The sequence below is a fragment of the Streptomyces sp. NPDC014889 genome (genome assembly GCF_043081205.1).
Lineage (GTDB): Bacteria > Actinomycetota > Actinomycetes > Streptomycetales > Streptomycetaceae > Streptomyces.
Genome location: NZ_JBIBWH010000028.1, coordinates 1 through 55,944, shown reverse-complemented (window position 1 = coordinate 55,944; position 55,944 = coordinate 1). Strand labels below are relative to the sequence as shown.

At 69.3% G+C, this 55,944-nt stretch carries 52 protein-coding genes and 2 pseudogenes; 33 read left to right on the top strand and 21 right to left on the bottom strand.

Going from position 1 to position 55,944, the window contains the following annotated elements; all coding sequences use genetic code 11:
- Positions 1-196: 196 nt before the first annotated feature.
- A complete protein-coding gene (locus ACF09J_RS35065; protein ID WP_392309507.1) occupies positions 197-613 on the bottom strand; it encodes a roadblock/LC7 domain-containing protein in 417 nt (138 codons plus the stop codon).
- A gap of 94 nt (positions 614-707) precedes the next feature.
- Between ACF09J_RS35065 and ACF09J_RS35060 the strand changes: the two genes are divergently transcribed.
- The 4 genes from ACF09J_RS35060 (at position 708) to ACF09J_RS35045 (ending at position 3,137) form a co-directional block, all read left to right on the top strand.
- Positions 708-1,136, top strand: a complete 429-nt coding sequence (locus tag ACF09J_RS35060; protein WP_392309506.1) for a PPOX class F420-dependent oxidoreductase — start codon at positions 708-710, stop codon at positions 1,134-1,136.
- Between the two features lie 171 nt (positions 1,137-1,307).
- A complete protein-coding gene (locus tag ACF09J_RS35055; RefSeq protein ID WP_392309505.1) occupies positions 1,308-1,907 on the top strand; it encodes a class I SAM-dependent methyltransferase in 600 nt (199 codons plus the stop codon).
- Positions 1,908-2,041: 134 nt separating this feature from the next.
- Positions 2,042-2,920 carry a hypothetical protein gene (locus tag ACF09J_RS35050; protein WP_392309504.1) on the top strand — a complete coding sequence of 293 codons (879 nt, stop codon included), beginning with the start codon at positions 2,042-2,044 and terminating at the stop codon, positions 2,918-2,920.
- Between the two features lie 34 nt (positions 2,921-2,954).
- Positions 2,955-3,137 carry a hypothetical protein gene (locus tag ACF09J_RS35045; protein WP_392309503.1) on the top strand — a complete coding sequence of 61 codons (183 nt, stop codon included), beginning with the start codon at positions 2,955-2,957 and terminating at the stop codon, positions 3,135-3,137.
- 4 nt (positions 3,138-3,141) lie between these two features.
- On the opposite strand, the gene ACF09J_RS35040 is transcribed toward ACF09J_RS35045, so the two are convergent.
- Together ACF09J_RS35040 and xylA are read right to left on the bottom strand one after the other, a co-directional pair.
- Positions 3,142-3,324, bottom strand: coding sequence for a hypothetical protein (locus tag ACF09J_RS35040; protein WP_392309502.1), 183 nt, complete (start codon positions 3,322-3,324; stop codon positions 3,142-3,144).
- A gap of 226 nt (positions 3,325-3,550) precedes the next feature.
- On the bottom strand, positions 3,551-4,717 hold the full coding sequence (gene xylA, locus ACF09J_RS35035; RefSeq protein WP_392309501.1) for a xylose isomerase: 1,167 nt from the start codon (positions 4,715-4,717) through the stop codon (positions 3,551-3,553).
- A 178-nt stretch (positions 4,718-4,895) separates the two neighbouring features.
- Between xylA and xylB the strand changes: the two genes are divergently transcribed.
- The 5 genes from xylB to adh all read left to right on the top strand — a co-directional run bounded on the left by xylB (position 4,896) and on the right by adh (position 11,831).
- The gene (gene xylB / locus ACF09J_RS35030; protein WP_392309500.1) at positions 4,896-6,341 is read left to right on the top strand and encodes a xylulokinase; all 1,446 of its coding nucleotides are present in this window, start codon (positions 4,896-4,898) and stop codon (positions 6,339-6,341) included.
- Positions 6,342-6,441: 100 nt separating this feature from the next.
- Positions 6,442-7,650 (top strand): ROK family protein, encoded by a 1,209-nt coding sequence (locus ACF09J_RS35025; RefSeq protein ID WP_392309499.1) that lies wholly within the window; start codon positions 6,442-6,444, stop codon positions 7,648-7,650.
- A gap of 568 nt (positions 7,651-8,218) precedes the next feature.
- Complete coding sequence (locus tag ACF09J_RS35020) at positions 8,219-8,821, top strand: N-acetylmuramoyl-L-alanine amidase (RefSeq protein WP_392309498.1); 603 nt, start codon at positions 8,219-8,221, stop codon at positions 8,819-8,821.
- 84 nt (positions 8,822-8,905) lie between these two features.
- Positions 8,906-10,183: a GAF domain-containing protein gene (locus ACF09J_RS35015; RefSeq protein WP_392309497.1), complete on the top strand. Its 1,278-nt coding sequence runs from the start codon at positions 8,906-8,908 to the stop codon at positions 10,181-10,183.
- 124 nt (positions 10,184-10,307) lie between these two features.
- Entirely contained in the window at positions 10,308-11,831 is a 1,524-nt protein-coding gene (gene adh / locus ACF09J_RS35010) for an aldehyde dehydrogenase (protein WP_392309496.1), read from the top strand.
- Positions 11,832-11,917: 86 nt separating this feature from the next.
- On the opposite strand, the gene ACF09J_RS35005 is transcribed toward adh, so the two are convergent.
- Positions 11,918-12,421 carry a hypothetical protein gene (locus ACF09J_RS35005; RefSeq protein ID WP_392309495.1) on the bottom strand — a complete coding sequence of 168 codons (504 nt, stop codon included), beginning with the start codon at positions 12,419-12,421 and terminating at the stop codon, positions 11,918-11,920.
- A 442-nt stretch (positions 12,422-12,863) separates the two neighbouring features.
- Here ACF09J_RS35005 and ACF09J_RS35000 point away from each other — a divergent pair, with 442 nt between their 5' ends.
- Positions 12,864-13,085 (top strand): hypothetical protein, encoded by a 222-nt coding sequence (locus ACF09J_RS35000; RefSeq protein ID WP_392309494.1) that lies wholly within the window; start codon positions 12,864-12,866, stop codon positions 13,083-13,085.
- Between the two features lie 182 nt (positions 13,086-13,267).
- Here the strand turns inward: ACF09J_RS35000 and ACF09J_RS34995 are convergent, their stop codons facing one another.
- The 5 genes from ACF09J_RS34995 to ACF09J_RS34975 form a co-directional block, all read right to left on the bottom strand.
- Entirely contained in the window at positions 13,268-13,906 is a 639-nt protein-coding gene (locus tag ACF09J_RS34995) for a flavodoxin (RefSeq protein ID WP_392309493.1), read from the bottom strand.
- A gap of 95 nt (positions 13,907-14,001) precedes the next feature.
- Entirely contained in the window at positions 14,002-14,781 is a 780-nt protein-coding gene (locus ACF09J_RS34990; RefSeq protein WP_392309492.1) for an SDR family oxidoreductase, read from the bottom strand.
- A gap of 93 nt (positions 14,782-14,874) precedes the next feature.
- Entirely contained in the window at positions 14,875-15,726 is an 852-nt protein-coding gene (locus ACF09J_RS34985) for an aldo/keto reductase (protein WP_392309491.1), read from the bottom strand.
- A 39-nt stretch (positions 15,727-15,765) separates the two neighbouring features.
- Positions 15,766-16,794: a zinc-binding dehydrogenase gene (locus ACF09J_RS34980; protein ID WP_392309490.1), complete on the bottom strand. Its 1,029-nt coding sequence runs from the start codon at positions 16,792-16,794 to the stop codon at positions 15,766-15,768.
- 48 nt (positions 16,795-16,842) lie between these two features.
- On the bottom strand, positions 16,843-17,820 hold the full coding sequence (locus tag ACF09J_RS34975; protein WP_392309489.1) for an aldo/keto reductase: 978 nt from the start codon (positions 17,818-17,820) through the stop codon (positions 16,843-16,845).
- Between the two features lie 216 nt (positions 17,821-18,036).
- Here ACF09J_RS34975 and ACF09J_RS34970 point away from each other — a divergent pair, with 216 nt between their 5' ends.
- The gene (locus ACF09J_RS34970) at positions 18,037-18,933 is read left to right on the top strand and encodes a helix-turn-helix transcriptional regulator (RefSeq protein ID WP_392309488.1); all 897 of its coding nucleotides are present in this window, start codon (positions 18,037-18,039) and stop codon (positions 18,931-18,933) included.
- 324 nt (positions 18,934-19,257) lie between these two features.
- Positions 19,258-20,121, top strand: coding sequence for a recombinase family protein (locus ACF09J_RS34965; protein ID WP_392309508.1), 864 nt, complete (start codon positions 19,258-19,260; stop codon positions 20,119-20,121).
- 424 nt (positions 20,122-20,545) lie between these two features.
- Here ACF09J_RS34965 and ACF09J_RS34960 read toward each other — a convergent pair whose 3' ends face one another.
- Both ACF09J_RS34960 and ACF09J_RS34955 read right to left on the bottom strand, forming a co-directional pair.
- Positions 20,546-20,773 (bottom strand): hypothetical protein, encoded by a 228-nt coding sequence (locus ACF09J_RS34960; protein WP_392309487.1) that lies wholly within the window; start codon positions 20,771-20,773, stop codon positions 20,546-20,548.
- A 57-nt stretch (positions 20,774-20,830) separates the two neighbouring features.
- Positions 20,831-21,154, bottom strand: coding sequence for a hypothetical protein (locus tag ACF09J_RS34955; RefSeq protein WP_392309486.1), 324 nt, complete (start codon positions 21,152-21,154; stop codon positions 20,831-20,833).
- A 206-nt stretch (positions 21,155-21,360) separates the two neighbouring features.
- On the opposite strand from ACF09J_RS34955, the gene ACF09J_RS34950 reads away from it, so the two are divergent.
- The 8 genes and pseudogenes from ACF09J_RS34950 (at position 21,361) to ACF09J_RS34915 (ending at position 29,310) form a co-directional block, all read left to right on the top strand.
- Positions 21,361-21,543, top strand: a complete 183-nt coding sequence (locus tag ACF09J_RS34950) for a hypothetical protein (protein WP_392309485.1) — start codon at positions 21,361-21,363, stop codon at positions 21,541-21,543.
- Positions 21,477-21,869 (top strand): DUF4913 domain-containing protein, encoded by a 393-nt coding sequence (locus ACF09J_RS34945; protein WP_392309484.1) that lies wholly within the window; start codon positions 21,477-21,479, stop codon positions 21,867-21,869. Before ACF09J_RS34950 ends, ACF09J_RS34945 begins: the two co-directional genes overlap by 67 nt.
- A 94-nt stretch (positions 21,870-21,963) precedes the next feature.
- Positions 21,964-22,680 carry a hypothetical protein gene (locus tag ACF09J_RS34940; protein ID WP_392309483.1) on the top strand — a complete coding sequence of 239 codons (717 nt, stop codon included), beginning with the start codon at positions 21,964-21,966 and terminating at the stop codon, positions 22,678-22,680.
- A gap of 118 nt (positions 22,681-22,798) precedes the next feature.
- The gene (locus ACF09J_RS34935; RefSeq protein ID WP_392309482.1) at positions 22,799-23,116 is read left to right on the top strand and encodes a trypco2 family protein; all 318 of its coding nucleotides are present in this window, start codon (positions 22,799-22,801) and stop codon (positions 23,114-23,116) included.
- A 1-nt stretch (position 23,117) separates the two neighbouring features.
- On the top strand, positions 23,118-28,361 hold the full coding sequence (locus ACF09J_RS34930) for an aKG-HExxH-type peptide beta-hydroxylase (RefSeq protein ID WP_392309481.1): 5,244 nt from the start codon (positions 23,118-23,120) through the stop codon (positions 28,359-28,361).
- 212 nt (positions 28,362-28,573) lie between these two features.
- The gene (locus ACF09J_RS34925) at positions 28,574-28,870 is read left to right on the top strand and encodes an SUKH-3 domain-containing protein (RefSeq protein WP_392309480.1); all 297 of its coding nucleotides are present in this window, start codon (positions 28,574-28,576) and stop codon (positions 28,868-28,870) included.
- Positions 28,791-28,982: pseudogene (locus ACF09J_RS34920) on the top strand (SUKH-3 domain-containing protein); the annotation flags it as partial. The gene ACF09J_RS34925 and the pseudogene ACF09J_RS34920, both read left to right, overlap by 80 nt.
- A gap of 79 nt (positions 28,983-29,061) precedes the next feature.
- On the top strand, positions 29,062-29,310 hold the full coding sequence (locus tag ACF09J_RS34915) for a hypothetical protein (RefSeq protein WP_392309509.1): 249 nt from the start codon (positions 29,062-29,064) through the stop codon (positions 29,308-29,310).
- A gap of 292 nt (positions 29,311-29,602) precedes the next feature.
- Here the strand turns inward: ACF09J_RS34915 and ACF09J_RS34910 are convergent.
- A pseudogene (locus ACF09J_RS34910) lies at positions 29,603-29,701 on the bottom strand (3-oxoadipate enol-lactone hydrolase); the annotation flags it as partial.
- A 489-nt stretch (positions 29,702-30,190) separates the two neighbouring features.
- On the bottom strand, positions 30,191-31,327 hold the full coding sequence (locus ACF09J_RS34905) for a tyrosine-type recombinase/integrase (RefSeq protein ID WP_392309479.1): 1,137 nt from the start codon (positions 31,325-31,327) through the stop codon (positions 30,191-30,193).
- Between the two features lie 1,090 nt (positions 31,328-32,417).
- On the opposite strand from ACF09J_RS34905, the gene cutA reads away from it, so the two are divergent.
- Positions 32,418-32,744, top strand: coding sequence for a divalent-cation tolerance protein CutA (cutA, locus tag ACF09J_RS34900; RefSeq protein WP_392309478.1), 327 nt, complete (start codon positions 32,418-32,420; stop codon positions 32,742-32,744).
- A 64-nt stretch (positions 32,745-32,808) separates the two neighbouring features.
- On the opposite strand, the gene ACF09J_RS34895 is transcribed toward cutA, so the two are convergent.
- The 3 genes from ACF09J_RS34895 to ACF09J_RS34885 all read right to left on the bottom strand — a co-directional run bounded on the left by ACF09J_RS34895 (position 32,809) and on the right by ACF09J_RS34885 (position 35,430).
- Complete coding sequence (locus ACF09J_RS34895; protein ID WP_392309477.1) at positions 32,809-33,009, bottom strand: hypothetical protein; 201 nt, start codon at positions 33,007-33,009, stop codon at positions 32,809-32,811.
- A gap of 133 nt (positions 33,010-33,142) precedes the next feature.
- Positions 33,143-34,030, bottom strand: coding sequence for an aminoglycoside phosphotransferase family protein (locus tag ACF09J_RS34890; protein WP_392309476.1), 888 nt, complete (start codon positions 34,028-34,030; stop codon positions 33,143-33,145).
- The gene (locus ACF09J_RS34885; protein WP_392309475.1) at positions 34,027-35,430 is read right to left on the bottom strand and encodes a helix-turn-helix domain-containing protein; all 1,404 of its coding nucleotides are present in this window, start codon (positions 35,428-35,430) and stop codon (positions 34,027-34,029) included. The genes ACF09J_RS34890 and ACF09J_RS34885 overlap by 4 nt, the downstream gene beginning before the upstream one ends.
- Positions 35,431-35,592: 162 nt before the next feature.
- On the opposite strand from ACF09J_RS34885, the gene ACF09J_RS34880 reads away from it, so the two are divergent.
- Positions 35,593-36,087 carry an ATP-binding protein gene (locus ACF09J_RS34880; RefSeq protein ID WP_392309474.1) on the top strand — a complete coding sequence of 165 codons (495 nt, stop codon included), beginning with the start codon at positions 35,593-35,595 and terminating at the stop codon, positions 36,085-36,087.
- Positions 36,088-36,122: 35 nt separating this feature from the next.
- Here ACF09J_RS34880 and ACF09J_RS34875 read toward each other — a convergent pair whose 3' ends face one another.
- Both ACF09J_RS34875 and ACF09J_RS34870 read right to left on the bottom strand, forming a co-directional pair.
- Positions 36,123-36,626, bottom strand: coding sequence for an SAM-dependent methyltransferase (locus ACF09J_RS34875; RefSeq protein ID WP_392309473.1), 504 nt, complete (start codon positions 36,624-36,626; stop codon positions 36,123-36,125).
- Between the two features lie 75 nt (positions 36,627-36,701).
- On the bottom strand, positions 36,702-36,929 hold the full coding sequence (locus tag ACF09J_RS34870) for a hypothetical protein (protein ID WP_392309472.1): 228 nt from the start codon (positions 36,927-36,929) through the stop codon (positions 36,702-36,704).
- 54 nt (positions 36,930-36,983) lie between these two features.
- On the opposite strand from ACF09J_RS34870, the gene fxlM reads away from it, so the two are divergent.
- Positions 36,984-38,783: a methyltransferase, FxLD system gene (gene fxlM / locus ACF09J_RS34865; protein ID WP_392309471.1), complete on the top strand. Its 1,800-nt coding sequence runs from the start codon at positions 36,984-36,986 to the stop codon at positions 38,781-38,783.
- A 67-nt stretch (positions 38,784-38,850) separates the two neighbouring features.
- Here fxlM and ACF09J_RS34860 read toward each other — a convergent pair whose 3' ends face one another.
- On the bottom strand, positions 38,851-39,492 hold the full coding sequence (locus tag ACF09J_RS34860; RefSeq protein WP_392309470.1) for a hypothetical protein: 642 nt from the start codon (positions 39,490-39,492) through the stop codon (positions 38,851-38,853).
- A 527-nt stretch (positions 39,493-40,019) separates the two neighbouring features.
- Here ACF09J_RS34860 and ACF09J_RS34855 point away from each other — a divergent pair.
- From ACF09J_RS34855 to ACF09J_RS34825, 7 genes are all read left to right on the top strand, one after another.
- Positions 40,020-41,960, top strand: a complete 1,941-nt coding sequence (locus ACF09J_RS34855; protein ID WP_392309469.1) for an ATP-binding cassette domain-containing protein — start codon at positions 40,020-40,022, stop codon at positions 41,958-41,960.
- 61 nt (positions 41,961-42,021) lie between these two features.
- Entirely contained in the window at positions 42,022-43,161 is a 1,140-nt protein-coding gene (locus ACF09J_RS34850; protein WP_392309468.1) for an NUDIX domain-containing protein, read from the top strand.
- A gap of 57 nt (positions 43,162-43,218) precedes the next feature.
- Positions 43,219-44,703: an NUDIX domain-containing protein gene (locus tag ACF09J_RS34845; protein ID WP_392309467.1), complete on the top strand. Its 1,485-nt coding sequence runs from the start codon at positions 43,219-43,221 to the stop codon at positions 44,701-44,703.
- Entirely contained in the window at positions 44,700-45,968 is a 1,269-nt protein-coding gene (locus ACF09J_RS34840; RefSeq protein ID WP_392309466.1) for a M15 family metallopeptidase, read from the top strand. The genes ACF09J_RS34845 and ACF09J_RS34840 overlap by 4 nt, the downstream gene beginning before the upstream one ends.
- 130 nt (positions 45,969-46,098) lie before the next feature.
- On the top strand, positions 46,099-47,001 hold the full coding sequence (locus tag ACF09J_RS34835; protein WP_392309465.1) for an NUDIX domain-containing protein: 903 nt from the start codon (positions 46,099-46,101) through the stop codon (positions 46,999-47,001).
- 27 nt (positions 47,002-47,028) lie between these two features.
- Positions 47,029-48,243, top strand: a complete 1,215-nt coding sequence (locus tag ACF09J_RS34830) for an NUDIX domain-containing protein (protein ID WP_392309464.1) — start codon at positions 47,029-47,031, stop codon at positions 48,241-48,243.
- Between the two features lie 60 nt (positions 48,244-48,303).
- Entirely contained in the window at positions 48,304-48,648 is a 345-nt protein-coding gene (locus ACF09J_RS34825; protein ID WP_392309463.1) for a hypothetical protein, read from the top strand.
- Here the strand turns inward: ACF09J_RS34825 and ACF09J_RS34820 are convergent.
- Positions 48,617-49,627, bottom strand: coding sequence for an IS110 family transposase (locus ACF09J_RS34820; protein WP_392309462.1), 1,011 nt, complete (start codon positions 49,625-49,627; stop codon positions 48,617-48,619). The two genes, ACF09J_RS34825 and ACF09J_RS34820, sit on opposite strands and share 32 nt — an antisense overlap.
- Before the next feature lie 774 nt (positions 49,628-50,401).
- On the opposite strand from ACF09J_RS34820, the gene ACF09J_RS34815 reads away from it, so the two are divergent.
- Entirely contained in the window at positions 50,402-51,490 is a 1,089-nt protein-coding gene (locus tag ACF09J_RS34815; RefSeq protein ID WP_392309461.1) for a hypothetical protein, read from the top strand.
- Positions 51,491-51,985: 495 nt separating this feature from the next.
- On the opposite strand, the gene ACF09J_RS34810 is transcribed toward ACF09J_RS34815, so the two are convergent.
- A complete protein-coding gene (locus ACF09J_RS34810; RefSeq protein ID WP_392309460.1) occupies positions 51,986-53,125 on the bottom strand; it encodes a helix-turn-helix domain-containing protein in 1,140 nt (379 codons plus the stop codon).
- An 86-nt stretch (positions 53,126-53,211) separates the two neighbouring features.
- Here ACF09J_RS34810 and ACF09J_RS34805 point away from each other — a divergent pair, with 86 nt between their 5' ends.
- Positions 53,212-54,267, top strand: a complete 1,056-nt coding sequence (locus ACF09J_RS34805; protein ID WP_392309459.1) for a ferredoxin reductase — start codon at positions 53,212-53,214, stop codon at positions 54,265-54,267.
- Between the two features lie 7 nt (positions 54,268-54,274).
- The gene (locus ACF09J_RS34800; RefSeq protein ID WP_392309458.1) at positions 54,275-55,393 is read left to right on the top strand and encodes a fatty acid desaturase family protein; all 1,119 of its coding nucleotides are present in this window, start codon (positions 54,275-54,277) and stop codon (positions 55,391-55,393) included.
- Positions 55,394-55,944: the final 551 nt, after the last annotated feature.

Here is a 55,944-nt window from a genome sequence, read left to right as displayed (position 1 = left end):
CCTACTTCACCCAGCGCGACCCCGAACACGCCACCCGCCGAGCGATCAACGCCCTCAACCAGCTCGGCTACACCGTCACCCTCAACCCTCTGGAAGGCGCGGCCTGAACCACCAGCGCCAGCACACCCGGCGACCAGCACGGCCACCGGGCACCCAACCCTGCCCACACCCACCCTGACCTGCTGCTATCTACGCGTCAGAGGTCCGTCGACGACGTCCGTTCAGGCCGGCGGGCGTCCACGACGTCGAGGTGCTCGCCGACCCGGTTGACGAGCAGGGTCATCTCGTAGGCGATCTGACCGATGTCGACCTCCGCTCCGCTGAGGACGCACAGGCAGCTGCCCGCGCCGGCGGCGGTGACGAAGAGCACCGCGTCGTCGAACTCGACCATCGTCTGGCGGACCCCGCCCGCGCCGAAGTGGCGTCCCGAGCCCTTGGCCAGGCTGTGCAAGCCGGACGAGACGGCCGCGAGATGTTCCGCGTCCTCGCGTCGCAGTCCCGTACTCGTCCCCGTCACCAGCCCGTCGGTGGACAGGACTAAGGCGTGGCGTACGTGCTCCACGCGTTGGGTCAGATCGTCGAGCAGCCAGCTCAGTGTCTGGTTCTGCGCCATGATGCGGTCTCCCCGTGTGATCTCTTCCCCCAGACCGGAGGATCTGCCGCCAGCCTTCCCCACCGCCACTGTCCCGGCAAGGAGGATGGGCGTCATGGCACAAAAGATGACCGACGAGGAATGGCGGGCTTTCGTCTCTTACGGCACCCGCACCGGCAAGCTGTCGACCGTACGGGCCGATGGGAGCCCCCATGTCGCGCCGATCTGGTTCCTGCTCGATGGCGACGACGTGGTGTTCAACACCGGGAAGGAGACCGTGAAAGGGCGCAATCTGGCCCGTGACGACCGGGTCGCCCTGTGCGTGGACGACGAACGGCCGCCGTTCACGTTCGTGGTGCTGCAGGGCCGCGCCCGGCTGTCGGAAGACCTCGACGAGCTTCGGCAGTGGGCCACCCGCATCGGCAGCCGGTACATGGGCGAGGAGCGCGGCGAGGAGTTCGGAGCCCGCAACGGCGTGCCGGGCGAGGTCCTGGTCCGGGTCAGGGTCGACAAGGTGGTGGCGGTGAAGGATCTCGCGGACTGACCCGTCACCGGTGTGCTCCCGCCCGTCGGGCCGTACGCCGCCGGTTGGACTCGGCGCGTGGAGTCGAGGAGCCAGGTATGCGGTCCCGCGATCCGCCGGCGCACTCGACGAGCCGGACGGGCATTCGCTTCCCCGGGCGCCCGTCCGCCCCGGTGGGGGATCATGCGGTACATGAGCGACGACCACACACACGTCCAGGAGTTCTTCACCGCCCGCGCCGCCGACTGGGACAGCCGGTTCCCGGACGACGGTCCCGCCTATGCGGCCGCGGTCGCCGAGCTCGGGCTGCGCGAGGGCGACCGCGTCCTCGACGCGGGCTGCGGCACGGGGCGCGCCCTGCCCCCGCTGCGCGCGGCCGTGGGCGCGTCGGGCGTCGTGGTCGGCGCCGATCTGACGTGGGCCATGCTGGAGGCCGCCGTGAGGGCCGGGCGGGACCAGGAAGGACTGCTGCTGCTCGCCGATGCGGGCGAGCTGCCACTCGTCTCGGAGTCGTTCGACGCCGTGTTCGCCGCGGGCCTCATCGCGCACCTGCCTCATCCCGCGGAGAACCTCCGCGAGTTGCGGCGCGTGGTACACCCCGGCGGCACACTGGCGCTCTTCCATCCGATCGGCCGTGCTGCGCTCGCCGCACGTCAGGGCCGCCGGATCACGCCGGACGACCTGCGCGCGGAACCCAATCTCCGGCCGCTGCTCTCCGGTTCGGGATGGCGCATGACGTCCTACGTCGACGAGGACGCCCGCTTCCTGGCGCTGGCCGTACGCGAGGACTGACCGCCGTCCGGCCTCGCGAGCCCCACGGCCTCCGGGTGGAGAACCGCAGGTCCGAGTGTGCGCGGGGGTCGTGACAACGGCCTTCCACTCCCACTAGGGTGCGCGCCGTTGGACGAACCGATGGGGAGGCTGGGATGGCCGGGACGGAAGAGGAGGTCGCCACCGCGGACGACGCTCTGTTTGTGCTCACGGCGGTACTGCTGACGCCCGCGCAGTTTCCGAGCGTCCTGGGGGACGACTACCCGGAGGCCTGTGCGGCGCTCGGCCTCGCACCGCTCGCCGACGGCTACGGTCTGGTGCTCGGCCAGGACGGCGACGGAGCGCGGTGGACGGTCGCTGTCGACGACGTGTCGCTGGTCGCCGTGGCCATCGCGTCCTGGGACTGCGGCATGGAGTACGACCTGTCGCCCGACGAGCGCAGCGTCGTCGCCGCCCTGCCGGGCTGGCCCCTTGCCCTCGCCGTGGCGGCTCCCGGCGTGCCCGCGCCGCACGACCCGGACCCGGAGACCTCCGGCGGGACGGCGCTGTCCCCGCCCGACACCACCGTCTGGGGACCGGCCCAGCGCCGTCTCGGCGCCGATGAGATCGCGCTGCAGTGGGCGGTGTGGCGGGAGCAGCTCGACGACGCGGAGTTCCTCGCTCCCGCAGACAGGGCCCGCGCCGGGGACGACGACAGTGCATCGAGCCCGTCGGCCGAAGGAAGCGGCGAACCGGCGGACGGGACGGGTGGCAGGGTTTCCCCGAGCCACAGCGGCATCCGGCGCGTGCTCGCGGAGGCACGCGCGTACGTGGACGCGCCGCCGCCGCTGGGCCGGGTCCGGTCGTCCTTCGCGCCCGGCGACGCGCGCACCCTACGGGCCGACGGTCCCGGCTGGTCGATGGTGGCCCGCACCGACGACATCGCCTTCGTGCTCCTCGACGACGAGCCCGGCGAAGTCCTGCCGATCGGCCGTGGGCCGGAGCTGCCGGGCCTGCTGGAAGCCCTCGACAAGATGGCGGTACGCCCCCTCTGAGTCTCTGGGGCCGGACGGGCCGTCCTCCGGGACCATGCCGGAGCAGATCCTCGCACCGAGCACCTCGAAGGCGGTGTACCAAGGGTCGGCGTTCGGAACGCTGGTGGCGTGGGTGGAGCACGGTGTCCGGCGGCCCGCGGACCTGACCGTCGGCAGGACCGCGGGCGGCGATGTGGTCGGCTCGTGCGCCCTGGGCGGGAGCACGTGGGGGCGGTAGCGCTTCAGCGGCCGAGCTCCTTGCGTGTGACGCGGCGCAGCCGGCGTCGCTGCGAGGGGTCCAGGGTGAGGTACGCGGCGGCCGGGACTCCGAGCACTATCAGGACGGTGGCCCACCAGGGCAGCCAGATCAGCAGGATGAGTCCGACCGCCACTCCTCCAGCGGCGATCTTCGCGTTCTTCGACATCTGTCGCCTCCTTCGCGGCCACTGCCGCTTCTCTGTCGTGAGAACGGGTCCGCGCTCCCGGCGGTTCCGGACCACGACCCTGAGACGTCCCTGAGCCCTACCCCTACTGGTCGGCCCGGCCCACTCTCCTCGGCCGCGCGTGGCCCCCAGGCTCACGCGCACATACACCCGTGTGAGGGCTCCTGGGCACGCACGCGCGTGCGTGCCCCGGAGCCGGACGCCTCTGTCAGCCGCGTGCCGCCAGCAGGTGGTCCATCGCGAGCTGGTCGAGCCGCTCGAAGGCCATCCCGCGAGCGGCGGCCGCCTCGACGTCGAAGTCCTCGAAGGCCGAGCGGTCCCCGAGCAGTGCCTCCAGGCCGTCCGCCGCCGTGGGCTGCGCCAGCTGGTCGAGCCGGGCCGTGCGCAGGGCCTCCTGGACCTCCGGGTCGGCGCGGAAGGCGGCCGCACGCTCCTTGAGGATGAGGTAGTTGCGCATGCAGCCGGCAGCCGACGCCCACACGCCGTCCAGGTCCTCGGTCCGCGGCGGCTTGAAGTCGAAGTGGCGCGGGCCCTCGTAGCCGGCGCTCTCCAGCAGGTCGACCAGCCAGAAGGCTGCGCGCAGGTCACCGGCGCCGAAGCGCAGGTCCTGGTCGTACTTGATGCCGGACTGGCCGTTGAGGTCGATGTGGAAGAGCTTGCCCGCCCACAGCGCCTGGGCGATGCCGTGCGGGAAGTTGAGCCCGGCCATCTGCTCGTGCCCGACCTCGGGGTTCACGCCGTACAGCTCCGGGCGCTCCAGACGCTCGATGAACGCGAGCGCGTGGCCGACGGTGGGCAGCAGGATGTCGCCGCGCGGCTCGTTCGGCTTGGGCTCGATGGCGAAGCGGATGTCGTAGCCCTGGGAGGTGACGTACTCGCCGAGGAGGTCGAAGGCCTCCTTCATGCGGTCCAGCGCGGCCCGCACGTCCTTGGCGGCGCCGGACTCGGCGCCCTCGCGGCCGCCCCAGGCCACGTACGTCTTCGCGCCCAGTTCGACGGCCAGGTCGACGTTGCGGATCGTCTTGCGCAGCGCGTAGCGGCGCACGTCGCGGTCGTTGGCCGTGAACGCGCCGTCCTTGAAGACGGGGTGAGTGAAGAGGTTCGTGGTGGCCATCGGCACGGTCATGCCGGTCGCGTCGAGCGCCTGCCGGAAGCGCTTGATGTGCGACTCGCGCTCGGTGTCGGAGGCGCCGAAGGGGATCAGGTCGTCGTCGTGGAAGGTCACGCCGTGTGCGCCGAGTTCGGCCAGGCGCTGCACCGTCTCGACCGGGTCGAGGGCACGGCGCGTGGCATCGCCGAACGGGTCCCGTCCCTGCCAGCCGACGGTCCACAGGCCGAAGGTGAACCTGTCCTCGGGGGTGGGCTGGTAGCTCATGCCGCGGCTCCTTGCTCGCTTGCGACTATTTCGTCATGGCGATTTACAAATTAGTATGCCGACGCGTCCCTGGGAAGGGAACACGTGCCCCGACCGGGACGGCACCCGCGTCACCGGGCCATGTACATCATGAGAACCGCAGGTCAGATCGCGCGAGCCGCGGAAAGAGGGAGAGCCGATGTCAGCAGCCGAGGGTCCGCTCGTCGTCGGTGTGGACTCGTCCACGCAGTCCACCAAGGTGCTCGTCGTCGACGTGGCCACCGGACAGGTCGTGGCGAGCGGGCAGGCGCCGCACACCGTCTCGTCCGGCGACGGCCGCGAGAGCGATCCCCGCCAGTGGTGGGACGCCCTGAGCGCGGCGCTCCAGCAGTGCGGGGAGGCGGCCCACGAGGCCGCCGCCGTGTCGATCGCCGGCCAGCAGCACGGGCTCGTGACCCTGGACGCGCGGGGCGTCCCGGTGCGGCCGGCGCTGCTGTGGAACGACGTGCGCTCGGCCCCGCAGGCCCGCCGTCTCGTCGAGGAGCTGGGCGGTCCGAAGGCCTGGGCGGAGCGCACGGGCAGCGTGCCGGGAGCCTCCTTCACGGTCACGAAGTGGGCATGGCTCGCCGAGCACGAGCCGGAGGCGGCGCGGTCGACGGCGGCGGTGCGCCTGCCGCACGACTACCTCACCCAGCATCTGACGGGCGAGGGCACGACCGACCGGGGAGACGCCTCGGGCACGGGCTGGTGGGCGTCCACGACCGAGGCGTACGACGAGGAGACCCTCGCCCACGTGGGGCTCGATCCGGCGCTGCTGCCCCGGGTGGTGCGCCCGGGCGAGGTGGCCGGGACCGTGCGCGACAGCCACGACCTGCCGTTCTCCAAGGGCACGCTGGTGGCGGCCGGCACCGGTGACAACGCCGCCGCCGCGCTGGGCCTCGGGCTGCGGCCGGGCACACCGGTGCTGAGCCTCGGCACCTCCGGCACGGTGTACGCGGTGTCCCGCCACCGGTCCGCCGACCCGTCGGGCACGGTGGCGGGTTTCGCGGACGCGCGCGGCGACTGGCTGCCGCTGGCCTGCACCCTCAACTGCACGCTCGCCGTCGACCGGGTCGCCGGCCTGCTCGGTCTGGACCGTGAGGCCGTGGACCCCGGTACGTCCGTCACCCTGCTTCCCTACCTGGACGGCGAACGCACCCCGAACCTGCCGAACGCCTCCGGGCTGCTGCACGGGCTGCGCCACGACACCACGGCTGGACAGTTGCTGCAGGCCGCCTACGACGGCGCCGTGCACGCCCTGCTCGGCGCGCTGGACCTGGTGCTCGACCAGGACGCCGACCGCACCACTCCGCTGCTGCTGATCGGCGGCGGCGCCCGGGGCACGGCCTGGCAGCAGACCGTGCGACGCCTGTCCGGGCGGCCGGTGCAGATCCCCGAGGCCCGAGAGCTGGTCGCGCTGGGCGCCGCCGCCCAGGCCGCGGGGCTGCTCACCGGCGAGGACCCGGCCGCGGTCGCCCGCCGCTGGCGCACGGCCGACGGCCCGGTGCTCGACGCGGTGGAGCGCGACGAGGCGACCTTGGACAGGATCTCCGGGGTACTCTCCGATGCGGCACCGCTGCTGGAGCGCGGAACGCGGACCCCCTGACGGACACCTGCGGGCGGACAGCCGTCTCCGGCGGCCGCCTGCCCGCACCGCACCGCTCGGCACAGACCGCCGGCGGACACCGACCGAGGACGACAGAGGCATGACCGCACCGCTGCACGAGGCCCGCTCCGCCGGTGCGGGGCGCGCGCTGCCCGACACCCAGCAGGGCATGCGCCGCCGCAACCTCGCCCGGGTCATGCACACCGTCCGTGCCGAGGGGCCGCTGTCGCGGGCGGCGGTCGCCTCACGCATCGGGCTGACCCGTGCCGCGGTGTCCACCCTCGTCGACGAACTCGTCCGGACCGGACTGCTGGAGGAGCTGGGACCCGAGCGGCCCGGCCGGGTGGGCCGCCCGGGTTCGGCGCTGGCCGTCAGCGGGCACGGCCCGGCCGGGGTCGGCGCGGAGGTCGGGGTCGACCACCTCGCTGCCTGTGTGGTCGACCTGCGCGGCCAGGTACGGGCACGGGCGGTACGCCATGGAACGAACCGGGGCCGCTCTCCCGAACCGGTGGCGAGCGAACTCACCGCACTGATACGCCAGGTCGTCGCCGAGGCGGAGCGGCAGGACCTGTGGGCCGCGGGGCTCTCGGTCGCGGTGCCCGGCCTGATCGCACGGGACGGCCGTACGGTCGTGCGCGCTCCCAACCTCGACTGGAACGACACCGACCTCGGCGCCCTGCTGCCGCCCGGACTGCCCCTGACGGTGGACAACGAGGCGAACTTCGGCGGACTCGCGGAGCTCTGGCTCGGCGAGGACACACCGCGTGACTTCCTGCACGTGTCGGCGGAGATCGGCATCGGCGCCGCCGTGGTGGTCGACGGACGACTGCTGCGCGGAACACGCGGTTTCGCCGGCGAGCTGGGACACGTGCCGGTCGAACCGGACGGGCCCGCGTGCCCGTGCGGCGGGCGCGGCTGCCTGGAGCAGTACGCGGGAGAGGAAGCCGTGCTGAGGACGGCCGGCCTGGAGCCGGGCGAAGGCCGCGTCGGGCTGCTGGCGACCCGCGCCGCCGCGGGCGACGAGGACGTACGGCGGGCCCTGCGCGATGCCGGCAGGGCGCTGGGCGTCGCACTGACCGGGGCCGTCAATCTGCTCGACCCCCAAAGCGTCGTGCTGGGCGGTGCCCTGGCCGCACTCGCGCCCTGGCTCCTGCCCTCCCTTGAGGCCGAGTTGGCGAACCGGACCGCGGGGCCCGCCTGTCCGGTGTCCGTGTCCCGGCTCGGCCCCGAGGGGCCGCTGCTGGGCGCCGCGCACGCGGTGGTACGGTCCGTCCTCGACGACCCGGCCGCGGTGGCCGAACGCGCCTGATCACAGGCCCACTTCACCCGATCGAGTGGCGGAGTTTTCCACAACTCCCCGGGAATCCCCCGAACCCCGCAGGGCTCTTCTGCCCAAGCCGCGAGCCCCGTACCGTGATTCACGCGAGGTGCCGCCGTCGAGTCGGATCGCCGGCGGATCTCAGGTGCCGAAGGGGTTCACATGACGGGGGAAACACCATCTGCGCCGGACAGGCAGTTCAGGCCCGCCAGCTCGACGCGTCGGCCGGTCGGCGCATTCCGGATATCCCGGCTCGACCCGCTGAAGTGACTCGCACGTGACCGCGGTTCGGCAGGCCGGCCGTCGGTCAGTGGGCCGGTCTGCCGACCACCCGGGGCCGACGAGTCGCCGTTGACCGATCCGTGTGACACCGACTCCGCGTGCGTGGCCAAGCTCCGCACGGAGCGGCCGTCGGTGAGCGAGACTCGCCGCGGACCGCACGAACTCCCCACCGCGACCGAACCCGCCCGCTTCCTCATGGAGGGCCCAACGGCCTCCCGCCGCCTCCCCACGAACACCTGCACCACTACTCCCCCACAGAACAGAAAGGCCACCGCTCATGGACCGGGCACGAGCTCTTCTCCCCAGCCGACGGCACCTGCTCAAGGGCGCCGCCCTGGCCGCGGTTCCCTATGCCTTACTTCCCGCCACGCGGGTCGACGCGCGGCCCCAGGCGGTCGACTACCCCGAGGCCGAGTGGCAGCCGGCAAGCAGTTCCAACTACACGGCGTCCAGCCGGCCCGCGAGCTACTCGGTGGACCGGGTGGTCATCCACGTCACCCAGGAGACGTACGCCAGCACCCTGGCGATCTTCCAGAATCCGAAGAAGCAGGTGTCCGCGCACTATGTCGTCCGGTCCGCCGACGGACACGTCGCGCAGTGCGTCAGCGAGTCGGACGTCGCCTGGCACGCCGGGAACTGGGACTACAACACCCACAGCATCGGCATCGAACACGAGGGCTGGGTGGACAAGCCCGCCTACTTCACCAACGCCCTCTACGAGGAGTCGGCGAGGCTCACGGCGGCTATCTGCGACAGATACCGCATCCCCAAGGACCGCGCGCACATCATCGGGCACTATGAAGTACCGGGCACGGACCATACCGATCCCGGGCCCAACTGGGACTGGGTGCGCTACATCAGACTGGTGAACTTCGCCTGAGGCGAGCCCGGGCGAAAAGGTTGTCCGGGCGCGCACCGGGAGTGACGATGTCCACAGCCGCATCGCCGTCCGGGGGAGGCCGCATTGACCGATCCGTGGGTGGCCCTGGAGCCTGGAGCCGACCCAGCCGAGCGCGTTCGGGCCCTGCGCCGGGCGCACGAGACGTTCACCGCGGTGGGCACGGTGCCGCGTCCGGTGCGTCCGGTGGTGGCCGACTCGTGGCGGCGTTCCGCGCGGGCGGGTGTCGGGCCGGACGGCACCGCGAGCGTGGAACTCGCCGACAGTGACCTCGGCACTTACCGGGCGGAACATCCGCTGGCGCCGGTGATGCCCCTGTTCCGGGAGCTGCTCGGCACGTACGCCGCCGACGGGGAGCATCTGCTCGCGGTGTGCGACGCGCACGGCAGGCTGCTGTGGGTGGAGGGGCACCCGGGAACGCGGCGCGAGGCTGACCGGATGAACTTCGTGCCGGGCGCGCGCTGGTCGGAGTCCGCGGTCGGGACGAACGCGCCGGGCACAGCGGTCGCCCTGGACCGCCCGGTGCAGGTGTTCGCGGCCGAGCACTTCATCCGGCGCGTCCAGCCCTGGACCTGTGCGGCGGCCCCGGTGCACGATCCACGCACGGGACAGGTGCTCGGCGCGGTCGACATCACCGGCGGGGACGGGCTCGCGCACCCGCACAGCCTCGGATTCGTGCGGGCGGTGGCCCGGGCAGCCGAGTCCGAGCTGGCGCTGCGCGGCCCGCGCCGGCCCTCCGCCGACGCGGCCGAGCTGACCGCGCTCGGCCGGGACACGGCCCGGCTGGTGGTCGGCGGCCGCGGTGTCCGGCTGAGCCGACGGCACAGCGAGATCATGGTGCTGCTGGCCCGCCATCCGGAGGGCCTGACCGGGGACCAGTTGCTGTGCGGGCTGTACGAGGACGAGTCGGTGACGCCGGTGACGCTGCGGGCCGAACTGGCCCGGCTGCGCAGGGTGCTCGGTCCCGGAGTGCTCGCTTCGCGACCGTACCGGCTGACCGTTCCGCTCGGCTCGGACGTGGCGGCCGTCCAGCACCGGCTGGAGACAGGGGCGGTCGCGGCGGCCGCCGCGGCGTACTCCGGTCCGCTGCTGCCCGGCTCCCAGGCTCCCGCGGTGGTGCGGCTGCGGCAGCGCCTCGCCGACGGCATGCGGAACGCGCTGATCGCCCGTCGCGACCCCGACCTGCTGGCCGACTGGGCGCACGCGCCGTGGGGCGAGGACGACCTGGACGTGTGGCGGACCCTCGTCGCCGTGCTGCCGACGGCGGCGGCCCGGGCCAGGCTCGCCGCACTCGAGGCGGAGCTGGCGGCGCCGCCCGGCTGGTACCGTCCGGCACCTCGCTGACGGCTCCGGGCCCGGCACCGCCCTCGGTGGCCCGTTCCGCAACGTCCTTGCAACGTCGGCGTGTCTAGCCTCGCGCCGAGAGCTGCCCAACGGCGGGCAGCGCTGCTGAGGGAGGCAGACCAGGATGACCCGTTACGCGGCGCCCGGCACCGAGGGCGCGATCGTCTCCTACCAGACGCGCTACGACCACTTCATCGGCGGCGAGTACGTGCCGCCGGCCCGCGGACAGTACTTCGAGAACCCCTCGCCGGTGAACGGGCAGCCGTTCACGGAGATCGCGCGCGGAACGGCGGAGGACGTCGAGCGGGCACTTGACGCGGCGCACGCGGCCGCCCCGGGCTGGGGCCGCACCTCCGTGACCGAACGCTCCGACGTCCTGCTGAAGATCGCCGACCGTATGGAGGCCAACCTCGAATCCCTGGCGGTCGCCGAGAGCTGGGAGAACGGAAAGCCGGTCCGCGAGACACTGGCGGCCGACATCCCGCTGGCCATCGACCACTTCCGCTACTTCGCCGGCGCGATCAGGGCGCAGGAGGGGTCGCTCAGCGAGATCGACAACGACACGGTGGCGTACCACTTCCACGAGCCGCTCGGGGTGGTCGCGCAGATCATCCCGTGGAACTTCCCGATCCTCATGGCGGCCTGGAAGCTGGCGCCCGCGCTCGCCGCGGGCAACGCGGTGGTGCTCAAGCCCGCCGAGCAGACCCCGGCCTCGATCCACTACTGGATGAGCCTGGTCTCCGACCTGCTGCCGCCCGGGGTGCTGAACATCGTCAACGGCTTCGGCGTGGAGGCGGGCAAGCCGCTCGCCTCCAGCCCCCGGGTGGCGAAGGTGGCGTTCACGGGCGAGACGACGACAGGGCGGCTGATCATGCAGTACGCCGCCGAGAACATCAAGCCGGTCACACTGGAACTCGGCGGGAAGTCGCCGAACATCTTCTTCGACGACGTCTCGGCGGCGGACGACGACTTCCGCGACAAGGCACTCGAGGGCTTCACGATGTTCGCGCTCAACCAGGGCGAGGTGTGCACCTGCCCGTCCCGGGCGCTGATCCAGGCCGGTCACTACGCCGAGTTCGTCGAGGCGGCGGTCGCCCGCACCGAGCTCATCACGACGGGCCACCCGCTCGACACGGACACCATGATCGGCGCCCAGGCCTCCAACGACCAGCTGGAGAAGATCCTCTCCTACCTGGACATCGGTCGGCAGGAGGGCGCGCGCGTCCTGACCGGCGGCGAACGCATCGAGCACGAAGGTGAGTTGAAGGGCGGCTACTACGTCCAGCCGACCATCTTCGAGGGCGACAACCGGATGCGGATCTTCCAGGAGGAGATCTTCGGCCCGGTGGTCTCGGTGACGTCCTTCGACGACTTCGACGACGCCGTCAAGATCGCGAACGACACGCTGTACGGCCTCGGCGCGGGCGTGTGGACCCGGGACACCGGCACCGCCTACCGTGCGGGCCGCGCCATCCAGGCCGGCCGCGTCTGGACCAACTGCTACCACGCCTACCCCGCGCACTCCGCCTTCGGGGGTTACAAGCAGTCCGGAATCGGCCGCGAAACCCACAAGATGATGCTGGACCACTACCAGCAGACCAAGAACCTACTGGTGTCGTACTCACCGAAGAAGCTCGGCTTCTTCTAGGCACAGAAAAAGGGCGCCTGACCAGGGCCGGTGCCCGTCAGGCGCCCTTCTCGGCCCACGCCTGAGCAGCGAGTCGAAATGCTGTCTTACTCCCGATATCTCCCACCGGTATCCCAGCTTTGACCAGCAGTTCCGGAGCATTTCCGGGCCAGGGTGTCCTCCAACGCACCCTTCGCATCGTCCGTCGGCTCCTCCCACCGCCGCATGGACTCCTCGATCAAGCTGTTGGCATGGTTGCGCACTTCGGCCAGGAACTTGGCGTAGTAGCGGAAGAGGACCTGGATGCTCTGACCGGCTCGGCGCGCACACTCCGCGGGGTCGACGCCGGAGGCCAGCCAGAACGAGATGCCGGCGTGGCGCAGGTCGTAGGGGCGCTTCGCCAACTCAAGTGCGTGCTCGTCAAGGATGAGAGCAGCCTCACGCGCTCGCCCCCAAGTCATGCCGTACGCCGAGGCGTCGATGTAGTTCCCCGCTGCGTTGCGGAACAGGCGCCCATCGGGTGCACACCAAAGCGTCGGATGTGTTCGCGCAGCATGCGGACGAGCATTGGGGGGATTGGCACGGGCCGTGTGGCCTTGGCTGCTCGCCATTTCAGGGAGTGGATCTCGTGCACAGCGCCGTCATCCGTCCACCCCTTACCGGCCGTGACGACACCGCCCTTCAGATTCAGAAGGCCCCAGCCACTCGCCGGCAGACGGCACTGGGATTTCTGCAGGTGGATGACTTCAGCTGGGCGTATGGCGGCGTAATACATGCAGCCGAAGAACGCATACAGGTGAGGGCCACGACCAGGTAGGGCCCTGACGGCGGCGAGCAGTCGGGCGACCTGCCGCCGGTGACAACCCCTGGCAGGAGGACGGCGTCTCCGCCCTGGTCCGGTTCGCCGGCGGCGGCACCGGCGTCCTGACGGCGGCACGGACCGCTGGCGCGTGGGCCGAAAAACTGGATGCCTACGGCGCCGAGCGCTCGGCCGAGGTGGTCGCTCCGGACACGGTGACCCTCACCCGGGACGGTGTCAGCACCGTGCGCTCGATGAGCCCCGAAGCATTCGGCTGGGCCACGGCGACGAACACCTTCGGGTTCGCCGCCGCCGTTCACCACTTCCTCGACCGCGTCCGAGACCGTGGCACACCGCTGACGTCAGGCCGGGAAGCCGCCCGCACACAGGCACTCCTCGACGACATCCTGCAGGCCGCCGGACTCCCCGTGAAGGAGCAGGAGGGCCGCACCTGGTCCAGCCACGCCACGCACTGAACCTCCGCGAGGCTGCCTGGGCCGCTACAGCTGCCTGGGCCGCTACAGCTTCCGTGCCACCGTCCCCGCCGGCGGTGGTCTGCGCCCGCTGCGGGACCCGGCCACCGGCGATGCGAACGAGGACGACGAACAGCCGTGAGCTCGGGCATCCGACCGGGCTCTGACGTGCTCGGCGGGAGTGGTCACCGGGCGGGCAGTCCGGTGCGTCGCAGCCATGCCTCGACTTCGGTGTCGGCGTCTTTGGCTTCTTCGCCGCGTACCGCGAGGCCCTCGGCGATAGTCGCTCCGGGGCAGGAGGCGGCGTAGTCGCGTTCGGTGGTGCCCGGGCCGCTCATGGCGTAGGTGGTGATCGGGTGGACGGTCTTGCCGTGGAAGTCGAGGGCTTCGGTGAACGTCGTCATGATCATGGGTGCTCGGACGTTCCAGATGGGGCTGGCCAGGAGGATGGTGTCGTAGCCGTCGAGGGAGGCCAGGCGGCCTTCGGTGGCCGGGCGGGCGTCGGTGTCCTGCTCGCGGACGTTGCGCTGGACGGTCTCCTCGTAGTCGTCGGGGTAGCGGTCGACGGCTTCGATGCGGTGCACGTCGCAGTCGATGCGCTCGCGGATCATCCGTGCGAGGACCTCGGTGTTGCCGGTGGTGAGGTTGGTGCGTCCGCCGTAGGAGTAGTTCTCGCCGGCCCGGGAGAAGTACGCCAGCAGCACCCGCTCTCCCGGCGAGGCGGACGAGGTTCGTCGTCCAGTGGCCTCGTTTTCGGTGCTCGTCGGTGCTGCGCGTCGGCCGCCGTTCGACGGGGAACAGCCGCTGATCTGGGCTGCGGTCATCAAGGTCGCTCCCGTCAGAAGTGCGCCACGAAGGAGCGCGCGGCGCCCGATTCCGGCCGATGGGCCGGTCCCGGTTTCGTGCCTGTCTGCCCTTCTCATGCTCCGCTCGTGTTCAGGGAACGGACCGTGTCGAGGTCGGCGCGGAGACGCGCGGGTTCGGCTTCGAAGGGGAGGTCGGCCGGGTCCAGCGCGCCGTCCAGGGAGTAGGGGCCGTCGGCCTTGAGGGGGTCGAAGAGCCCGTTCCAGTCCGACGGCTCCTCGCCCTCGGCTGCGATCAGTTCGAACGTCTTGCCCAGAGCGGTGTCGGTCAGCAGGCTGCGTACGAGGGTCTCGGCGATCTGGTCGCTTGCGATGCCGCCGTCGGCTGTCCCGCCCTGCTCCAGGACGAGCCGCCGCTGGGTGGGGCCTGCGTGGTCGAACCATCCGGGCCGCACGATCGTGTACGGGAGTCCGCTGGCGCGCAGGAGTCGTTCGGACCGCCGCTTCCACAGCGATGCGTTGGGGACGTCGCTGCGCGTGGAGTAGACGGAGGTCATCAGGGCCACACGCGGCCGGGCTGCGCCGAGCACGGACAGTACGTTGCGGACACCCCCGTAATCGATGTGCTCACGGGCGTCGGGGCGGGGGTCGCCCCCGGAGCCGTGGGTGAACACGATGGCGTCGGCGCCCCGGACCGCGCTGCGCAGGGAGGCGGGATCTTCCAGATCTCCCTGTACGAGGTCGACATCGGGCAGCTGCTGTGCGGCTCGCTGGATGTCGCGGACCAGGGCCCGCGGACGCAGGCCGTGGCGTTGGGCGGCGTGCACGGCGAGTTGTCCGATGGTGCCGGTCGCGCCGACCATGAGTACGTCGGTGAGCTCTTGCTTCTGAGACATGGTGAACCCCTGGTCGTTGTTCTGGGCCGCCCGGTGGCGGAACGGTCGGGTGGGCGGGGCCGCCGTGGCGAAGCGGCGGCCCCGCCCACCCGTTCATGCGGTCAGTCGTCGCTTGCCGAGCTGCCCGGCGATCGCGGGGTCCCGGTGGTCGAAGAACAGCGAGGCACCGGTGTCCAGGGTGGTGATCTGGGCCATCTGCTCGTCGGTGAGCTGGAAGTCGAAGACGTCGATGTTCTCGGCCATGCGCTCGGCGCGTACGGACTTGGGGATGGCGATGACGCCGCGCTGGGTCAGCCAGCGCAGCACAACCTGGGCGACCGACTTGCCGTACTCCTTGCCGATCTCGGCGAGCAGCGGGTTGGTGAACAGGTCGTTCTTGCCTTCGGCGAAGCCGCCCCAGGACTGGATCTGCACCCCGTGGTCGCGCATGAGGGCCTGGTAGTCGGCGCGCTGGAAGAAGGGGTGGGTCTCGATCTGGTTGACGGCCGGGGTGATCTCGTTGTTGACGATGAGGTCGATCAGACGGTCGGGGTAGAAGTTGGCGACGCCGATCGCCTTGGCCGCCCCCTCGCGGTTCAGCGCCTCCATGGCGCGCCACTGGCCGTAGACGTCGCCGAAGGGCTGGTGCATCAGGTACAGGTCGAGGTAGTCAAGGCCCAGCTTGGTCAGGGACGTCTCGAACGCGCGCTTGGTGTTGTCCTCCGCGGGGGCGTCCTGGACCCACAGCTTGGTGGTGACGAACAGGTCCTCACGGGCGATGCCGCTGGACTTGATGGCGCGGCCGACTGCTTCTTCGTTGCCGTAGGCGGCGGCGGTGTCCAGCAGGCGGTAGCCGACGGCCAGTGCCTCGGAGACGGCGCGCTCGGTGTCCTCGGCGGGGATCTGGTAGACGCCGAAGCCGAGGAGCGGCATGTCGACGCCGTTGTTGAGGGTGACGGTCTGCATGAGCGGAATGTCCTTCGCTGTGCGGGTGGGGGCGGGTGGTCAGGGGCGGATGAGGGCCTTGAGGACCTGGCGGTCGGCCATGGCCCGGTAGGCGTCCGGTGTCCGGTCGAGGGTGAAGGTCTGGTCGAAGACGCGGCCGGGGGCGATCGTGCCGTCCAGGACGTCGGGCAGCAGCTGCTCGATGTAGGTGCGGGCGGGGCTGGCGCCGCCGGTCAGGGTGATGTTGCGCATGAACTCGGAAGGGCCGATCGGACCCTCCTCGTACTGGGGGACGCCCAGGCGGCTGATGGTCCCGCCGTCCAGGACCGCGCCGAGCGCGGTGTCAAGGGCCTGGCGGGTGCCCACAGCCTCGATCACCTTGTCCACGCCGCCGGTCAGCTCGCGGATACGGGCGATGCCCTCCTCGCCGCGCTCGGCGACCACGTCGGTGGCGCCGAAGTCGCGGCCCAGGCTGGTGCGGTCTTCGTGGCGTCCGGCGAGCACGATCCGCTCGGCACCGAGCCGCTTGGCGGCGATCACCGCGCACAGGCCGACCGCGCCGTCCCCGACCACGAGCACCGCGTCGCCGCGGCCGACGCCGGCGGTGACGGCGCCGTGGTGGCCGGTGCTCATCACGTCGGACAGCGCCAGCAGCGACGGCAGCAGCGCGGAATCGGCCGCCACCGGCAGGTTCACCAGGGTGCCGTCCGCGTAGGGGACGCGGACGGCTTCGCCCTGCCCGCCGTCGACGCCGTCGAAGCCGTATCGGCCGCCGTTGCGGCACGAGATGTGCAGGCCCTTGGCGCAGTAGCCGCAGGTGTTGTCGCTGTAGGTGAACGGGGCAACGACCAGATCACCAGTCTTCAGACGGGTCACGTCCGCACCGGTCTCCTCGACGACGCCGAGAAACTCGTGTCCCATGGGGCGGCCGGTGCCGGTGGCAGGCATGGACGCGTAGGGCCACAGGTCGCTGCCGCACACGCACGCGGCCAGCGTGCGCACCACCGCATCGGTCGAATCGACGATCTTCGGGTCGGGCCGGTCCTCGACGCGGACGTCGCCGGCTCCGTACATCACTGCTGCACGCATCAGGGATTACTTCTCCAAACGGGGGTCGTGCCGGGCGGTGCGGATGAATCAGCGTTCGAGCATCTGCGCCTGGGCTTCGGTGTGGGTGTCGCCGGCGGCGGGCGGCAGGCTGCTGAGCTTGTGGAGCTGCTCGGAGGTCAGCGTGACGGCGTCGGCGGCGGTGTTCTCCTCGACCCGGCTGACGCGCTTGGTGCCGGGGATCGGGGCGATGTCCTCGCCCTGGGCGAGCAGCCAGGCCAGCGCCACCTGCGCCGGGGTGGCGCCGACCTCGGCGGCCAGGGCCTTGACCTCGTCGGCGAGCGCCAGGTTGCGCTGGAAGTTCTCACCGGTGAAGCGGGGGTTGTCGCGGCGGAAGTCGTCCTTGTCGAACTGGTCGGTGGAGCGGACGGTGCCGGTCAGGAAGCCGCGGCCCAGCGGGGAGAACGGCACCAGGCCGATGTTCAGCTCCCGCAGGACGGGCAGGACGCGCTCCTCGATCCCGCGGGTCCACAGCGAGTACTCCGACTGCACCGCGGTGACCGGCTGGACTGCGTGGGCGCGGCGGATCGTGTCCGGACCGGCCTCGGAGAGCCCGAAGGCACGGACCTTGCCCTGGTCGATCAGTTCCTTGACGGCGCCGGCGGTCTCCTCGATCGGGGTCTTCGGGTCCACCCGGTGCTGGTAGTACAGGTCGATGTGGTCGGTGCCCAGCCGCTTCAGGGAGCCCTCGACCGCGGTGCGGATGCTGGCTGGGCTGGAGTCCAGGTTCCACGCGCCCTCGCCGGCGTGCGAGACCAGTCCGAACTTGGTGGCCAGCACCACCTCTTCCCGGCGGCCCTTCAGCGCCCGCCCGAGCAGCTCCTCGTTGGTGTAGGGGCCGTAGATCTCGGCGGTGTCGATGAGCGTGACGCCCAGCTCCAGCGCCCGGTGCACGGTCCTGATCGACTCCGCCTCGTCGGTGCCCGAGCCGGTGTAGCCGTGGGACATACCCATCGCACCCAGCCCGATCCGGGAAACCTCCAGGTCACGCAGCTTGATGTACCGCATCTCGCCTTCTCCGGTCGGTGGCTTTGCCCGACCCCTCACCCTCGCCCGGCCCGGCAGGTCGTGCCGGTTGGAGCCTGGGCGACGGCGAGGGGGCGGCGTCTTCCTCATTCACCTTCGCCCGGATTGCTCCGGTGTGGCAGGGCGGACTCTTCGGGGGTAATGACAGGGCCCCCCTCCCGCCCGCGCAGCGGATGCCCAGCGGGTGAGACTGGGGTCATGGCATCCCAGAGCGCGCACAGCGAGGGCGCCGAGCTGGGCCGCTACCTGCGCGCCCGCCGCACCCAGACCAGCCCCGAACACGTCGGCCTCACCGTCGGCGCCGGCATCCGCCGCACCCCCGGCCTGCGCCGCGAGGAGCTGGCCACCCTCGCCGGGATCAGCATCGACTACTACGTGCGCCTGGAACGCGGCAAAGAGACCCGCCCCAGCCCCGCCGTCCTCGACTCCCTCGCCCGCGCCCTGCACATGGACGACCAGGAACACCAGCACCTGCGCGAGCTCGCCGCCCGCGCCGCCCGCTACGCCCCCGAACCTCCGCCCGCGCCCAGCCGCACCGTGCGCCCCCACCTGAAACTGCTGCTGGAATCACTGCGGCCGAACCCCGCCTACGTCATCAGCCGCAGCATGGACATGCTGGCCTGGAACCCCGGCGGCCTCGCCCTGTACGCGGGCCTGGAGGACTGGCCGGCCAAACACCGCAACCTCGCCCGCTACCTCTTCCTCCACCCGGCCGCGCGTGAACTGTTTGCGGACTGGGACCGCCAGATCACCGGCTGCGTCGCCCGGCTGCGCGCCGTCGCCGGCACCGCCCCCGACGCCCCCGACCTGACCAACCTCGTCGGCGAGCTCCTCCTCAAGAGCCCCGACTTCGCCCGGCTGTGGGAACGCTACGAGGTCACCGGCCGCAAGCCCGCGCAGAAGACCTTCCACCACCCCCGCGTCGGCATGGTCACGCTCACCTCCCAGTCCATGCACCTGGAAGGCACCCCCGGCCAGCGCATCGGCGTCTACACCGCCGAACCCGGCACCCCCGACCACGACGCCATGATGCTGCTCGACATGACCGCGCCCGTAGCCGCGCCCCGCCAGGAGATCCCGCACACATTGCCCTGACCGCTGTTCTCCCAAACGGTCCTTTGCCGGAGCAAGATCAAGAACCGGCCGTCGAACCCTCGTGGATCTTGATTCGGTTCTCAGAACCCGTTCTCGCTCAAAAGCGGGACAGACCCCTTCTGAGACTTGCATTGTGCGAAAATCCGGGCCTATGACGGACCCTCAGCAGCCTTCCCCAACCGACCGGTCGGACGCCGACGACGTCGAACAGCACACCTGTCCGAAGTGTGACGCACGGCCGGCTCACCCTGCCGCTCGCGCGGCGGCGCGGTCGCCTCCGCCTACCACACCCGCCGCTTCACCAAGGCGCCCCGACTCGCGAAGCTGCGGCGCATACCGACCCCGGCCGACCGCGGACCGGGTCGACCCTGGCGGCCGGGCACCCCGCCGCCGACGCCGATCGACCCGGACCTGCCGAGCGCGCGCATCCGCATCGGCTACGCCCGCTGCTCGACCCTCGGGCAGGAACTCGACTCCCAGCTCGACGCGCTCAGCAAGCACGGCATCCCACTCGACAAGATCTTCAGCGAGAAGATCAGCACCCGGGTGCGGGTCCGCCACCAGTTCGAGGAGGCGCTCCGCACGGCGCGGGAGATCAAGGCGCACGCCCCACACCGCCGGGTCATCTTCACCGTGTACGAGATGAAGCGGCTCGGCCGCGACGCCGCCGAACTCACCGCGCTCGCCGACCACCTCACCGCCCACGGCCTGGTCCTGGAGATGCTCGCCGGACCCCTGCCTGGCCTCTACGACCCCGTCGGCCCCGGCAAGCTGCTGTTCGCGTTCTTCGCCGCGATGGCGGAGACCGAGCGGGAGAACATCCGTGAGTCCACCCTAGAAGGGCTCGACACCGCCGCCCGCAAGGGCAAGCACGGCGGCCGACCCCCGGTCATCACCGACGACATACTGCACACCGTGCTCCGGCGCCGCGCGGGCGGCGAGTCCGTCGAGCAGATCCAGCCCAACCTGATCACCCCACCGGCAAGCGAAAGGGACAGAACCCCTCAGTGGCCAGCATCTACCGGGCGCTCGCCGAACCCGCCAAGCGCGAGGCGTACCCCGAAGCCGTCGAACAGGCCCACGCCGACTTCGCAGCCCTCCAGGTCGGCGAAGTCCCCGGACCCCGCCCCGCTCTCCCTGACCGAACGTCACTCTGATTACAGAGGGCTATTTGTCACTTCGCCGTAGCTTCGGGAGAACGGGGCCGCCACCGCGGCCCCGCCTTCGCATCGCGTCGTCGGCGGCACGCTACCGGCACCGGTCCCACCCCGGAGACCCGTGCCCAGGGCGTCACGTTTAGCTACTTGTCGGGTGGCGGCAGCTATACGAGGGCAGGGCCTCTACCGGCGCACCCCGCTCGGCGAGGCGCTGGTCGCCGGTCGGGCTGAGGGCTCAGATCAGCACTGTTTTTTGAGGCGCTGCCAGCAGATGATTGCGCAGCCGAGGGTCTCTCAGCGAGCTATGCTCGGCCTCCGGGGCGCCGAGGGGGTCGAGCTTGACACCGCGCGCCACGCCGCCGCCTGGTCACTGAGGCCGGCGGGACCTGGAGCCGATACGCCCCAGGCGACCACACATGGTGAACTGCCGCGACGGAGCCGACTGGCTGCTCTCGTCACTCGGGAATCGAAAACCCCAGCTCACGCAGGCGGGGCAAGCACACTGCGAGGCATTGCTCCACCGAAGCGGCATCGGTCCGCACAAGGACGTCCTCGCGCAACGGGGCACCGCTGGCTACGAATGTCCATGGCTTTCGTCTCTCTGCCATCCGCTCGGCGTCAGCCTTGAACAGCACGGTTATGCCCTGTTCGGCCAATGCTTCCATGATCGCGACAACGTCCACCGATGGTCTCCCCATTACCGTCTTCGTGGCCCCACGACGGGCTACCGGCCTGCCGGATCAGCGTGAACCGCCCAGAGCCCGCCTTGCCTGAACCCACAGCTTCTCGAACTCCTCCACGGAGATCTCAGCTGCCTGCGGCTGATCCTGCCGGCCCTCCAGGCTGCCCTCGGCGAGAACTCCGTACTGCCGCTCATAGCGCCCCATCGCGGCGAGATCGGCATGGCCACGCAGGTGCGACACCTCCTCCAAGGATGCGGCCGTCACTGGCCGCGAGTCCGCACCTCGAACCTCAACCTGCCGCGCCGCCCAGCCTGCGTCATCGGCCTCGAAGTACAGCCACAGATCTTCGTCCTCGTAGTAGGTGCGGAACCAACTCGTCATGCCGCCATCCTCACCCACCCAGCACCCCCACCACCTTGACCACACATAGGGACGCCCCCGTCCAGAAGTGCTTCGAACACACGGTGAACCCACCTGCCCAAGGACCGACCACGAACACCTATCTAGCTTGCACGGCGCTGGGAAGTGCCCGACTTCGAGGTCCCGGTCGGACTCTTCCAGGACCTGGAAGACCTCAAAAAACCCAAGTGGCCCGCCTGACCGCCCAGGTCACAACGCTCACCGAGGGGGCCGACGCCGAGCCGGACGAGGCCTTGGCCGTGGCGAAGCCGGACGCCTGCGAGGAACCTGCCGACGAGGACGAGTGGCAGTACCCGCCGTTCATCCTGCTGCTCGATCCGCCGCCTACGACGACGAACTACGCGCCCTGATCGAGTGGGTGGAAGGCGTCCTCGTACCCGGCTACCTCGCCGAACCGTCGGCCGACGCCCGCTGGTGCCACCTGTGGTTCGAGCACACCCCGGCCGTGGCCCGGCTGCACGCGCTGTGGCTCGCCTGGCAGGAACTGACCGACCCCGCCAGCTGCGGCCACACCGGGCCGTCCGTGTGGCACCGCGACCACCTGGCCCCTGCATGCGCGAGTTGCGCAGCTCCAGCGGCCCCTTCGCCGGGTGCACCCAGGGCGAGCACCAGATCGACCACCGGATGCCCGTCACCGTGCCCAGCGCCTGGCGCCTGGCGCCACGAGAACAGTTGAGCTGGAAAGCGACCTGTGACGGGCCGGTAGCGTGGCTTCATGACGGAAACCTCAGATAACGGCTGCCATCGCGCGAGCGGGCGCGCAGGCAGCCGTGAAGATGATGCAGTCGTCTGGCCCGTTCGTGATGGTGCGTCAAGGCAGGCGCGAGGACCGGGCGATGGTCTATGACCGGTTCGTGCAGGCGTGCGCGAGGTGTCTGCGCGCCGGGGGCGGCGAAGGCGTCGAGGATGTGTGGGCGGCGTGGCAGGCGATCGACCTGCGGTGTCGGCCTGCGGTCCGTGTGGCGGCCGACCGCTTGGCGGGATACACACTGACGATCAGTGATCCTGACGACTCGGGCAGCTTCTACCGCGTCATCATGGAGGTCCAGTTCCCGGCGGCCTACCTGCCGTGGGGAAACGATCCGGAGCTGGGGCCGCGCGACTACCCGACCGTGGGTGGGACGATGCTGTTCTACCTCTCAGCGTTCACGAAGGTCGCTCGCGCGGACCTCAACCGGCGCTGGTGGAACGCCCCGGCCTGGGCATGGCGCGATGTGAAGGCGTGGCGCGAGAAGCGCCGGCAGAAGCGGGAGTCCGCGAGGGAGACGGCGGAGCGGCTGCGGGCGTACGAGGCCGCCGTCGCCAAGGCTGTCGCCGAGGGCGAGGGCGAGGGTGGCGGCACTCATCGAGCACGGCGGCCCACTCCTGGGTGGCTTCGCGTGCGCGGGAGAGGGCGCGTCCTCGAAGCTGGGTTCTTCCGGTGTGCTCACTCGACACCTTCTGTGGTCACTCCGAAGTCGCGTGCAGTACGGTCGAGTTGGCCGTAGTCGTACGCAGCGCTCGGACACTCGTGATGCCCTTCACCTTGGACCCGCAGCAAGTTGAGATCATCGGCCGCAGCTGGCCCCACCCATTTCTGAACCTCACAGTCGACGGGGAGTAGCCATGGCGACGATCGGGTTGGCCGCAGCCATCGAGGAGCTGAGGCAAGAGCTCTACCAGGCCCAGGCCCGGGGGGCCCACAAGCAGTTCACCTTCCAGATCGAGGAAGCCGAGCTGGAGTTGCTGCTGGAGCTGCGCAGTGACGGCAAGGGCGAGGGGAAGTTGCAGTTCGGGGTGGCGACCGTGAGCGGAGGCGGATCGCACTCCTCGACCCGCGGGCACAAGTTGACGCTGAAGCTCCAGGTCAAGGACCGGGCCACAGGCGGAGCCAGCCCCGAAATCGGTCGCCAGCAGTCCGGCTCCTGGGATGACGAGGGCTGAGTTGGACCGTCGAAGACTGGTTCTGATCCGTGTCGGTGACGCTGCCGAGTTCCGCCGCCTCGGTACCGGCTATCTGATCGGGCGTCGCCTGGTACTGACGGCACGGCACGTCGTCGAGGAGAGCAAGGGCATGCCTTGGGCCCAGATCCGTGTGCGTGTGGGGCATCCCCAGGACACCGAGGTACACCGTTGCCCGGCTTCGGTGTGCTGGACCGACCCGGAAGAACACGACGTTGCTTTGCTGCTGCTGGACGACGAGGTCGACGTGCCCGGAAGGGTGCGCTGGGGCCGTCCCGTCGGCAACACCCCACTGCGCTACCAGGGCCTTGGGTACCCTTCGGCGACCTTCAGGGACGGACAGCACAAGGTGGAGTACCTGAGCGGGAAGCTGCCTCCACAGGCTGGCGGTATCGGCACCCAGGATCTGTATGTCCTGGACCAGGAGTCTGCGCCGGACATGCGTGCGCACGGCGAGCAGGCGTGGTCCGGAGCTTCCGGCGGCGCCGTCTTCTGCCAAGACCATCTCGTCGGCGTCGTCGTCAACGATGATGAGGCGTTCGCGAACCGCCGCCTGCATGCCTCTCCAGCCCGCACCTTCACAGGCAACTCCCAATTCGCCACGCTTCTGCACCGTTACGGCGATGGCCCCCCTGAGCTGGTCGACATCAAAGCCGCGCCTGCGTCCGAGCCGGCCTGGGTCTCCCGTCGGCTGCTCCCCCACGAGGAGGCGCAGGCACTCGGCACACTGGCCGTGGAGGTGCTGAATGATCGTTCTCAAACCTTGGCAACCGTGCCCTTGGCCGTTCCGCAGCGCAGGGTCGCAGCGGAACGGCTGCGGGGACGCGCGGGGCTCGTGGCCAAACTGACCAGTGCGGTGACACGGCGCGTCAACGGTGACGCGCGCGTGCCGGGTGTGTGGCTGCTGTGCGGGATGGGCGGATGCGGCAAGACCACGGTCGCGCTGGAGACGGCGCACCGGCTGGCAGCCTCCTCGACACGGGTCTGGTGGGTGTCGGGAGCGGATGGCGAGGGTTTGTCCGGGGGGCTTCGTGCGGTCGCGTTCTCTGCGGGTGCGCAGGCAGCCGAGTTCGTCGGGGCTCATCCGGCGGACGTTCTGTGGAGGCGTCTCGACGCCCTCACCACGCCGTGGCTGCTGGTCCTCGATAACGTCGACGACCCCGCACTTCTCGCTGCGGCGCCCTCCCGGACCGCTGAGGGCATCGGATGGCTGCGGCCACCCGCACACCGCTGGGGGGCCGTGCTGATTACCAGCCAGGACTCCCGCACGGAACGGTGGGGGCAGTGGGTACACATGGTCGGCGTCGATCTGCTCTCCAAGGAGCATGGTGCTCAGGTCTTACGCGACCTGGCTCCGCAGGCGGGAACCGTGCAGGACGCCCAGGACCTTGGAGAACACCTCGGGGGGCTCCCGCTCGCGCTCAACCTTGCCGGCTCCTACCTGGCGCGGGCGCTGGAGGATCCTTGGCCGTCCCCGTCGACACCGGTCACATTCGCCGAGTATCGCGGCAGCTTCGACGCCCGCCTGGCGGAGATGGCATCTGATCCGGACACGGACTTGGGGCCAGCCGAGCGGAGTCGCCGGACCATTCAGAGCACGTGGGAACTCTCCCTTGAACTGCTGCACCGTCAGGGCGCCCACCTTGCCCGCCCGCTCCTGCGGCTGCTGTCTGCTCTTGGGCCGGCTCCCATTCCGTACCAGAAACTCCTCGATCCCGAGATGCTCGCGGAGAGCGGGCTCCTCACCGACCCGACGCAGCCACGGATCAATGACGCACTGAAGGGCTTGGCCGGCCTGAAGCTGATCACCATCGAGACGACGCGTGACAGCGAGGCCGCGTGCGGACCCGCGGTTGGTCCGCCGAGGTGGATCACCTTGCACCCGATGGTCCGGGCGGCCAGCCGCAGCCACCCCGACTTCACCGCCCAGGTACCCCTGCTGCTCAGACTGGTCACGGCCCTGCTGCACCGTTTCACCGACCCCCTGACGGAAAACAGCACCGGAGACTGGCCCTTGTGGCGGGCGATCGCGCCGCACTGCGCCGCGGCCCGCGTGCTGCTGCACGAGTGCGAGTCCAGCGTCGGCACGGATAGAGTCCTCGTCACCGAGGCCACCGGGCCCGCCCTGCGCGCTGCCCAGTACCACATCTACGTGGGGATGTACGGCGAGGCGGTCACCGAACTCGCATCCGTGGCCGAGGCCAGGGGGCGTCTGCTCGGTGACGAGGATCGCGCCACGATCGCCGCCCGGTTGTACCTGGCCTGGGCACTGCGCGAAAACGGCGACCTCGACCAGGCTGACCGGCTATACGAGGACGTGGGCAGGACGTGCGAACGGGCCCTGGAAGACGGTCATCCCTACATGCAGTCGGCCAAGACCGGCCGGGCCCGGGTACTACGGGAGCTGGGCCGCTTCGAAGCCGCTGAGGCGGAGTTGCGCGCTGCTCTCGCCATGCGCCGACATGATCCTCAGGCGGGCCCGCGAGGCATCCTGCGCATCAAGCACGATCTGGCGACGCTCGCCCACAAGCGCGGTCGCGTCGCTGAAGCGGTTACTGAACTTCAGGTCACCACCCGGCAGCACGAGGAGCTGGCCGGGCCTGCTGACCGGGACACCCTTGCAATGAAGGTCAGCCTCGTGCGCGCCCTGCGCGATGCCGGACACGCCGCGGAAGCCGAGAACGCCGCCGAAGACGTCGTACGGGTCTACCTGACCGTCCTGCCACCCGACCACCCCGAGGTGCTCCTCGCCCGTCACGAACGCGCCCGGCTCATCAGAGATCACGAATCCGACACCGAGTTTCTGGAACGGGCGCGCGACGAGTTCACCGAAATTTGGCAGATCAACGAACGTCGGTTGGGACCCGGGCATCCGGATACCATCGCCGCCCGGCACGAACTCGCCACGGTCTGGCACCTACTCGGACGGCCGGAGCGGGCCGCGGATCACTACCGGGCCGCGCTGGAGGCCGGCAAGACGCGGCTGGGTCACCGCCACCCCGACGTCATGCTGTGTGCAGGCAACCTCGCCACAGTGCTCGCCGAACTCGCCGAGCGGGAAGGCAACTCGATGGACGACCCCCAGGAGCCGCGGGATCCCCTTACCTCCCACACCCCCGATCTGACCGCAGTCACGCTCGAACAAGCCCTGTCCGACGAGCACGCGTCGACCGCGCGCCCTGCTGCTGCGCGGCTCCTGGGCCGATACCTCCGCCCCCGTACCAGCCGCGGCGGGAGTGAGGGCTCCGCGGGCTATTCCGGGGGCACGGGCGGCGGAGAGGGCGGGACACCCGTCCATTATCGGCCGGTTGTGAACCCCCGCACTGCTGAGCCCCGGCCTGTGCTGCCCTTCCCCAGCCCCGCCGACGTGCGCAACGTGGCTGACGGCAGGGAGGACCGCTCACTAGTCGAGCGCCTGCGGGCGCAGCAACGCGGGACGCGCGCGGTGGCCCTGGCCGAACTGCTGCGCCGGCTTCGCCTGGCGGATGAGGCCATATCTGAACGCGAGGGCGGGCTACCGAGCGTCGGCGAGGTCAAGGAACTCCTCCTGCAGGCCGAGCAAGCCAATGCCGAGGCGGTCACAGCCGTGCTGCTCCATCCGTCCGTTGGGAGATGGCTGAGCAGCGCACTGCGCGCTCTGCACACTCCGCCGGGCGGGCCGAGCACCGCAACTAGCACACCATCGGCACACGTTCCTCACCTCCACGCGGTCGCGGCTGCAGCAGCCGTCAAGGCCAAGATCGCGTTCACACTGCCTGTCCCCGTCCGCGACGGCTTCGTCTTCCTGCCCAGCCTGGGAGCCGCCGACTTCCGCGGCACCACGGCCATTACCGCGCACGTCGCGGCGAGGGATGACGCGGCCCTCATCAGGTGCTCGGGCACCGAAGTGCGCCTGCCGAGCACGAACGATCCGTGCCCCCCGGGCTGGCTTCCCGTGCACCGCGTACGAACCCCCGTCGGACGGAGCCACTTCGACCTCGTCCTAGAGGACATGGATCCTTACCGGGAAGCCGACGGCTCCGCACCGCCGCGTCGCCTAGCCCCCGCGGACGTCACCCGGTGGAGACGGAAAATTGGCGACGCGGCAGAACTCCTGACCGATGTCGTCGGCCCCGAGCAGGCGGAAGCCCTGGCAGCGGGCCTCATCTCCCTCACACCCCGGCCCGAGTCAAACAGCGGCATGATGACCTCTGTCTCGGCCAGCGACGCATTCGGCGGGGCCGCGCTCAGCACGCCACCGGACGCCGTGGAACTCGCCGTCACCTTGATCCACGAATTCCGGCACATGAAACTGAACGCCGTGCTCGACTCCCTCGACCTGTACGACGACGAGGGACCGGAGGAGCTGTACTACGCCCCGTGGCGCGACGACCCGCGCCCGCTTCCCGGCTTCTTCCACGGAGTCTTCGCCTTCCTCGGCGTGGTCGAATTCTGGCAGCGGTTGGCACACTCTGCCAGCGCGAGGCTGCGCCGGCGTGCTCAGTTCCAACTGCTTTACTGGCGTGCGCAGACGCGGGAGGCGTACGAGGCGCTCCGTTCGTCCCGTCGCCTGACGGAGGCAGGCCGGGAGTTCACCGCCAGGATGGGCGTCGGCATGGCGCAGGCGCAGAACCCGACTGCCGTGCCCGACGAAGTGACGGCTCTCGCCGAGGATGCCGTCGTCGCCCACCGCATCCGCTGGCGGCTGCACCACCTTCGGCCGGACCCCGGCACCGTGACGGCCCTCGCCGAAGCATGGTCGTCCAGCGCACCCCGACCGCCCTCTTCACACATTCGCAGCGTGCTGGCCCCCGATCCAACTGCCCAGTCCCTCAACGACTACACGGCACTACTGTGCCGAATCGCCGTCGACCCCTCCCGCCTGCACCGAACGCCGCCCGAAGGAGCAGCCCAAAACACCCACGACCCCTCCGACCTGGCCCGCCTTCTCGGCGAGACCGATTCGGCCCGCCGCCTCGCCACGGACCAGGTCACACAACGACCTCGACAACACGAGCCCTGGGTCCGGCTCGCTCTCGCCTTGCGAAGGCCCAACCCCACGGCGTTCCCTGGTGCTGGTGTGGCAATGCGGGTAATGAGCCACCGTCCTGAAGCCGTCCGCGCCGTCCACGCCCGCATCACCACTCTCACGGACACACCACCGGATCCCACCGCCCTAGCCGAGTGGATCGGTATCTCGGACGGCACCACCGATCTCACCGGGCTGACACCGATGCACGGGCTCTAAGAGGTTCTCCACGTCGGTGGTCGGGATGCCTGCCCAGGTGAGGCGGGAGTCAGACGGTCTCTGGGCGGGAGGTGGACGCGGGGTGTGGTCCGCCTCCCGCTTTGAACGGGTCGTTCCTGAGTCGGCGCGTGTGGCTTTGTAGGCGGGAACGGGCTCTGGTCCACTTCTTGTGGTGCGGTCACACGCTGTTCTCTATCGGGTCGTCTGCTGGGATGATCGCCTCATGCTTCGAGCTGGGGGCTGGGCCTGTCATGAGTGAGCGGTCACCGGAGGTGCTGAAGGTCCTGGAGGTTTCTGGATGGACGGCGGGCAGGCGGGTCGACACGACCGGCTGGCGGTCCCGGTTCGACGCGGTCGGGATCGTCATGCACGACGCTGCCGAGAAGTTTCTCCAGGAGTTCGTTTCTCCAGGAGTTCGGAGGGCTGATCGTGAGTATCGGCGGCCCGGGAATCAACCGCGCCCGGGAACCATTCGAGCTGGACCCGGAGCTGGCTTGGGGAGAGAATGATCGGTTCTCCGAATGGGGCGAGTCTTTGGGGAGACGTCTCTTCCCGCTCGGCGAGCTCGATCACGGCCGATTCTTTCTCGGTATCGATGAGGACAGTGAGATCTACCTTGTCGAGACCTGGGTCGCCAGCTTCGGGCCAATGCCGCACGCCCTCGAAAATCTGATCCTCGGCGTGATGCCACGCAGGATCGATGACGATCACAGACAGTCAGATCAGATCTGCTGGCATGGTCATTTGGCGAGCAGGACGCGCTTGCGGAGGAGCTCGAATCCTGCGCGACCGAAATCTGGCGCTTGAGCATCTTGATCCGGTTGACATGGCCCTCGACGACACCGGAGTTCCACGGCTGGGACAGTCCGGCGACGACGGCGTCAAGGTCGCGTTCGAGGTGCTGGGCGAACCGGCTGGGACTGGGCAGGCCGGCAGCTGCTCTGGCTGATTTGATCCACTCTGGCAGTTGGTTGCCTTGCAGGTCGGTGACCATGTGAGCGAAGGTCCGCACGTGCTTGGCGAGGACGTCCAGCTCGGGACAGTTGGCCAGCACGGCCTTGAGCTGGATCCGGTCGCTCTCGACCAGGGCGTCCGGGTAGCCCTGCTCACCGGCGCTCTCACAGGCCCCCTCACGCGCCTGTCACCAACTACGTCGGCTCCCCCCGGACCGAGAGCTCTGACCTGGTGTTACGCGCCCATACTGGACTGCCGTGGACGCCCACAGACAACCGTTACAACCTGTGCCATGTGGTGCCCAGTGAGGGAGCCAGGATCAGGACTGGGGCCTCTTCTGGCCCGTCAAAGCGGTATTGCAGGGTGTTCGGTGGTGTCTCGCTCACGCCCCAGACCCTCTCACGTGTCACGAGCTGTCACACGGCCGGGGAAAAACCCGGCGACTCCCGCGCCTGGCAGCGCCACACCGCCGGCGCTGCCGGAACCCTCGGGGACCCAGGTACAAGTTCTCCGACGTGTACGCGTGGCCGCCCGGACAGTGCATCCTCCTGACACGCGCGCTCTCCCAGTCCCTGCTCCGCAGAGCTGCCTGCTTCGGCACTGCTTTCACGCGGTCCGGTTTGCAGCAAAGCGTATACTGCTGGCTCCAAGGATCAGCATGACCCACCTGAAAGCCTTCCGGGATCTCACCGATCAGCAGCCGGAACACCACACAGTGGACAAGCTGTGTCTTTCCCTCGTAGGAGACTTGGCCGTAGCCTGACCGCCCCTCCCCGTTACAGCTGCCGGTCCACAACCAGCAGCCGGTGTCCGGATCCATCTCGATCTTGGTTTCATACGGCTGGGCAAATCGCCTCGCTGCCAGGCTTCCTGACTCACGCTTGTTTCTCCGCCTCAAAACCGTGAAGGCCATCCCACGTGGTCGCGGCTCCGCGGAGGTCCTCCACGTCCGGCTTCACATACCACTTCTTCGTGGTCCTGACGTTCGTGTGCCCAGCCCATCGGGCGAGGATGTGATCCGGCACGCCGTTGTTGGCGAGATAGGTGAGACAGGACGAGCGAGCGTCGTACAGGCGTACTCGGCGAAGACCAAGGATCTCCATGAGCCGGTACGCGCGTCTACGGAGTTGCTTGATCGTGAAGGCTTCCCCGGTCTCGTGCACCACGACGTACCCGGAGTCCAAGTAAGCCTCACCGAGGACGAGCTTCTCCTTGGCCTGGAGAGCCTTGAACGACTGGAGGGCAGCCAGCACCGGAGCCGGCAAGGGCAGATCGCGTTCTCCGGCCAGGGACTTCGTGTCCTTTTCCACCACATATCGATTCCCCATCATTGTCCGCGTGTTGGCGATGGCCATCGTGGCATTCTCCAAGCCAACGTCTTCCCATCTAAGTCCGCAGACTTCACCCGGACGCAGACCCATGAGGGAAAGCAGAAGAGGAGCATAGAGCCGGTCTACCTTGACGCCCTGAATGAACGCCTGAACTTCCTTGACGTTCCACGGGTTTACTTCCTGCTTATTCTTCCGCTCCTCCTTGCGCGCCCTACGCGGGATGGTGACATGCTGAGCCACATTTATCGTCAGCAGCCGGCGTGTCACTGCCCGATTCAAGGCATCCCTCAATCGGGCGAGGCTCATTTCTACACTGGTCACCCCCAACGGAGTTCCTGCTTTATCGCCACGTACTCGCCCATGCTTCAACGCCCACTGCATCCACTCCTCTACGTTCTCCTCCGTAAGGTCTTGAAGGCGAATGTGACCCATTTTCCCCCTGACCCGGTCGAGGGTGATCCGATAGTTGTAGATAGTGGTTTCTTCCAGATCCTCTGCTTTCATGGCGAGCCATTGATCAAGCCACTCATTGAGAGTTATCTGGTTGGGCGGGACGAATGTCCCTTCCTGACGACGATTGGTGATGCGCGCGTACTCGGCCTTCGCCTCCTTGAGTGTGGCGAACGTACGACGCAGCTGCTTACGCTTCCCCGTTCCAGGGTCCACGCCGACGTCGACCACGAACCGGTAGCGCTCCTGCCCCTTGGAGTTGGGCGGGAGCTTCTTGATCGGAGCTGACAGGGGGTACTCACTCTCCTTCTAGGCGGGTCCTACGCCCGAGAAGCGACGGGCTCGCCTGCGTGCTAGCAGACCGGTGCCGACTAGTCGCGCGGCTCTAGCCTCCTGAGCTTCGCTGCAGCCCCGCCGCCGGGCACAACCGCAGAGGCTGAACGCATTTCAGGGTCGCCACGATCGCCGGTTTGGCTAACCGGCGATCCTCGTCTATGTTGCGCTCGCCCACCGCAGGACATCCGCGCGTTCACTGCGTCGCGGACGGCGAGGACGAGGGCGGTATGCGAACAGACCATTCGCGCACGTCACCAAGGGGATCTCCTCAGCGAGACAGGGGCGGATTAGTCGGCCCATGGTTCAGGGGTGTTGTACGTTGACATAGACCCACGGCGGGTTCCACCCTTTCCGAGATGTTCCTCGTCTGCCGTGAGCGAATGAGGGCCTGGTGGGCGCCGAAATCGGCTTCATCGACCAAGAGTCTGTTCCCGCGCCGCTTAGCGGAAGATACCCGCCGAAGCCCCCTCGTCGCGCAGAGCAGGCATCCAGACTCGCTCAGAAAGCCCGCCTATCCAGCGGCCGGCACAGCCCCTCACCGAATACGGGCACGGTTCTGGTGGCTATGCCCCGCCGGAGCCGGGCGAACCAGGCGGGATGCCTCCAGGCCCTCAGCCCTTGTTCGCCTCGTCCGGCTGGCCGAGGCGACTCAGAGCGCACCCCTGTGGAGGCCCGACCACGGAGGTCACGTCATGAGCACCACGCACCGGCCGTCTCCCACCGCCATCTGCCCTGCTGGCTGAACGAGGGCTCCGCGGTTCCAGTCCTTTGGAGCTCTTTCTTGTCTGCCGTGGACGAATGCCCGCCGACAGCTGCGTGGAACCCTCCTGCCCCGGACCCATTGAGGCGTAAGACATGCGCCGTCACCTGCGACTGATGCAGGTCGGTGGGTGAGTCCCACCCGCCTTCACCGGTAGCGACCAACCTTCGACGTGCCCTGGACGGCTGGGTAGGGTCGCGGTACCCGAGCTGGAAAGGTACTTGCATGGCCAACGATATTGTGATCGCTCAGACGACCAGCGACGACGAGGCTCAGGCGAGGGCGCTGGCCCGGGGTGCGGTCGAGCGCAAGCTGGCAGCGGGCGTTCACATCGATGCTCCGATCACCGCCTACTACTGGTGGAAGAGCAAGGTCGAGACGGCGCAGGAGTGGCGGATCTCGTACATGACGACGACGGACCGGCTCCCGGCGCTGGAGGCATGGCTCCACGAGCAGCACCCGTACGACGTCCCCCAGTGGATCACGCTGCCCGTGACCGGTGGGTCGGAGGCGTACCTGTCCTGGGTCGTCGAGGAGACAGCACAGGGCTGACGAGGGGCGGGCCGTATGACGGCGTTCGCGTCCTGCGTTTGCCCGTGTGCCGCGCAAGTGGGTTTCAGGACGTGAACTGCCGCAGGTGAGCCGCGAGTTCCCGCTCGCTGTCGGGAAGTGACGCGGCGATCGTCGCTGCGCGCTCCTTGCCCATCGTGTTGGGCTTGACCTGTGCCGCCTCGGCGAACTGACGTGCTACATAGACGCCTTGGTCGACGTCACCTCCGCGCAGCAGGGCCGAAGCGAGATCGCCGGGGATCACCACACCGCCGTCCGGTAGTTCGTCCCCGAGATGGTCGACTGCGGAGTCGGCTGTGGCAGTGATTGAAAATCGTCGGCTATGTCGCGTCCACGCCTAACCCGATGCTTCCGCGGTCGACCACCTCAGTCGATACGAACTACATAATGCCCTTCCAGCTCCACGGACGCGGTCCGCGGCGGCCACGCAGGCAGTCGACGCGATGCTGGGCCTGATCTGCCCACTCGGGGTTGCTGGTGGCGTGCTGGGCGGCGTACGTCACCATGCGGAGTTCCCGAGCGCCGGCCAGGATCGGGTAACCGGCCCAGTCGGTTACGTCGTACCCATACGCGGCACAGAATTCGTCGTACTCCGCCGACGTGATCGCGCTTGTCGTCCGCGCCCGTACGGCTGTTGAGACCAGGTCCCATTCCGGTGGGCCCAGTGAGAAGCGCTCCAGGTCGATCATCAGCGGGCCCTCGGCAGTGCGGATCAGGTTGCCGGGCCAGGCGTCGCCGTGCACGGCGCAGTCCGGATGCCCGTGCGGGCGCTCGGCCCACGCTGCCGCAAGTTCTTGATGCAGACCCCTCAACCACTCACGGTCCGTGCTGGCCAACGTAGTTGCTGCCTCCAAGCGCTCGCTGATGCGGACGAACGGGTCCAGGTACCCGAGTTCGACATCGGGAGCGGGCAGCGCATGGAGGCGTTTAAGCAGCTGTGCGACCTCCGTGTGGCTGCCGTGTTCGTGCGGCGGGAGTTCCTCCCAGAAGGTGACGGGCCGGCCACCGGCCTCGACCGGTTGCCTGATGTCGGCGAGACGGACGGCCGGCATGTGGTGCTCGGCGAGCCATCGTGCGACCCGTACTTCCCGGAGCGCGGCTGTGGTCTGGCCACGCCGCGCGATTCGAACAATCACATGCTGTCCGGGCAGCCTCCATATCTGGTTCTCTGCCAGCCGTACGGGCTCGGCTCCGCTGGGGTCGAGCCCCACGGCGACGCACACCTGTTCGAGTGCCTCTCGGGCGGGGGCTGCTGCCGAGGTGGTCATGCGGAGACCGTAGCGGCGATGCGCTCCCGCAGGGCGACGGCCTCCGCCACCTTCGGATGCTTGGTGGCGAACGCGCCGAGCTGTCGCAGGTCGTCGGCGGCGCGGCGGGAGGTGAGTCGGCCTACCTCGTCCAGCGCGTCGTGGCCGATGGCAGCCGCCTGGCGGGGGTCAGCCTTGGCCATGACGAGTGCGGCGAGTTTCGTGCGGGAGATCGCCCGGGAGCGTTTGTAGGCGTCCGAGTGGCCCTTGACTGCGGTGTCGAGGCGGCGGGCCGCCCGTCCCGGGTCCTGGTCCGCGAGGATGACGAGGTCGAACAGCCCGTGAGCGGTGTCGCCGTTGTGCTGGGCCTCGTCGTAGTAAGCCATCCACGGCGGACCCTCGGACGGGCGAGCGTGGGAGAACGCTTCGTCGGCCTCGCCGACAGCGGCCATGCAATCGCGGACGTTGCCCATCTTGCCGAACGCCCTGGCCCGTGCCGTGTGCAGCATGGCCCGCTCGGTGGCGGTAAGTCGATCGGAACGCACCAGGCCCTTCTCGGCGTGCGTGAGCCCGTCGTCGGGCTGACCGAGCCACACGGCCTGTCGCGCGAGGAACGAGTATGCCTTCGCACGCAGGTGCCAGTCCCCTGCTTCTTCGGCGCGATCGGCGGCGAAGAGGAACGTCGCGGTGGCGTAGGTGTGGTTGTAGGAGTCGAAAGCCGAGGCGCCAACGACGATGCCCAGCCGGGAGACGGCCGCCAGGAGGTCGGACCGCAAAGTTTCCGGGCACTTGGCGCTCAGGAGTCCGGCCGCCCACTGCATCGCACGACCGGCGACGTCGCCGACCATGCCTCCGCCACCGAACTTGTTGTCCCAACCGCTGATCGCGGTGGCTACTTCCTGAACCTGGTCGACGTTGTGGGAGCTGATCGAATCGGGAAGCGTCAGCTCATACGGGGCGAAACCGTGCGTGAGGTCTATGGGGGCAATGGCGGCCAGGCCGCTGACTTGGAGGAACGCGCGTCGGTCCACGGGCTCGGGGCTCCCAAGGCGAGGAGGTACTTCGTCACTGCCCAGGATGCGGCCTCGATGCACCTGAACCGTTGTCTCCGGCTCCTTGCGAGAACGCTTATCGGCATCAGGGCGCTTTTTATCGGCATCGCGGGGGGCGAAGGCCATCGGCCATGCCCGCTCGAAGACACCACCGGTCTCCAGCACCTTGTCCAGTTGCCGAGCGACCTCCAGCTGGCACGAGGGGTACTGCCCCTTCTCGATCGACAAGATCATGTCATCGCTGACCTGCGCCAACCGTCCCAGAGCCTTGGCCGAGAGGCCATCTGCCTTACGTCGGAAACGTAGCTCACTGCCGAACCAATCCTGCGGAGAGGCTCCCGGGTCGAGCGGCTTCTCTGGCTGCGGCATGTCCGTTCCCCATCCTCGCGATGCCGAACTCTTCGGCTCTCGGCATCAGGGCCTGCACGACGAGCGCGTGCTCTGCCTCAATGGTTGCTGACCGATTCGGTCCCAGTACACACCGCAACCGCCCCCCGATGTAGGGCTTCCGGTGCAACGGACGGAGCATCGATGAGCACACTTCTTCAAAGCCCCGGCGCGGGCCCATCGACCCGCGCCGCGTCCAGAAGCAGCCGGGGCCAACTCGACATGACCTTCCAGCTCGAGAAGAGACACCTGGGTCTCGTGCGCGGTGTGGTGCGTCACCACCTCGCCTGGTGGGGGGTCAGCGGTGAAGTCGCCGAGATCGTCCTTCTCGCCGTGAACGAGCTGCTGACGAACGTGCTGGTGCACACCAGCCCGGATGAAAACGGGTGGCGCTCAGCGAGCCTGCTCGTACAGCACGTCCCGGGCGGTGTCACCGCGGTCGTCCGCGATCAAGACCCTCGGCCGATCGTGCGGAAGACAGCGGCGCCTCTCGACCTCGGAGGCCGGGGCCTCGCTCTCGTGCGGGCGTTGGTCGACGAGTTCTCGGTGGCGATGCCCGGCGAGGGGAAAGACGTGTGGTTCTTCATCGCCGATCCCGAACACCATGCCCCGCAGACCGCCGAGCCCACGGAGTCGTAGTGCGCAGGGCGTACAGAACAGCTCAGTCATTCCCACTACACGCCGCGCTCCGCAGGTCGTTCGCTTGCGTCCGCCCAGTAGCTCGGGTCGAGCATATCGCCTGGCCAAGCCGGCTGACGGACCGGGCCCCGGGGCCCCATCTGTTCGAAGTACGGTGCCAGGTCGATCACGGGCGTCCCATCGACGGCATCGAGGTCGGTGACCAGGAGGTCCCGGCCGTCCACGTCGAGCAGCCGTGGGTAGCTGATCGCGAGCTGGTTCGGCCGCCGGTGGTTGCGGTGCACGAAGGTCCCTGTGGCCGGCCAGCGGGTGTTCCCTCGAGGGCTGCGGGCATGAAGCTGCACATCCTCCGGGCGCGCCAAGTGGAAGCGCCACGTCACCGTCAGGTGCGAGAACTCCTCGATCCCTTGCAGGGTTTCGAGCGGGTACTCGTCGTGGAGACGGATGATCGACCGGACCCCGCCCTGGTAGTCGTCCAGGACGCGGGTGTGTCCTCCCACGACCGTGGCGATCGGTCTGACCTCGTACGTGGAGACCACCGTTCGTTCCTCTCGCTCGGCAGGGCGCGTTGGGCGGCATCCCGAGGGTGGGGGCGCCGCCGTCCGGATCGGTGTTCAGCCTATGGTGCGGAGCATTTCGCGTGCGCGGCGGTCCAGCTCCACAACGTGCCGGCCGCCGCGGTGCCGTACGGGCGAGAGATCGCTCTGCATCCGGACGATGACGTCGCGGGCGCGGCCGGACTGGACGCCGGACATCGCATCGAGGGCTTCACTCCAGGTGGCACACGCCTCGTCAAGGCGCCCCTGCTGGACCTGGACGGCGCCGAGGTAGCCGAGGGTCACGCTGTGGGTACGGGCGTACTGCTGCCGGCGTCGGGTTGCGACGCTGCGCTTGAAGTGGAGACCGAAGCCTTCGGCGGGCCCGAGGGCATGGACGTCGCGCACGACGTGTTCTGCGCCGACAGCCGCGCCGCGCTGGCCGAGACCGGCAACCCCGGCACACGCGAGCGCAGTGTGATGCTGCTGTCCGCCGTGATCCGCGAAGCCGGACTGGACCCGTTCGAAGCCGGGGACGTCTGGGCCCGCCTCGCCGCCCTGCGTCCCCCGGTCACCCCGCCCGACGGCCCCGCGCTGGAGCGGTCCGTCTCGTCGATGCGGCGCCTGATGAACGCGGACGCGGCCCGTCGGCCGGACGCCGAGGCTGGCTGGGCCGAGCGCGTCCCCGCGTTCGAGGACGCCGGCCGACGTCTGCGCCGCCTCGCGGCCGATGGGCGTCTGATACGTGGCCTGCGGGCCGTGCTCGCCCATCACGCGATCTTCGCGTTCAACCGCGCCGGCGTGCCTGCCGAAGCGCAGGCCGCCACCGCGTGGCTCGGCCGTCACGTCGCCTTCTCCACCGGAGAGGGAGATGACGTGTCTACCCGCAAGTCCGCTTCCGCGGACCCTAGCCTCCCTCGAATGGAGACCCCTGTGACACCCGTATCCGACCCCGCCGACCTGCGTGAATCCCTCGCCCAACGCCTCGTCGACAGCGGCCACCTGCGCAGTCAGACGACCATCGACGCCTTCCGCACCACCGACCGCCACGCCTTCCTGCCCGGCGTCGACCTGGAGGCCGCGTACAAGGAGGACGCGGTCCCGATCAAGCACGACGAGCACGGAGAGATGATCTCCTGCATCTCCGCGCCGTCCATCGTCGCCACCCAGCTCGAACAGCTCGGCGCCCAGCCCGGCCACAAGGTCCTGGAAGCCGGAGCCGCCACCGGCTACAACGCCGCCCTCCTGGGCAAGATCGTCTCACCCGGCGGGCAGGTGTGGACCCTCGACGTGGACCAGGACCTCGTCGCCAGCGCGAGCAAGAAACTCGCCCAGGCCGGCGTCGACAACGCCACCGCGACGCTGGCCGACGGCGCGGCCGGCCTGCCCGAGCACTCCCCGTACGACCGGATCATCTTCACCGTCGGCGCGGGCGACGTACCGGTGAAGATCCTCGACCAGCTCGCGCCCGGCGGACGCCTGGTCCTGCCAATGCGCATCCGCGGCAGCATCTCCCGCTCCTTCGCCTTCGAGCGCGACGGACAGACCTGGAAGTCCGTTTCCTGTGAGATGGCGACCTTCATCCCGCTGCGCAAGGGCGTCTGCGACGACGTCTACACCCTCGTGCCGATGGCCGGCGAAGGCAACGTCCGCCTGGAGACCTTCAGCGAGCAGGACGTGGACCGCGACGCCCTGAGCTTCGTCCTCGACCAGAAGCAGACCAAGATCTACACCGGGGTGAAGTTCCGGCAGGGCTCCGCGTGGGAGTGGCTGTACCTGTACCTGGCCTGCGTGCTGCCCAACGGCCTGTCCCGGCTGCCGGGCCGACGCCCCGGATTCACCCCGCACTTCGGCTGGGGCTCCATGGCCGCGCTCGACGGCGGAGCGCTGGCGTACCTGACCATCCGCGAGGGCGAGGACGAGAAGGGCCGGTACTGGGAGGTCGGCGTCATCGGGCACGGCTACGGTGGCGCCGACCTCGCCGAGCACGTCGTGAGCGAGATCCGCGCCTGGCACGCGAGCGGCGGCAACGACGCCCCCGAGCCGGGCTTCCGGATGGCCGTCGCCGACTCCCGCGACCGGCTCACGGCTGACGATCCGCGCTTCATCGTCGACAAGCCCTACAGCCGTCTCGTCGTCGACTGGGCGCGCAAGGGCTGAGCCGATGATCCCCGCGATAGCCAGCCGCATCCCACTGGTCCGCCGCACCAAGGCACCGGCGCTCCCGCTACAGGAGCGCATCAACCACCTCACCGGGCTGACCGTCGCACCCGCAGGTGCGAGCCACCACGATCTGGTGGCCCGCACCTGCGGGGTCCTCAACTACGCCGCGTTGATCGCCTCCGACGTCGGCCTGCCCGACCTGGCCACCGACCTGTGCTGGAGACAGCACCAGGTCTTTGCCAACGCCGGGCGCCTGAACGGACCGACCGCCGTCATGTCGCTGATGCCTCTGGTCAACCTCTCCCGGCTGCTGACCCGCGACGGCCAAGGCGAGGCCGCCTACGACCTGTTGGTCCGCCTCAACCGCGCTGCCCGGCAGCGGGAGAAGACCGAGATAGACGGCCGCACTGTCGACCTGTCCGCTCTGACCGGCACGGAAGGCGATCACCGCAAGGTGTGTCAGGAGCTGTGGGTCACCCTGCTCGTGGACGGCGCCCGCGCCCTCGCGCGCGTCGGCCGGTGGACCGAGGCGGCCGAGGCCATGGCCCAGCACCGTGGCATCGGCAACCGGCTCCTCGACGGCCGCCAGATCAAGATCATGTCCCTGATGGAACAGGGGCACGACCAGCAGGCCCGCGACATGATCGACGCCACCCAGCCCACGGAGCCTTGGGAGACCGCCGTCGCCCTCCTCCTGCGCACCCACTGCCGCCCCCGCAAACACGCCGGTACCCGAGCCCGACCTCGACCGCACCCTGAGCGAAGCCGCCCTGCTCCTTGCCCACCCCGAACCGTCGACCGCCGCCTTCCAGACCCGGACGGGCCTTACGGCCCTGGAACTGGCCCCCACCGGACGGCACGCCGACTCGCTGCTCGACGCCATCATCGACGTCGCCCGACTCGACGCCTACGCCGCACGCGAAGTCCTGCATCATCCTGTCGCCGTATCCGCCCGCAACGCCGACCGGACAGACGCTCTCAGCGCGGTGATCGCGGCGGCGGAACTGGGAGCCGGCACCCTGCCCGCCCACCACCGCGCGTCTCTGACGGGCACGGTCGCCCATGCCGAGACAGAGCTGGGGAGGCTGCTGCGGACCGACCCTGCGCGCAGCCAAGGCGGGTGTCGGCCGGGATGACCTGCCGCAACGCCAGCTCGTCACGCAGCGTTGTCGGCGTTTCGGCTGGGTCGTTGGTCCTCACGACTCCGCCGCAGCGACCGTCCCAGGGGGAACAATGACCTCGGCCATCACACAGGAGCAGCCGCCTCAGCCACCGCCCGGCACCTCGCAGGACAACGAACCGGAGGAGGCCAGTGTTCGAGAGGAGGAATACCTCTACCGCGACGAGTCGCGGCTCCAGGCCGGATCGCTCCTGACCTCCCGCACGATGGCGCGCCGCCTGCCCGCGCTCGTACTGCGCTCGGTGCAGATGGCCTGGCGGGTGGACCGCAGCGCGACCATCGGACTGCTGGTGTGCCAGATCGGGACGGGCGTCCTCGCGGCCCTTGGCCTCCTGGCCGTCACGGGCACGATCACCACGCTGATCTCCTCGGGCGACATCACCGAGCGACTGTGGGATGCCGCCCCGCAGCTGGCCGTCATCGCCACCGCCACCGGCCTGCGCGCGCTGCTGGGCATCACCGTCGTCTGGCTGACCGGCCGTCTGCGACCCGTTCTCGGCCGGGCAGCGGAGCTGACGATGATCGAAGCCGCACTCGGCGCGGAACTGGCCGCCAACAACAAGCCCGGCTACAACGACGCCTACGACATCGCCGACCGCGGAGCCCAAGTCACCCCCGACCTGGTGGAAGAAGCGCAGGACGTCCTCGCGGCGACCGCGACACTCACGGCCGGCGCAGCCGTCCTGACCGTCCTGCACCCCCTGCTTCTCCCCCTCCTCTTCCTCGCGTGCCTGCCGCGGGCCGCCGCCTACGTCCGCTCCGCCCGCTTGCTCTACCTCGCCGGGCTGGAGACCTCCGGGCGGCGGCGGATGCTGGGCAAGCTGCGCTGGCACATGGCCTACATGGAGTCCAGCGAGGAGATGCGCGCCTGCCTGGCCGGCCCCTTCCTGATCGGCCGGTACCGAAAGCTGGCCGCCTCGGTCAACGCGGCCGAACGCAAGGCCGCGAACACCGGCGCCTGGATGGGACTGGCCGGCGCTGTCGCAGGCGGGGTCGCCTCGACCGCCGTGTGGGCGGCACTGCTGTGGCTCCTCGCCTCCGGCCGCATGAGCCTGGCAGCCGGAGGCGGCGCCGTCTTCGCCCTCCAGACGGCCACCGGCTCCGTGCGCGGCATCATCAACGGCGGGGCCCGCCTGGTGCGCACCGGCTGGTACGTGCAGGACTGGCAGAACTTCCTCGACAACGCCCACGGCCAGGCCATGACCGACTCCCGCGGCACCGCGGCCCTGTCCGCAGTCCCGGAGCGCTTCGAGCTCCGCGACGTCACCTACCGCTACGACGGCGCCCCGAAGGACAGCCTGAGCGGAGTATCCCTCCACGTGCGACGCGGCGAGATCGTGGCGCTGGTCGGCGAGAACGGCTCCGGCAAATCCACCCTCTCCCGCCTGCTGTGCGGGCTGCTGCTGCCCACCGACGGCGACGTGGCCTGGGACCACACCTCCACGGCGGACCTGGACCCGTGGGGGTCATGGGAGCAAGTCGCCTTGGTCCCGCAGAAGTTCACCTACCTGCCGCTGACGATGCGCGACAACATCACCTTCGGGCAGGGCGACACCAGTGACGCAGCACTGCTCGCCGCGTGCGAGGCGTCCGGCGCCGCGGAGATGCTGCCCAACCTCCGCTCCGGCCTGAACACCCTCCTGACCAGTGAGTGGTTCGGCGGGCAGCAGCTCTCCGGCGGGCAGTGGCAGCGCCTTGTGCTCACTCGCGCCTTCCACCGGCAGGCGGCGCTCCCGGTGATGGATGAACCCACGGCCGCCCTCGACGCCCGTGCTGAGCACCGGATCTTCGCCGGCCTGCGCGAACTGGCCAAGGACCGCGCCATCCTGCTGATCACGCACCGGCTCACCAACGTGGCCGTCGCCGACCGGATCGTGGTCCTGGACGAGGGCCGGATCGTGCAGGAAGGCACCTACGCCCAGCTCACCCAGGAGCCGGGGCCCTTCCAGTCCTGGTGGGAATTGCAGCGCCGGATGAGCGGCGGCACCGCCTGATCACTACTCCCCGGTCCGCGCCGTACACACGCCCGCCCACCGTTCTGAAAGGCAAAGCCCCGTGACCTCTTCCGCCTCCCCTTCGGATCACGTCGCACCGAGTGCCGCCCTGTCGGTAGCGCAGTACGCCGCGTCCCGGCACGCGGTGTGGCTCGGCGCCGCCGCGATCGTCACCGACCAGGTCGGCCGCGTCCTGCTGGTGCACCCCACCTACCGCGAGGACGACCGGTGGCTACTGCCCGGAGGCGTCGTCGATCCCGGCGAGCATCCGTTGGCCACCTGTCGGCGGGAGATCGCCGAGGAACTGGGCCTGGCGGACCTGCCCCTGGCAGGCGTGCTCGCTGTCCACTCCCTCTCGTCGAACCACCCCGACATCAGGCCCGGCATGCCCTGCCCCGGAGAGATCCGGTACGTCTTCGACGGCGGAACTCTCACCCCCGACCAAGCGAAGGCGATTCGCCTGCCTCGCGAGGAGCTGTCCGAGTTCGCCTTCTTCGAGACCCGGGACGCTGTGCAGCGGCTGCTCCCCGTGGACGGGCAGATCATGCTCGCCGCCTACCGTGCCCGCCTCGGCGGCACCGCCACCGCCCACCTCGCCGATGGCCGGCACATCCGCGAGGCCCCGGCGCTGGATCGCCATGACGTCCACGTCCGCTACCGGCCCCTGTGGGACAGCCCCCTCAATCGCGGCCCCGTCCCCGAGCGGTTACCCGTACAGCAAGCTTGGGCGTGGTGCTTCGTGCCTGACGGCAGGGTCGTCCTCGTCGCCGACCCCGGCCCCCGGGGCGCCCTGCCGATGCTGCCCGGCGGCACCGTGGAGAAGACCGACACGACTCCCGAGGACACCCTCCACCGCGAAGCCGCCGAGGAAGCCCAGCTCACCCTGACCGACCCGGTGCGACTGGGCTGGGTGCTGGACGAGACCGGCGAGGTCTACGGCGGAGTGGCACCCAACGCCCGACTCCGCCTGGCCGCCCGTGTCACCGCCATCGGGCCGGCGGCCATCGACCCCGCAACCGGCCACCCCTTCGCACGCCTGCTCGCCACCCCCGCCCAGGCAGCCGCCCTGCTGGGATGGGGCCCGCCGGGAGCGCGACAAGCCCGACTCGCCGCGGAGACAGCTCAGGAACGCTGGGGCCTGCCCACCGCTCCCCCCGCCGCGGTCGAGGAAGTCCCCACGGAGGGGATGCGACTGAGCTGACACGAACGACCACCCCGCCTCAACTCGTTCCGTTCTGCGCCCCTCTGAGGTAGACCCATGCCGCTGTCGCACGACCACATCCGCACCACCGTTGACACCTACCTCGCTCGCCACCCGCACGAGCGACCGCAACTCGGCGGCCTCCTGGATGCCCTCGACCGGCCCACCGACATCGCCTGTCGCTCCACCTTCTCCGGACACGTCACCTGCGGCGCCATCGTCGTCGACCCGCTCGGCCGCGTCCTGCACGTGCTGCACCGGGCGAGCGGGAAGGTCCTCGCTCCCGGCGGACACACCGAGCCCGAGGACGAGTCCCTGGCCGTGGCGGCCCTGCGGGAGCTGCACGAGGAGACCGGGATCCCACCCCAGGCCGTGGCACCGTGGCCCGGCTACGAGACCGTGCCGTTCGACATCGACATCCACGACATCGACGCCCACCCGGGCAAAGGCGAACCCGGCCACCAGCACTTCGACCTCCGCTTCCTCTTCCGCCTGCACACAGCGACAGAGGTGCCGGTGGTGCTCCAGAAAGAAGAAGTCGCCGGCATCGAGTGGCGCCCCGTGGACAGAGTGACCTCCCCCTCCCTGCGCGAGAAGCTGCTCAAGCTCACGCCCACCGTCGAACCGGAGACCGCCAACGCCTCCGCCCTGATCTACAACGACTGCGGCGAGTACCTGCTCCACCTGCGCGACTACTTCCCCGGCCAGATCTGGGAACCGGGCATGTGGTCCCTGCTGGGCGGCGGCCGAGAGCCCCAGGACGCCACCCTGGAACACACCGTGCGGCGCGAACTGGCCGAGGAAGCCGGCCTCCACATCGCCGACCTGACCCCGTTCGGCATCGAGGAAGCAACCAACGACGCCGGCGCGACCGTGCCCATCGCCATCTACGCCGGCCGCTGGAACGGCGACCCCCGCGACCTTCACCTGACGGAAGGAGTGATGCTGGCCTGGTTCGCCCCCACCGACCTCCACCGCCTGCGCATCGCGCCCACCACCAACGACCTCGTACGGCGCCACGCTGCCAGCCGTCCCGCTAGCACCGCGCCGCGGAGCGGGCTCGCATCGCACGAGGAGCGCCGTCCAGCTTCGCCGCACGGCACGGTCCTCAACGTCATCGGTGTCCACCTCTACCTGGAGCGCCCCGACGGGACGGTGTTGCTCGGGCTGCGCCACCCCAACTCCAAGTTCGCGCCGTCCACCTGGCACGTCCTGGCCGGCCACTGCGAGCAGGAGAACGCCATCGCCTGCCTGATTCGGGAGGCTCGGGAGGAAGCCGGCCTCCGCATCGAGCGCCAGGACGTCGAACTCGTCCACGTCGTCCACCACATCGACAAGGCCGGGGACCGGCCCCGCATGGGCCTGTTCTTCCGCGCACGGACCTGGAGCGGCGAACCAGAACTGCGCGAACCGGACAAGTGCACCCAGTGGAAGTTCTGGGACCCTGCCGCACTGCCCGACAACCTCGTGTCCTACACCCGGGTGGCCATCGGGAAGATCCAGAACGGGGAGCTGTACAGCGAGACAGGCTGGCCCGCATGACCAGCACACCGAACAGCGCAGCCTGTCACGCATCCACTGCAACTGCAGCCGGACGTTCGGACACCCGCCTGGTGGTGATCCGCGGCAACTCGGCGTCGGGCAAGTCGAGCGTGGCCCAGGGCCTTAGAGATCGCTACGGCCGCGGCGTCGCGATCGTGGGGCAGGACGTGATCCGCCGGAACGTGCTCAGGGAACACGACACCGCGCGCGGCGCCAACATCGCCCTGCTGGGCAGGATCGCACGCGCAGCCCTCGACGCCGGCTTCCACGTCGTGCTCGAAGGGATCCTGTACGCCGACCGCTACGGCCACATGATCACGTCTCTGGTACGGGACCACCGCGGTGTCTCCAGCTGCTACTACCTGGACGTTCCGCTGGGGGCGACATTGGTCCGGCATGCCTCGAAGGCGGATGCCGCGTACCTGGCGCAGGTCACCGACGACCACCTCGCCTCCTGGTACCGCGAGCTGGATCTGCTGCCCGGCGGTCTGGAGAGCGTGATCCCGGCCGAAAGCACGCTGCAGGACACTATCGCGCGGATCGCGCGCGAAACCGATCTGGCCTCTGCCTCCACCGTCCCGCCACAGCAGTGCAAGCCGTCCCAGGGAGATTCCATGAGCCCTCTGGTGTTGATGTCCGATCCGCGGGTCGCCGCGATCCCGGTACGCGAGTGCGGAGAGCCGCTCGTCGACGTGCGTGACCACGACTTCCGTGTCGATCCCCGCAAGCAAGATCCACTGGGCGCGTTCGCCCACGTCCGCGAGGGCGTCCTGGCCCAGCTGCAGCTCGCCCGCTCGCTCCTGCCCGCCGGCACCGACCTGCTGTTCATCGAGGGCTACCGGCCTCTCTCCCTCCAGCAGCGCTACTTCACCGAGTATCGGGACGAACTGGCCGCCGCCCACCCCGACTGGACAGCTGAGCAGCTGCACCAGGCCGCCAGCCGGTATGTATCGCCACCGCAAATCGCTCCCCACTCCGCAGGCGCGGCCGTGGACGTGACCCTCGTCGACCAGGACGGCCACGAACTCGACCTCGGCACCCGTGTCAACGCCTCCCCAGAGGAGAGCGACGGCGCCTGCTTCACGCACGCTCCGAACCTCAGCGATCACGCGCGTCACCATCGCACGCTGCTGCTCAACGCCATGGACGAAGCGGGTTTTACGAACTATGGGACCGAGTTCTGGCACTTCTCGATAGCGGACCGGTACGACGCGCTGATGCGGCAGGAGCCGCACGCGCGCTACGGACCGATCGAACTGCCGTAGCGCGCCGACGGACTCGTCCGCTTCCTCGCCACCCGCTCCGATCCGGAGACGCAGGAGCGCGGCCACCGCTCCGTGGACGGTCGCGACCCCACGACCGTCCACGGACGGAAAGCATCGAACGGAGGCACGTATGTCTGACGACACCCAGCAGGCGATCCCAGCCGTCCCGAGCCCGGCGGCCAGAGATGTAGCGACCGAGCACCACATGCACCTGTTCGGGCGGTACTACCGCCAAGTGGAAGCAGGGCGCAAGACCATCGAAGTGAGGGTGGCCACCCCTACCAAGCGCGACATCGGCGTCGGCGACATGGTCGTCTTCCACGACCGGGACACCGGGCGGGAACTCGACGTCATCGTGCAGCGGATCACCCCGTACCCCTCCTTCGAGGACCTGCTCAGCTCTGAGGACACCGCACGCATCGACCCGGACGGGCCGCCCGGCGAACTGCTCGCCAACCTCCGCGGCATCTACCCGCCGGCCAAGGGAGCCCTCGGGGTTCTCGCCCTCGCTTTCGACCACCGTCCTGCCCGGCCCGGCCGCCCCCTGCCGATGACGCCCACGCAGTACGCGCAGACCGTCCCCCACCACACGGTGTACGGCTGCCTGTACATCCGCGGCGAGCACGACCGGCCCATCCAGCTCCGCTCGGTCTACGGCTCGAGACTCTGGCAGTTCCCAGGCGGCAACTTGGACGCCCCGGGCGAGGACCCGCTGCAGACCGCCCGACGGGAGGCGGTCGAGGAGACCGGACTCGACCTCGCCCTCAACACGCCGACCCTGCTCCTGACGCACTTCCTCCACGCCGGGCCGCGCATGCCGCTGAACAAGGTGGGGCTCATCTTCGACGGAGGCCAGCTGACCGCCGACCAGCTCAGCCGGATCCGCCTCGACCCCGCGGAACACGACATGTGGGCCGTGCACGACATGGCTGGCTGGCAGGAGTTGATGGCGCCTCGTGACTTCTCCCGTCTCAACGCCGTCGAACGTGCCCGAACCGGCGAAGGCCCCGCCTACCTCATCACGCACACCTGACCGCGTACCGCCCACCGAGGAGGCACCGTGCCCGTGGAGGACATCAACACTCGAGCCTGGAAGATCTACGGCCAGCGCCAACTCGCGCGTTCCTACACGCCGCCCATTCCCGACCGAATGTCCTGGACGCCATGGGAGGGGATCGGGCCAGGTGCTGAAATCCTTGGCGACATCACCGGCCGCCGCGTCCTGGACATCGGGTCCGGGGCAGGCCATCACGCCGTCCACCTCGCGCGCACCCACGGCGCTCGCGTCACCGGAATTGAACTATCCCCGACCCAGCACGAACGCGCCACCTCCACCCACGCCGGTACCCCGGGCGTGGAGTTCACACAAGGAGATGTAGCCGAATACCTCGCCGAAGTCGAGCCGTTCGACGCCGCGTACGCCATCGGCACACTGGCCTTCATCGACCCACACCGGGCGCTGCCAGCCCTGCGCGACGGACTGCGTCCCGGCGCACCGCTGATCCTCTCGCTCCTGCACACCGACCTAAACGGTCTCGGTCCGTCCACGCAGGTGACACCGCGCGAGCAGATGATCCTGCTGCGCGACGATCCACCGCTGGCCACCCAGATGTGGGTCCTGGCACCGCAACTGTGGGAGGACCTACTCACCGAGTACGGCTTCCGTGTCGAGACCATTGACCTGCTGCACCACCCGGACGAAAGCGCCGCGGTCATCCAGCAGCTCATCCGTGCCCGCCGCCTGCCCGACCGGCCGGCAATGGTCTCCAGCCGCCCCCGCAGCAGCAGGCCGCCAGTGCCGCACGCGGCTGTCGGCGTCGGAGCCATCCTCGTCAGCAAGCAGGGCCTCCTGCTGGGCCGCCATAAAGGTGGCACCCTCGAACTGCCCGGTGGAACCGTCGAGGCCGGTGAGTCCTTCGATGCCGCAGTGGTGCGCGAACTCGGCGAGGAGACCGGTCTCACCACTCACACCAGCGCCGTCACACTCCTGGGCACGCTCGTCGACCATGTCGAAGGCGTCCTGCGGGTCACCGTCGGTGCCCTCGTGCATGCCTGGCACGGACAGCCGACCACGCAGCCGAACGAGAGCGTCGGCGACTGGGACTGGTACCCACTCGATCATCTTCCCGACGGTTTGTTCGTGTGCAGTGCTCAGATCCTCACCGCCTGGCAGCCCGACCTGCCCATCGACCACACCCCCGCTCAGTTCACCCCTTACGCAGTCGGCGACGGAGCCCCCCACGGCTTTCGGAAGCGAACCCGACCGCCCGCCTAACCCCCTTCACGGCTCTCCATTAGGGCATCCCCAACCGTCCACCGAGACCAGGAGATCAAAGTGCTCAAGTCCATACGCCACTTGCAGGACGTGGCCCGCGAGTGGGAGATCAACGCCGAAGACGTGCTGCTCATCGCGCTGAACAGCTGCGGAGCGCGCTCGCCGCTGGACAAGCCGCGCATGCGGTTCCAGCTGGAGCTGGACTCACGGCCGACCGACCCGTCGTATCTGATCCTCTCTCTGGGCCGCCAGGACTCGCCGTTCGAAATCGACGATCGCGAGCTGCGGCTGCATGGTGAGCGGGTCGGCACGGTCACCGGCATCGAGGATGACGACGCCGTGCTGGGCTACTGGCGCAACGGCACGACAGCCCCTATAACGGAGGTTGCGACTGCACAGGTCTGACCAGGTGGAAGACCTCCCTGGCCACGTAGCGCTTGAGGGTTCGGACTATCTCGCGCCGGGTCTTGCCCTCCTTGCTGCGGCGTTCGTAGTACTCCTGGGTGCGCGGGTCGACGCGCAGGCGGGTCTGCACGATCCGGTGCAGGGCAGCATTCGCTTGCCGGTCGCCGCCCCGGTTGAGGCGGCGGTACTGCCGACTGCCCGAGGAGCGCTCGACGGGGCTGACCCCGCACAGCGCCGCGAAGGACGCCTCACTGCCCAGGCGTTCCGGGTTGTCCCCGATCGTGATCAGCAGAGTGACGGCTGTGTCCGGGCCGATGCCCACTAGCTCAAGCAACTGGGGAGCGTGGCGTTCCACCAGCCGGGTCAGGCGGCCTTCCAGGTCCTGGACCTCTTCGCTGAGCTGCCTGATGCGCCGGGCCAGGAGACCCAGGGTCACGTGGGTGGCGTGGAGCACTGCCCCCTCGCCGGTCTCATGGTTCAGGCTGTCGTCGACGAGCCCTGCGCAGGTGCGGAAGAGCTCTGCGTTGCCCAGCCCGGCCAGTTCCTCCCTCAGCTGCGGATCGGCACGGATGAGGACGGCCTTGAGCTGGTTGATCGCCTGGGTGCGGGCCTTGACCGCCGAGTCCTTGGCCAGCTTGTACATCCGGGCGATCTCCACCGGCCCGTCGCCCGTCTTGGCCTGGGCGCGCGCCCGCCCGCTCAGCACTGCCCGAGCCGCGTTCTCGGCATCGAGCGGGTCCGACTTGCCGCGCCGACGGCGGTCGGCCCGGTCGAACCGGTTCACATCGAAGACGTCCACGCCCTGGGCCAGCAGGTAGCGGGACAGGGCAGCTCCGAAGGAACCGGTCCCTTCCACTCCGGCCCGCCGGACCATACCCGACGCCTTGGCCCACCGCAGCAGGTTGCGGTAGCCGGCCGCGCTGGCCGGGAACTCCTTGGTGCCGATCACCTCCCCCACCAGGGAGAGCACAGCGGCCACATGGGCATCCCGGTGCGTGTCCACTCCCAGGACGACCTCCCCCGCCGGCCGACGCCGACGAGGACGCGAAGCGGAGGACGTGCCGGTCATGCTCGTTCCCTTTCAGGCCCGACGGCTTGTCCCGTAGCCGGCAGCGGGCCGTGCGGACGGTCAGAATCGTGATGACGCCTTTCCGGCAAGCCCCTATCGAGACACGTCCATCAGCCCGAGACCAACAGTGCGCTGTCCCCTGGCCGGCGGTCGACACAGTGTGATCAGGACACCTCGGTCAGAGATCTCAGGAGTCAGACCCCGCCGTAGGACAGGCACCCACCTACGGTTCTCGGCCCAACCGGCTTCCAGCCACGTCAGCCCGCTCGTTCGAGCGAATTGACTCGAAGCACCGGTCGCCTACCACCGGAACTGGCACCATGCCGCCGTCGTGCGTCACTTCGAGTCGAAGGCGGACCATTGGGACGGCGGGTCAATGAGCGGCAGCTATCGGTGTTGCAGTGGGTGGGAGCCGGGTGCCCTGCAGGCGTATGGAACACCAGCTCCTACAAGACCACCTGCCAGGCACTCCACAACCGTGGTCTGGTGACGGTCTCCCGGAAGAGCGGGCAGTGGAGCGTCGCCCTGACAAGCGCCGGTCGGCACTACCTGGCACACGGCACGTACCCTCCCCGCGGATCACGCCCGCGGAAGACCCAGGCCGCCGGTCCACGACGTAAGTCCACCCGAGCGCAGGAAAATCCGGCCACCGAGCGGAAGCCAAGCCCTCCCTCACAGCCTCGTGTGACGCTCACGGAGCAGCTGTTACAGGAGCTCGCGGAGGCCGGCGGCAGGATCGTCAAGAGCGGCAGGGGTCCCGACTTGGAGAAGTGGCCGTCCCGCGTCGCCGCGGCACGCAGATCCGGAAGGATTCCGGAAACGAAGGAGCTGTACGGAAACCGGTGCCGTGACGGGTACGAGATCAAGCTCGTCGACATCCCCGCCTGGCGCCTTGCCGTCCTCGACCCCGTCCCCGTGCCCTCGCGGCTCACTCGGCCGCACACCGTTATCCGGGCCATGCAGAAAGAACGCCAGCCGCTCGGCCTGACCAAGCCCGTCCAAGGACGCGCTCTCCGACTCATCCAGGCACTGATCACCGACGCCGAGGCCGAAGGACACACCTGCTCGGCGGGGCACACCGGCTTCGCACCCCCGTCTCATCGCCGCCGCAGGGCAAACCCCCACTTCACCATCACCGCACAGGGCCAGCCAGTGGGGTTTCTCGTCCTCCAGGAACAGGACCGGGCCGAGCACGTCGCCACCGAGAAGGAACTCGCCGAGGCCGAGAAGCACTCCTGGGTCAGAATTCCCCGCTTCGACTACACCCCGTCCGAACGCCTCCGTATCATCCTCAGCGGCGGCCAGCCACACCGGGCGAGCGAATGGGCCGACGCTCCCGGCCGCACCCTCGAAGAGCAGCTTGCCGAGATCGCACAGGAGGTCACACTTCGCGGCGACGCCGCCGAACGCAGACGCCAGGACGAGGCCGAAGCGGCACGCCAGAAGCGCATCCGCTGGGAAGCCGCCATGGAACAAGCCCGCATCCGGTACGCGGAGGCGTACCGCGTCAGGCACCTCGAAGCTCAGGAAGCGGCATGGCGCCACGCCACCCGACTGACCCAATACGTGAGCACCGTACGCACGCGAGTCGAGGCCACGCCTCCGGGCCAGGCCAGAACCGAAGCCGAGGAATGGATCAGCTGGGCAGCGGCCACCGTTGAGCGCCTCGACCCATTGAACACACCGCCCCGGCTGCCCGACATTCCCAAGCCACAAGCCGACGACCTGAAACCCTTCCTCGGGCACTGGAGCCCTTACGGTCCCACCTACTGAACGCCCGCACCGCACATTGTGCGCCCACAACCGCAGTTCAGGAGCTCTTCGCGACCGGTTCAATCGCGGCACACCGACCTGGTGGGTCATCGGAAAGATGTCGACCTGAGCGATCTTCGGAAAACCCGAGGTCAGATCCCATTTCCTGGCCCATCGCCATGCATGTGGGTGCCCAGGGAGTCAAACGGGCGTCACGGCCGACAGTCCGCCCTTTCAACCCGGTCGCTCCAGCCTTCGCCAACACCCTGCTCGACGCGACCGGCGTCCTCCTCGGCCAACTCCCGCTCAGTCGCGACCGGGTGTGGCTGGTCGTGCGAGACGCGGGCCTGACGGATCGGCAGGTGGGCGACTCGTGGTGGAACGCTCCCTGTCAGCCGACCTGCTGCACCTTGATCGCGTCGCTCACCCGAACCGTCCCGGCTGCAAGGACGTCCAGGTAGACACCGAGCACGATGCCGGGATCCGCCGGGAGTTCGTGGACGGTCGAAGTACGCGTCAGCTGACCCGAAGACCGACCGCCAGCGTCAGTTCAAGGACCCGGTGTGGCGATGTGAGATCCGGAAACAGCTCCCGCAGCTGTGACATCCGGTACCGGACGGTCTGGGGATGGACGAACAACGCCGCCGCCACCTCGTCCCGCCTGCCCTGGTGCAGCAGCCACGCCCGCAACGTGTCCTCCAGCCGCCGTGCGGTCGCGACAGGCAAGGTCCGCAACGGTGCGAGGGCTCGGGCACGCAGGTCTGCGAACGCGTCCACGTCGGCGCTCAGCACCAGCTCGGGCAGGTGGTCCTCGGTGTCGCGGATATCGGAGGAGAGGGAGCGCGCGCGTGCGGCTCGTGCGTACGAGGCGGACGCACGAGTCCATGGCCGGGCCGGGCCGACCACGGCGGTGCGGTTGGTCAGCTGCCGCAAGAGATGTGATCGGTCGGCATCGGGGACGAGCAGCACACCGGTGGCGTCCGGCTGATCGTCGAGGACGAGGGTGCTCGGGTCGAGCGTGCGGTAGGCAGGCCGGGCCTGGGCGGCGGGCAGCAGGACCGCGGTCAGCGAAGCCGGAGGCTGCCACCCGGCCCGTTGAGCAGAGGCCAGCAGCACGTCCGGGCTCGCGCCGGCGAGGAGGTCGCGGGCCAGGTGTTCCAGGTGGCGCTCGTGGGCCCGGCCCCGGGCGGCCAGTTCGTCGGCGTGGCCCGCGGCGCTCGCGGCGGAGAGCTCGTCGATGTAGGCGAAGGTCAGCTCGGCGAACTTGGCGACCTCGGCGGCGGGCAGACCTGCGTGTACGGCGCCCGCTGCCAGGCATCGCCAGGCCACGCGGGCGCCGACGCGGTAGGCGCTGAGCAGGGCGTCCATCGAACGGCCGTCGCGGACCTCGCCGCGGCCCAGCTCGTAGGCTGCATCGCCGGCGTCGCCGCCTGTGGCGTTCCCGCTCGCGAGGTCCAGGTAGTGCCCCAGGGCGGTGCGGACGGCTCGGCGGATGGTGGCGCCCATGTGGCCCGAAAGGGCGTTGGCGTAGGGAGGGACCTCGTCGATGATCGCCTGGACGACCTCGTCGGCGGTGGTCTTCAGCGCGGCCCTCAGTGCGGTGACCGTCGTCTCGTCCAGGGCCAGTTCGCTGGCCCTCTGGATTGCATGGCTCACGTTTTGTTCCCTGCGAACAATTCAGCCGACGAAATTCACATCCTGCGGTCAGGACTTTACGCCTTGAGGCGCAGCAAGCTGGAGGCATGACGAGTGCAGCCCTCCGCAGCAGGGCGTGGAAACTGCTGGAGATGGTCACGACGCCGCTGCTGCCGTCGGACTACCTCGACCTGGTCAGCCCGCTGCGTGCGGGCGCTGACCTGCGGGGGCGCATCGAGGCCGTGCACCCGGAGACGGGTGACGCCGCGACTATCGTGATCAGGCCGGGACGGGGCTGGCGCGGCCACACGGCCGGTCAGTACGTGCGGATCGGGGTCGACGTCGACGGGGTGCGCCTGTGGCGTGCCTACTCCATCACCTCGCCGACAAACCGTCAGGACGGCCGCGTCACGATCACTGTGGAGGCGATCCCGGACGGCAAGGTCAGCAACCACCTGGTCCGCAGGGCGAAACCGGGCACGCTGATCCAGCTCGACCAGGCGACCGGTGACTTCGTGCTGCCGCAGGCCAAGCCCGCCAAGGTGCTCTATCTGACGGCCGGCAGCGGCATCACGCCCGTGATGGGCATGCTGCGCGACATCGAGTTCGACGACGTCGTCATGGTCCACTGCGCGCCACAGCCGCAAGACGTGATCTTCCGAAACGAACTGCACGACCTGGTCGCGGGCAGGAAGCTGCGGCTCACCGAGGTGCACACCGACACAGACGGCATGCTCGACATCGCCCGTCTCGACGAACTCGTGCCCGACTGGGCCGAGCGCGAGACCTGGGTTTGCGGGCCCGCGGGCCTGCTCGACGCCGCCGAGGAGCACTGGAGCGAGCACGGCGTACAAGAGCGCCTGCACACCGAACGCTTCCGCCCCAGCATCGTCGTCGCCGGCGACGGCGGCGAGGTCACGTTCAGCGCCACCGGCAAGACCGTCGACGCGGACGGCGCCACGCCGTTGCTGGACATCGGCGAGGAGGCCGGCGTGCTCATGCCCTCCGGGTGCCGCATGGGCATCTGCTTCGGCTGCATCACGCCGCTCAAGGCGGGCGCCGTCCGCGACCTGCGCACCGGCGAGATCACCGAGGCCGAGCCGGGCGTCCTCATCCAGACCTGTGTGTCCGCCGCGGCGGGCCCTTGCGACATCGAACGGTAGGAGCACCTTGACCGCCATCGACCCCACCGCCCACCTGACGGCGGAGCAGATCGAGGAGCTGGGCCGCGAGCTGGACGCGATCCGCGACGAAGTGATCGCCGGACGCGGCGAGAAAGACGCCGCCTACATCCGTAGGGTCATCTCGGCGCAGCGCAAGCTCGAGCTGGTCAGCAGGGGCGTGCTGCTGTTCTCGATCTTCCCGCCCGCGTGGCTGCTCGGCACCGCCGGTCTGTCCGTGGCGAAGATCATGGACAACATGGAGATCGGCCACAACATCCTGCACGGCCAGTGGGACTGGATGCGGGACCCGAAGATCCACTCCACCACCTGGGAATGGGATCACGTCTCGCCGGCCGACCAGTGGAAGCACTCGCACAACGAGCTGCACCACACGTACACCAACGTGATTGGCAAGGACAACGACCTCGGCTACGGCATCATGCGCGTCGACGAGGACCAGGAGTGGCACCCGTTCCACCTCGGCCAGCCGCTGTGGAACTTCATCAACGCCTGCTTCTTCGAGTACGGCATCGCGGCGTACGACCTGGAGCTCGGCGAGAACCTGCACAAGCGGCGCCGCAAGAACCCGGAGTTCCGCGCGCGGGCCAAGGCCGTGGGCCGCAAGATCCGCAAGCAGGTGCTGAAGGACTACGTGATCCACCCGCTGCTGTCGGGCCCGTCGTTCCTCCCCACGCTCGCCGCCACGTTCACCGCGAACCTGGTCCGCAACATCTGGTCCCACTCGGTGATCATGTGCGGGCACTTCCCCGAGGGCGTACAGGTCTTCGAGCGCCGGTCGATCAAGGACGAGACGCGCGGCCAGTGGTACCTGCGCCAGATGATGGGCTCGGCGAACATCAGCGGCAGCAGGGCCATGCACTTCATGACCGGCAACCTGTCGCACCAGATCGAGCACCACCTGTTCCCGGACCTGCCGAGCAACCGGTACGCCGAGGTCGCGGTGAAGGTGCGCGCGCTGTTCGAGAAGTACGAGCTGGAGTACGTCACCGGACCGCTGCCCAAACAGGTGTTCTCCGCGTGGCGCAAGGTCTTCCGGCTCTCGCTGCCGAACAAGAAGCCCAAGGTCAAGACGCCGGACCGTGAGCAGGAGCTCGTCGCCGCCTGATTGTTACAAGCGCCTGGCTCACGAACCCGAAGTCAGGCGCCCTTGTCCGCAGGCTCCAGAATCGCCACGCACTCCACGTGATGCGTCATTGGAAACAAGTCACAAGGTGTGTGGACGGGAGGAGAACCTGCAGGTCACATGGGGTTTTCCTGCCTTGGGTGCGGGCTGTGAGGCGGCCGGAGCGTCAAATGAGCGTCATGTCTGACGGACTTTCTCTCCTCCTTTGGCCGGTACACCGGGCTGTCCGCGTTTCTGATGCCCGTGGCCGTCATGTTGCTGCTCGGGCGGCAGGTCAGCTGCTGGAGGTGCTGCGGGATGCCCGGCGCAGCGCTCGCCGCCGGGCCGCCCGGGCCGACCCGGTGGGCCGGTGATGAGGCTGGACATCAGGACCGACTCGTCGCCGGGTTTCCCTCGTGCACATCGGCGTCCGCCCCCGGACGCCTGCCCGGGTGTGGTTCAGGCGTCGATGATGACGGGGATGATGAGGGGCTGGCGGCGGTGGGTGCGGAACGCCCAGTTCGCCACGGCACGGGCGACGAGTTGTTCGAGTT

Coding starts and splice junctions, on each gene's coding strand:
- xylB (WP_392309500.1), top strand. CDS start 4,896: ATGTCAGCAGCCGAGGGTCCGCTCGTCGTCGGTGTGGACTCGTCCACG.
- ACF09J_RS34995 (WP_392309493.1), bottom strand. CDS start 13,906: ATGACCGCAGCCCAGATCAGCGGCTGTTCCCCGTCGAACGGCGGCCGA.
- ACF09J_RS34885 (WP_392309475.1), bottom strand. CDS start 35,430: ATGCCGCAGCCAGAGAAGCCGCTCGACCCGGGAGCCTCTCCGCAGGAT.
- ACF09J_RS34890 (WP_392309476.1), bottom strand. CDS start 34,030: ATGACCACCTCGGCAGCAGCCCCCGCCCGAGAGGCACTCGAACAGGTG.
- ACF09J_RS34980 (WP_392309490.1), bottom strand. CDS start 16,794: ATGCGTGCAGCAGTGATGTACGGAGCCGGCGACGTCCGCGTCGAGGAC.
- ACF09J_RS34955 (WP_392309486.1), bottom strand. CDS start 21,154: ATGACGAGTTGGTTCCGCACCTACTACGAGGACGAAGATCTGTGGCTG.
- cutA (WP_392309478.1), top strand. CDS start 32,418: ATGGCCAACGATATTGTGATCGCTCAGACGACCAGCGACGACGAGGCT.
- ACF09J_RS34915 (WP_392309509.1), top strand. CDS start 29,062: ATGACGATCACAGACAGTCAGATCAGATCTGCTGGCATGGTCATTTGG.
- ACF09J_RS34835 (WP_392309465.1), top strand. CDS start 46,099: ATGTCTGACGACACCCAGCAGGCGATCCCAGCCGTCCCGAGCCCGGCG.
- ACF09J_RS34985 (WP_392309491.1), bottom strand. CDS start 15,726: ATGCAGACCGTCACCCTCAACAACGGCGTCGACATGCCGCTCCTCGGC.
- ACF09J_RS34880 (WP_392309474.1), top strand. CDS start 35,593: ATGAGCACACTTCTTCAAAGCCCCGGCGCGGGCCCATCGACCCGCGCC.
- ACF09J_RS35055 (WP_392309505.1), top strand. CDS start 1,308: ATGAGCGACGACCACACACACGTCCAGGAGTTCTTCACCGCCCGCGCC.
- ACF09J_RS34855 (WP_392309469.1), top strand. CDS start 40,020: ATGACCTCGGCCATCACACAGGAGCAGCCGCCTCAGCCACCGCCCGGC.
- ACF09J_RS35040 (WP_392309502.1), bottom strand. CDS start 3,324: ATGTCGAAGAACGCGAAGATCGCCGCTGGAGGAGTGGCGGTCGGACTC.
- xylA (WP_392309501.1), bottom strand. CDS start 4,717: ATGAGCTACCAGCCCACCCCCGAGGACAGGTTCACCTTCGGCCTGTGG.
- ACF09J_RS34925 (WP_392309480.1), top strand. CDS start 28,574: ATGATCGCCTCATGCTTCGAGCTGGGGGCTGGGCCTGTCATGAGTGAG.
- ACF09J_RS35050 (WP_392309504.1), top strand. CDS start 2,042: ATGGCCGGGACGGAAGAGGAGGTCGCCACCGCGGACGACGCTCTGTTT.
- ACF09J_RS35060 (WP_392309506.1), top strand. CDS start 708: ATGGCACAAAAGATGACCGACGAGGAATGGCGGGCTTTCGTCTCTTAC.
- ACF09J_RS34840 (WP_392309466.1), top strand. CDS start 44,700: ATGACCAGCACACCGAACAGCGCAGCCTGTCACGCATCCACTGCAACT.
- ACF09J_RS35020 (WP_392309498.1), top strand. CDS start 8,219: ATGGACCGGGCACGAGCTCTTCTCCCCAGCCGACGGCACCTGCTCAAG.
- ACF09J_RS35045 (WP_392309503.1), top strand. CDS start 2,955: ATGCCGGAGCAGATCCTCGCACCGAGCACCTCGAAGGCGGTGTACCAA.
- ACF09J_RS35000 (WP_392309494.1), top strand. CDS start 12,864: ATGAGCCCCGAAGCATTCGGCTGGGCCACGGCGACGAACACCTTCGGG.
- ACF09J_RS34935 (WP_392309482.1), top strand. CDS start 22,799: ATGGCGACGATCGGGTTGGCCGCAGCCATCGAGGAGCTGAGGCAAGAG.
- ACF09J_RS34990 (WP_392309492.1), bottom strand. CDS start 14,781: ATGTCTCAGAAGCAAGAGCTCACCGACGTACTCATGGTCGGCGCGACC.
- ACF09J_RS34975 (WP_392309489.1), bottom strand. CDS start 17,820: ATGCGGTACATCAAGCTGCGTGACCTGGAGGTTTCCCGGATCGGGCTG.
- ACF09J_RS34805 (WP_392309459.1), top strand. CDS start 53,212: ATGACGAGTGCAGCCCTCCGCAGCAGGGCGTGGAAACTGCTGGAGATG.
- ACF09J_RS35025 (WP_392309499.1), top strand. CDS start 6,442: ATGACCGCACCGCTGCACGAGGCCCGCTCCGCCGGTGCGGGGCGCGCG.
- ACF09J_RS34845 (WP_392309467.1), top strand. CDS start 43,219: ATGCCGCTGTCGCACGACCACATCCGCACCACCGTTGACACCTACCTC.
- ACF09J_RS34970 (WP_392309488.1), top strand. CDS start 18,037: ATGGCATCCCAGAGCGCGCACAGCGAGGGCGCCGAGCTGGGCCGCTAC.
- ACF09J_RS35065 (WP_392309507.1), bottom strand. CDS start 613: ATGGCGCAGAACCAGACACTGAGCTGGCTGCTCGACGATCTGACCCAA.
- ACF09J_RS35005 (WP_392309495.1), bottom strand. CDS start 12,421: ATGGCGAGCAGCCAAGGCCACACGGCCCGTGCCAATCCCCCCAATGCT.
- adh (WP_392309496.1), top strand. CDS start 10,308: ATGACCCGTTACGCGGCGCCCGGCACCGAGGGCGCGATCGTCTCCTAC.